The following is a 55,976-nucleotide window of genomic DNA, read 5'->3' as shown; positions in this document are numbered from 1 at the left end:
GGCGCGACCCGGCCACCTGACGTTGGCGGCGTGGCCATGGGGGGAAGTGCCGTCTCACCGGGCGGCGCTGCCGGGCCGTCCCGCCTGGGCGGCGCTGCCGGGCCGTCCCGCCTGGGCGGCGCGGCCGGGGCGGGCGATGCGGCCTGGCCACCATGCTCGGGCGGTGTGGCCGGGCCCCCCGGGCTGGGCGGTGCCGTCTGGGCACCCGGCCGGGATGGCGCGGGTGGCGCGGCCTGCCCGCTGGGCTCTAAGGGCGTGTTCCGCGAGGCGGCGCTGCCCTCTAAGAGCAGGCCCTGCTGCGGCCCTGCCTGAGACGGCAGCCCCTGAAGCGCCAGGCCCCGAGACGACGAGCCCTGAGGCGACGAGCTTTCGAGCGACGCGTCCCGAGAGGACGGGCTCTGGGGCGAGGAGCTCTGAGACAACGAGCCATGAGGCGGCGGGTTCTGGGGCGGTGAGGCTTGCGGGGCGGGCTGGCCCGCGGTCTGGGGCGGCAGGGGGTGCCGTGGCGCGGCAGGGACGTGGCCGAGCAGGCGCATGAGGGCCTCGTCGGCCGCCGGTCTGCTGTCCGGGTCCTTGGCCAGGCAGTCGGAGACCAGCGCGCGCAGGGCGGGGTCGCCGATGCAGGAGACGTCGGCCTCGGCGTGCAGGATGCGGTTCACCACGGCGGCCACGCTGTCCTGCCCGAACGGCGGCCGTCCCGACGCGGCGAAGACCATCGTGCCCGCCCAGGCGAACATGTCCGACTTCGGCCCAGGACCCTCGTCGCCGAGTTGCTCGGGCGCCATGTACGACGGCGTGCCGACCACGGCGCTGGTGAGCGTCGATGCCAGGTCGAGCGCCTTGGCGATGCCGAAGTCGATGACGCGCGGCCCGTCGGAGGCCAGCACCACGTTCGACGGTTTGAAGTCCCGGTGCACGATGCCGGCCTGGTGGATGGCGACCAGCGCGGTGACCGTGCCGATGGCCAGCCGGTGCAGGGCGGTGCCGGTGCGCGGGCCCTGCTCGCGTACGACGTCGGTCAGGGTGCGGCCGTCGATGTACTCGCTCACGATGTACGGCCGCCCGTCGCTCAGCCCGGTCTCGATGACCTGGGCGGTGCAGAAGGGCGCCACCCGCCTGGCCATCGCCACCTCGCGGACGAACCGCTCCGACGCCTGGGCGTCGCCCACCAGGTCGGCGCGCAGCAGCTTGACCGCGACACGCGTCCCGTCGGCGCCCGTGGCGAGGTACACGATGCCCTGCCCGCCCTCGCCGAGCCGCCCGGTCAGGCGATAGCCGCCCACCGCCGCGGGGTCGCCAGGACGCAGGGGCGCGTGGTCCGGCATTGGCACATCCCCCACGAAATGGCGACTTTACCGCCATTCTGGCGGTTCGCCGGGCTTCCCGTCACGTGATCACCGGACCGCCCGTCACAGGTTCACCGGGCCGCACATGGCGCGTACGCCGGGCCGCACATCACGTCCTCATCCGGCCGCACGTCACGCCCTCATCCGGCCGCACGTCACGCGATCACCACCCGCACGTCACGCCCTCATCCGGCCGCACGTCACGGGATCGCCGGAACGGGCTGCACGCCTTGATCCGGCCGTGCGCCGGGCGTTGCCCGGGGCACACGTCAGGCATCCACGTGCCCGGCCGTCACGGCGCCGGCGATGGCCTGCGGGGCGCGGAGCGGGATGCGGCGGCCGATCCCCGGCAGCCGTACATGCCTCCCGCCGAGCGTGGCGGCGAGCCGGGCCTGGCACTCGTCGGCGTCCTCACCACTGATCACGGTGACCGGGACGGCGGGGAAGGGCTTGTCGGCGCGCAGCAGGAGCAGATCGGCGGCCATGTCACCCCGGGCGAGCCACTCCCCCACGACGGCGGCGGGCACCTTGCCCAGGACGTACACGCCGGACGGGTCGGGCAGGCCGGTGAGCAGCCGGTGCGCGACGGGACCCGTCATGCGGGCCAGCACGGCCGCGCCCCACGTGCCGCCGAGCGCGGGCAGCCACCGCCCTGCGTTCCTGGCGGCGGCGTACGGGCGGCGTCCGGCCACGCAGGCCGGGTCCACCAGGACGAGCCCGGCCAGACACAGCGGGTGCAGCCGGGCGAACGCCTCCGCATGCCAGCAGGCGACACCGTGCGCGACGAGCGTCACCTGCTCAGGGTGGGCGGGTGCGAGCGCGGCCAGGCGGGCGACCTCGGCGTACAGGGTCGGCGGGGTCACGGGACGCGGGCTGCGTCCGAGCCCCGGGCGATCGAAGCGGATGACACGGCGGCTCCCCGCCAACAGCTCGGCCACGGCGTCCCAATGGAACCAGGCGCCGCCGGGACCTGCGGTGATGAGCACGGCGGGCCCCTCACCCTGCTCGACGACATGCGGCCCGGCGCCCTGCGACGCGCCTGCGGGCGGCGGAGGCAGGACGCAACCGCCGGCGGGGGGCGGAGGCACTACGCGGCTACCTCCCGCACGGGGTGGAGGCGGTACGCGGCTGTCAGCGGGCGGCGGAGGCGCCATACCGCCCTCAGCGGGCGGTGGAAACGCCACACGGCCCTCAGCGGGCGGTGGTGGCAGGACGCGGGCGCCGCCCACGCCGCCCATGCGGCCGGGCGCGACCCGCAGGCAGCCCTCGCCGTACGGGTCATCGGTGGCGGCCCCGGGACCGTCCGCACGGCCGGCGACGCCGTCAGCAGGCGGGTCCGCGGCCGCGTCACCGGCCATCCGGCCCTCGGCGGCATCGCCGTCAACGCGCTCCGGAGAGACGTCGTCGGTGACCAAGAGGTGCAGTGCCACGTACACGAGCCAGAACGCGATCACCGTGAGCTGGGCGCGGTGCGCGAGGCCGGCGCCGTGCCCCGCCAGCAGCGCTATCACCAGGAGCAGCGTGGTGACCAGGCTGAGCCAGGTCAGCAGCCACGCCACCCACGACCGCCAGCACGCGGCGAGGAACGCCATGGCGGCCAGGACGGCGAGCGTGGCGAGCGTGCCGGCCGTCTCGTGCAGCCGGTGGGCGAGCGAGACGCCGGCGGCGCCGCAGGAGGGGTCGCTGAGCGCGGCGCAGTCGAGCGGGAACAGCCCGCCGGCGAAGGTGAGCAGCCCGAACGCGGCCAGCGCCAGCCAGCCCGGCCATTCGCGGGCCACCCGGGGCACCAGCAGCACGCCGAGCACGCACGCGAGCCCCGCCAGCCCGTCGCTGACCCGGAACAGCCGGGTCCACGGCTGGTCGCGGGCGGCCAGTTCGCTGACGAAGCCGTGCGTCCTGTCGACCGCGGGCGTGGTGAACTGGCCGGTGATCCAGGCGCTGCCCAGCACCGCCGCCACGATGAACGCGCACGCGGCGAACACGTACAACCTTCGCTCCACGTGACAATTAGATCACTCGGTGCGATAGTCGCAGATGAGCGCCCCTGCGGATAAGCCTCCCCCGAGGCGCCGGCGTCTCGAAGCGCCCCGAAGCCTCAGAGTCCGGGAGCGCCCCACACCGGGAACCAGCGGCCGAGATCCTTCTCCAGCGGCAGCTCGCCCTCCAGCGCACCCCTGGCCTGCAGTTCGAGCGCGTTGTCGCGCTTCTCCCCCGGCAGCGGCGCGAACGGGTAGAAGGTGCCGCGCTTGTACAGGTAGACGACGGCGAGCCGGCCGCCGTCCCGCCGGGCGAACGACACCAGCGAGCACAGCAGCGACGGGCCGAACCCGGCGCCCTCCAGCGAGGAATTGACCGCGTGCAGCTCGGTGACCAGGTCGCTGAGCGCCTCCGGCGGGCGGCGTACGAGCAGCCAGGTGTAGCCGTAGCCGTCGGATGACTTCTCGACGCGATCGCCCAGCAGCGCCTGGACGTCGCGTTCGAGACTGGCGAAGGCGCCGCCCTCGGCGGCGCGGAAGGCGACGGAGCCCAGCCCGGTGGGCGTGAGACCGGTCGCCGCCTGCAGCGTCACCGCCGCGGACGGCAGCGCGAACAGCGCGTCGAGATTCGGCTTGACCGGCTTCGACCGGCCGAGCAGCACGTCGAGCCAGCCCATGGCCTCAGCCCCTTCCGAGCTGGCGGGAGATGCCGGCCAGCTGCTCCAGGCGGCGCTCCAGCGGCGGATGCGTCGAGAACAGCGCGGCCAGCGTCGCCCCCTTGGCCAGCGCGGGCGCGAAGTAGAAGGCGTTGAACGGCTCCGCCTCCCGCAGGTCGCGCGTCGGGATTCTGGCCATGTCGCCGGACACCTTGGTCAGTGCGCTGGCCAGCGCGGACGGGCGCTGCGTGAGCAGGGCACCGGCCCGGTCGGCGGCCAGCTCGCGATAGCGCGACAGGGCGCGGGTGAGCAGGAAGCTGACGGCGTACACGACGACGGACACCAGCAGGATGATGACGCCGATGGGCAGCCCGCCCTGGCCGCCGTTGCGGCGGCCGCCGAGCCCCGTGTAGAGCGCGAACCTGGTCATCAGCCCCGCCACGATGCCGAGGAACGAGGCGATGGTCATGACCGCCACGTCGCGGTGTGCGACGTGGGACAGCTCATGAGCGATCACGCCCTCCAGCTCCTGCGGCTCAAGGCGGCGCAGGATGCCGGTGGTCACGCAGACGACGGCGTGCTTCTGGTCACGCCCGGTGGCGAACGCGTTGGGGACGTCGGACTGCGCGATCGCCACCCGCGGCTTGGGCATGTCGGCCAGCGCGCAGAGCCGGTCGATCATGCCGTGCAGCTCGGGCGCCTCCTGCGGCGAGACCTCCCGCCCGTGCATCGCGAACAGTGCGATGCGGTCGGACAGGAAGTACTGCACCAGCAGGAAGGCGCCCGCCAGCACCAGCACGGTCAGCGCCTGAGCGCCGAGGGCGATCAGTACGCCGACGAACACGACATAGAGCAACCCGAGCAGGAACAGCGTCACGACCATCCGGCGGCTGAGGCCGGGGTCGGACGCGAACCGCGTGCTCACGGGGTCAGCCCGGGATGAGGCCCTGGTCGCCCAGCATCTCCCGGACCTCCTCGATCGAGGCGTCCGCGGGGGAAGGATCAGCTCTGACGGCTCAAGGCTGTCGTCGGGTAGCGCCTTGCCCACCTGGCGCACCTTGTCGAGCAGCGCGTGCAGCTTGACGCGGAAGGCCTTCTCGTCGCCCGCGTCGATGGCCGCTTCCAGCTCGGAGTCGAGCTCGTTGAGTACGGCGATGTCGTCGGCGGAGATGTCCACCTGACCCTCGCCCATGATTCTGACGATCATGCGCCCTCCCCAGGCTGGCGGTACTGCTGGGTGGGACCGGCCTGCTGCTGCGGCTGGGCCTGCTGCTGCGGCTGAGGCTGCGCCTGCTGCTGCGGCTGGCCCTGCTCGATGGCCTGCTGCGGCGCCGGGCCCTGGCCGAGCTCGGCCTTCATCCTGGCCAGCTCCAGCTCGACGTCCATGCCGCCGCCCATGCGGTCGAGCTCGGCCTGGATGTCGTCGCCGCGGGTGCCGCTGAAGTCGTCGAGCGCGCCGCTGGCGAGCAGCTCGTCGATGGCGCCGGCGCGGGCCTGCATCTGCGCCGTCTTGTCCTCGGCGCGCTGGATCGCCAGGCCGACGTCGCCCATCTCCTCGGAGATGCCGGAGAACGCCTCGTTGATGCGCGTCTGCGCCTCGGCGGCGGTGTAGGTGGCCTTGATGGTCTCCTTCTTCGTACGGAAGGAGTCGACCTTGGCCTGCAGCCGCTGCGAGGCCGTCGTCAGCTTCTCCTCCTCGGCCTGGAGGTTGTCGTGCTGAACCTTCAGATCGGCGATCTGGGCCTGCAGGTTGGAGCGCCGCTGCAGCGCCTCACGGGCCAGGTCCTCGCGGCCGACGGACAGCGCCTTGCGACCCTGCTCCTCCAGCTTCCTCGCCTGGTTCTCCAAGCCGGTTATCTGCAGCTCCACCCTCTTGCGCGAGGTGGCGACGTCGGCCACCCCCCTGCGCACCTTCTGCAGCAGCTCGAGCTGCCGCTGGTAGGAGTAGTCAAGGGTCTCGCGCGGATCCTCCATCTTGTCCAAGGCCTTGTTGGCCTTGGACTTGAAGATCATCGAAAGTCTCTTCATCACGCTCATGCGCGTCGGCCGTCCCCTTCTAGGTCGTGCTGGTGTACATCCCGATGCAGCGCAGCCGCCTTGGGATTACCCTACGCATAACGCACGAGGGCGTCACTGAAGTTGCACTCCAGGTAGGGTTGACGTCGTGTTGCGACGCCGTTCCCAAACCTCTGTGGACGACACCCCCGTCCCCGTTGACGATCCTAAGCCCCAGGGTAAAGGTCGTCCCACACCCAAGCGCCGGGATGCCGAAGGCAGGCGGCGCCAGTACGTTTCCGCGCCGAAAGACCGCAAAGAGGCGTACCGGCAGATGCGTGCCAAGCAGGCGGCCGAGCGGGAAAAGGTCCGTCAGGGCATACTCGCCGGTGACGAGCGATATCTGCCTGCCCGCGACAAGGGCCCCGCGCGTAAATTCGCGCGCGACTGGGTCGACTCCCGGCGGCTGCCGAGTCAGTATTTCCTGCCGTTCTCGCTAGTGATCCTGCTGGCCACCTGGATTCCGTGGCCGATGTCGATCCGCGCCCAGGTGCTGGGCTACGTCGTGACGATCGGCTGGCCGATCATGATGCTCGGCGTGCTGTTCACCTCGGTCTACGTGGCCTTCAAGGTGAAGAAGCTGGTGGCCGAGAAGATGCCGAACGAGAGCGTCAAGGGCGTGGGCTTCTACGCGGCCATGCGGGCGCTGCAGATCCGCAAGCTGCGGTTCCCGCCGCCGAGGGTGCAGGTCGGCGAGGAGCCGGTGCCGACCAAGAAGTGACGGCACGGGTCGCCTAGTCCGCGTACTCCCAGCGCAGCACGCCTCGCTCCACCGCGGGCCGCCGGCCGTCGAACTCCGTCCCGTTCTCCAGGGCGTCGGCGACGGCCCGCATGAGCGCGTAGTACGACGGCAGCCGCCGCCCCATGCCGGCGCTCCCGTCGTCCCAGCCGACCGTGCCGTCGGCGGAGTCGATCAAGGCGTACGTCGCGGAGCCGTCCGCCCTGCCGGTGAAGGCGAGGAACGGGATCATCCTGCCGCTCCACAGCTCCCTCCAGGGGTCGTCACCGCTGTCGGTGGGGTCGTGCCCGCACTCCCGGCGCCAGGTGTCCCTGATCTCGCGGATGGGCAGGTTCGACACTCCATCGGGGTCCGCGCCGAATCCGAAGCCCGCGGCGCCGTTGTGGCGCAGCAGCGAGGCGCGCAGGTCGTCGGGGAAGCGCACGCCCATCTGCGCCTCGGCGATCGCGATCGTGCGCGCCCTGCCGGGTCTGCCGAGTTCGCGGTACGTACGCGGCGCGTTCGCCTTCAGCCACCGCTCGATGCGCCGCCACTGACGGTTCACCGCCCGCCTGACCTCGGGGTCGATCGGGCGGATCGTCACCGCACGGCCGCTCGTCGTGCGGCCGGTCTCCGGGCGGGCCGTCCCCGTGCTCAGCGCGGGCGCGCAGTACGGGTCGGGCGTCGGGACCGGCTCCGGGGTGGACGGTGTCATGGGCTCGGCAGTGCGCTCGGCCGCCGCGATCAGCGCGCTCTGGCGTTCCCGCCGGGCCCGCTCGTGCGCGCCGGAGGCGTCGTACGGGGGCATCAGCGCGACCGCGAGCACCACGGCCGCGATCGCCGCGACCGCCGCCCAGACCGGCCACACCCTCGTGCGGCGCGCCGAGCCGCCCGGCCAGGGCACTGTGGCGGTCCGTCCTGCGTCCGGCCTGGCGGGCATGCGGGCGCGACGGCGCAGCCGGACCACGATGGCGGTGAGGATCGCGGCGGTGAGCGCCAGCCGTACGAGCTTCAGCACGTCGCGCACCCTATCCCGAATCAGATCATCCGATGTATGGCCATTAGAGTCGGATGCATGGAATTCCGACACCTTGGCCGCAGCGGTCTCATGGTCAGCGAGATCAGCTACGGCAACTGGCTCACCCACGGCTCTCAGGTCGAGGAGGACGCCGCCAAGCAGTGCGTCCAGGCGGCCCTCGACGAGGGCATCACCACGTTCGACACCGCCGACGTCTACGCGGGGACGAAGGCCGAGGAGGTGCTGGGGCGGGCCCTCAAGGGTGTGCGCAGGGAGTCGCTGGAGATCTTCACCAAGGTCTACTGGCCGACCGGCCCCGGTAAGAACGACCGCGGCCTGTCTCGCAAGCACATCTTCGAGTCGATCCACGGCTCGCTCCGCCGCCTGCAGACCGACTACGTCGACCTCTACCAGGCGCACCGCTTCGACTACGAGACCCCGCTCGAGGAGACGCTCAAGGCGTTCGACGACCTCGTACGCCAGGGCAAGGTCCTCTACGTCGGTGTCAGCGAGTGGACCGCCGACCAGATCGCCCGCGCTCTGAAGATCGCCGATGAGATGGGCTTCGACCGGATCGTGTCCAACCAGCCGCAGTACTCCATGCTGTGGCGGGTCATCGAGTCCGAGGTCGTGCCGCTGAGTGAGAAGGAGGGCGTCGGCCAGATCGTCTGGTCGCCGATCGCTCAGGGCGTGCTGACCGGCAAGTACCTGCCCGGCCAGCAGCCGCCGGAGGGCTCCCGGGCCACCGACAAGAGCGGCTCCGCCATGATCGCCCGCTTCATGCGGGACGACGTGCTGACCCGCGTGCAGGAGCTCAAGCCCATCGCCGCCGACCTGGGCCTGTCCATGGCTCAGCTGGCGGTCGCCTGGGTGCTGCAGAACCCGAACGTCTCCAGCGCCATCGTCGGTGCCACCCGCCCCGAGCAGGTGCGCGACAACGTCAAGGCGGCGGGCGTCAAGCTCGACGCCGACGTACTGAAGAAGATCGACGACGTGCTCGGCGACGTGGTCGAGCGCGACCCGTCCAAGACGGTGAGCCCGGCCACCCGGCCGTAGCCCCCGTACGACGAAACCCCTTGAGCCGTACTCCGCTCAAGGGGTTCTTCGTTTCCTCCGGCTCTTTCTGCCTTACTCCTGGCGCAACGACAATCCCGTGTACTCCACGCGGTCCTCCTCAAGCAACGCGACCTGCTCGACACCCGCCTCGAGCAGCTCACGCCAGTTCTCGCCGAGCCAGGACTCGGCGTCGGCCTGGCTCGGGAAGACCTCTCGCGGCAAAGGGCGATCCGCCACCTCTGCGCCACGCGCGTTCTCATAACGCCATCGCCATGTCATGCCACACGCTCCTTATCCGCCGGCGCACCCTTCGCAGGCACTGCGAACCCTACCGTCGAGCCTTCCCCGCCGGCCTGTCCCGCGCGCCTTTCGCGGAGCGAGTGTGACGGCTTCGCCGGCGCACCCTCCGCCCCTGGCCTCCGACCTTCCCGCCGGCCTGCCCCGCGCGCCTTCCTCTGTCTCCCCCGGTTCCGCGTCCCCCTCACTCCTGTCTGACGCGCGGGACCCGGCGGGGGCGCGCGGCCGTTCCCTTTGTACGCTCGGCGCGGTGAAGGTCCTTCTCACCGGTACGGCCGGGGGCGCGGGCTGGCCGGAGCCCGGCTGCCTGTGCGCCTCGTGCGCCGCGCTGCCCGCCGGTCATCGCCGCCCGTTCGGGCTCGTGGTCGACGGCCGCGTCACGTACCCCTTCCGCGACCTGCCCGCCGGCTACCGCACGTCCGCAGGCGGCCTCGGGCTGGTCTGCCCCGACGGCGCCCGGCTGCTGCACCTCCCCCGGGGCGTCCCCGTGCCCGCGCCGGAGCCCGCCCCGTACGACGTCGTGCTCATCGACCTCCTCGGCCGTCCGGAACGTCTCGGAGAGCTGCGCAGGGCCGGGCTGGCGGGCGCGGCGACCACGGTGGTGGCCGTCGGGCTCGACCACCGGATCCGTTCGGAGGATGAGCTGGCCCGGCGGCTGCGGCTGTGGGGCGCGATCGCCGTATCCGACGGCACGGAGGTGACGCCGGGACAGGGCGTGCGGGCGCGGATGCCACGGCGGGCGCTGCTGCTCGGCGGATCCAGGTCGGGCAAGTCGGCGGAGGCGGAGGCCAGGCTGGCGGCGGAGCCGCACGTCACGTACGTGGCCACGGGTCCTTCCTGCGCGGGCGACGGCGAGTGGGCGGCGCGCGTACGGGCGCACCGGGAGCGCAGGCCCGCGCACTGGGACACCCTGGAGACCACCGATCTCGCGACGGCGATCCGCTCCGCCACCACGCCGCTGCTGATCGACGGCCTGGGCACGTGGCTGGCGGCGGTCTTCGACGAGCACGGGGCCTGGGAGGGCGACCGGGCTCCGGTGTCCGCCCGCTGCGACGAGCTGGTGGCCGCCTGGCGGCAGGCGCCGCAGCCGCTGGTGGCCGTCTCGGACGAGGTCGGCATGGGCGTGGTGCCCGCGACGGCCAGCGGACGCGCGTTCAGAGACGCCCTGGGACGCCTCAACGAGCGCCTGGCCGCCGAATCGGAGTACGTGGCCCTGGTGGTCGCGGGCCGCGTACTCGAACTGTGAGCGAAGCCGTCAGCCCCGCACCCGGCCCGGCGGTGGTCAGGAGCGGGCGGCGCGGGCGTACCAGCGGCCGTCGATCCTGTCCACCTGGAGCGGCCGCCCGAAGCACTCGCTGAGCAGCTCGGAGGTGAGCACGTCCTCGGCCGGGCCCGCGGCGAGCACCCTGGCCTCGCGCATGAGCATGGCGTGCGTGGTCGTGGCGGGCACCTCCTCCAGGTGGTGGGTGACGGTCACGGTGGTGAGCACGGGACGGACGGCGGCGAGGTGCTCGACGGCGCTGACGAGGTCTTCGCGGGCGGGCAGATCGAGGCCCGCGAACGGCTCGTCGAGCAGCAGCACCGCGGGCTCCGACATGAGGGCCCTGGCCACCCGTACGCGGGCCCGCTCGCCCTGGGAGCACACGCGGAACGGCCGCTCGGCGAGTTCCTTGCAGCCGAGGTCGGCGAGGAGCCGGTGCGCGCGGTCGTGCTCGGCGTCGCCGTACCGGTCCCACAGCGGAACGCTCGTGCTGGTGTGCCCGGTGAGCACCACCGTGTGGGCGGTCGCCCCTTCCTCCTCCATCAGCTCCTCGTCGACGAGCCGCTGGCTGGAGGCGACGAGCCCGATGTGGCGGCGCAGTTCGCGCACGTCGACGCGGGCGAGCCGGTGCCCGAGCACCTTGACCGTGCCCTCGCTGGGGTGGCGCACCGCCGCCGCGAGCGACATCAGCGTCGTCTTCCCCGCGCCGTTGGGCCCCAGGACGGCCCAGTGATCGCCGTAGTCCACCTGCCAGTCGACGCCGTGGAGCAGCGTCTTGCCTGCGACCCTGACGCCGACGCCTTGCAGTTCGAGCACGTGCATCCCGCCACCCTAGTGGGCCCTAGGATCGCCCGTTATGCGATCGATGGACGGGCTGCGGTTCGCCGTGGGCACGCTGAGCGTCTTTCCCGTACGCGTGGAGCGGGTGGATCGGCGCGTGGCGGGGCAGGCGATGGCGCTCGCCCCGGCCGTCGGTCTCGCGTTGGGGCTGGTCGCGGGGCTGCCGCCGGCGCTGCTCGGCGGCCGGCCGCTGCTCGGGGCGGCGCTGGCGATCGCGCTGCTGGCGCTGTTCACCCGGGCGCTGCATCTGGACGGGCTCGCCGATCTCGCGGACGGGCTGGGCAGCGCGAAACCGGCCGCCCAGGCGCTCGACATCATGAAAAAGTCGGACATCGGGCCGTTCGGCGTGGTGACGCTGGTGCTCACGCTGCTCGTCCAGGTCGCGGCCCTCGCCTCCATCGGCGGCGGCCATCTCGTACGCCATGCCGCCCTGGTGACCGCCTGCCTGGCCGGGCGGCTGGCGTTGACGTGGGCCTGCCGGGAGGGCGTGCCGGCCGCCCGCCCCGAGGGGCTGGGCGCGATGGTCGCGGGCACCGTACGCCGCCCCGCCGCCGTGCTCGTCACCGTGGCCGCGCTTGTCGTCGCCGCCGTGATCGGCCTGGTCGCGGCGGGCGGGCTCGAAGAGCTCCCGCCCGCCGGAGCGCTCGCGGCGCCGGCCGCGCTGCTCGCGGGGCTCGCCGCCGCCCTGCTGCTGCTCAGGCGCGCCAGGCGGCGGCTCGGCGGCATCACAGGGGACGTGCTCGGCGCGCTCGTGGAGACGGCCACGACGGCGGCGCTGGTGGCGTACGCGCTGCTCGCCTGACGCGGCCGGACAGCAGCACGCCGGCGGGTCGCATGCGAGGAACCTCAGCCCGCGTCACAAGACCGCGTGGCACGAGCCTCAGTCCGCGTCGGCGGGACGGGTGGATCCCGACCCGGCCGATTCGGGCTCCGGCTCGTCGGAGTCGGCGGCACCGGCATCAGGCCCGTCCTCATCGGACTGCCCCGCCGCCTCGGGTGCGGCGGGGCGCGGGACGCCCACCGGGAGGAAGCGGAGCAGGGCCGCGCCCACCAGGGCGAGCAGCACCCACCCGACCACGCCGGTGATGCCGGCCAGGATCTCGTTCGGCGGTTCTGCGGTGTCGCCGAGCAGCAGGACGGGCCCGGCGACGGCGTTCAGTGACGCGTGCGCCACCACCGCGGGCCACACGCTGCCCGACCGCAGCCGCAGCCACCCGATGGCCACGCCGGCCACCGCGCAGAAGCCGATGAACGCCAGCGCCGCCCAGGAGCCGAGCCGCGGGTAGTTGTAGCCGAGCAGGGTGAGCGGGGCGTGCCACAGTCCCCAGATGAGCCCGGAGTAGATGAGGCCCGCGACGACGCCGTTGGCGGCGATGAGGCGGGGCAGCAGCCAGCCGCGCCAGCCCCACTCCTCGCCCAGCGCCGGGATCAGGATCTGCACGGGCACCAGCAGCGACGCCAGCACGAGCTGGGTGACGGCCACCGCGGTCATGTCGGCGGGCGGCTCGGCGCCGCGGGCCCGCAGCACCTCCGCGAGGAGGCTGAACGTGTCGAGGTCGAGCGAGACCAGGCCGACGGCGGCGCTGATCCCCATGGCGAGCAGCGTCAGCAGCGGCACGCCGAACCAGGCGGCGAGCACGAGGCGGCCGGTGCGGCCCTTGCGCTCGCCGAGGGTGAGCCCGGTCTCCCTGGCCCACTGGCGGAACGGAAGGCGCGTGGTGGCCCACACGCCGAGCACGCCGATGGTGGGGGTGAACATCATCAGCGCGCCCAGCGCCTGCACCTTGAGCGGCGTGCCGAGCCCGTCGCCGAACCACAGCGGCAGCGTCGCGGCCCAGGAAAGCCCGAATGCGAGGACGATGTAGACGAGCAGCGGTCTTCTCATGTCTGTGCACGCTCCGCGATGAGGGCGTTGATGAGGGCGGCGCCGCGTTCCGCGTCGTCGATGCTGATCGCGAGCTGCCCACCGGAACGGTAGCGGAGCACGAGGCACTCGCCGCCGCGCAACATGATGGTGGCCGCTCCCGGCAGCCCGCGAAAGCCCCAGCCGCCGGTCTCTGCGGGCGAGCGCTCCTCGGCCCAGGCCGACTCGACGGCCGACAGCTTGATGTGCCGGGCGGGCCAGCCGAACGGGCCGAACCCGATCCTGATCACGCCGTCGCCGACGCGTACGGACACGGCCATGGTGGCGAGCCCGACCAGCAGGAGGATGATCGCGCCCGGGAGGATGGCGCTCACCAGGGACTGTCCCTGCCCGCGCAGGCCGGACACGGCCATCAGCACGGTGACGGCGAAGGCCGCGACGACGGCCCAGGTGATCTTGCGGTTGACCACTCGGCCGACCCAGACCGCGCGCTGGCCGGAGCGGAGCTTGAGCACGGGCGGCTCCAGGTTTCCCGGGGACGGCTCGTCGGGCTCTCCCTTGGCGAGCACGGCGGCCAGCCCCATGACGGCGAGCATGCCCGCGAGCACGGCGGGGATGTGCCAGCCCGGCAGCGTGGCGGCCGTCCACTCGGGGACGTCGAGGTTGGCGGCCAGCGTCGAGACCTGGGCGCCGATCAGCAGCGTGCCCATCCCGAACAGCATCGACCACCACGTCATCCGGGGCACGCGGCGGGCCTGCGCCCGCGCGGCCGACGCGACCAGGCCCACGCCGAGCACCGCCCAGATGGCCGTGCTGGTGATGAGGTGTCCCGTGAGCGAGTTCGAGCCGTCGGGCAGGGACCCCGACCAGTGGGTGGCCATGGGATCGGGAAGCCGGTCGCGCACGGCGAAGGTCGACAGGACCAGCACGGTGGTCACGGCCAGCCACCAAACGGCGGCGACGGCTCGGGGAATCACGTCAATCCCTCCAGGATGGTGATGAGGTCGTCACGGCTGTAGCCGTATCTCTTGCCCTCCTCCAGCAGCTCGCGGGCCCGCTGGACGAGCAGCGCGCGCCCGTCGGCGCGCCCTGCGACGCTGACGCCGCGGCCCCTCCTGAACTCCAGCAGCCCCTCGTCGCGCAGCTCGCGCAGGGCGCGCAGCACGGTGTTGGAGTTGATGCCCAGGGCGCCGGCCAGGTCGCGGGCCGGCGGCAGGCGGTCGCCCGGCCGGTAGGAGCCCTCGCCTATGGCACGGCGGATCGCGCCGGCCACCTGCTCGTGGAGCGGCCGGGCGTCGTTGAGATCGAGCGTCAGCAACATGGTGCCAATGACACTAGCACGATTATTCGATCACCGCGCGGCCGTGATTCGTGGGATGAACCCCTGTTTGTGAGTACGCAGAAACCGTGGATAGCATCGGTTTACGTGACCACAGTGCGGCTGAACTCAGCAGATCCCGTCTCCATCGACACCGACGCCCTGATCGTCGGCTTCCGGTCCGGCCAGGACGGCCCCGTCCCCGCGGTGGGCGCCGAGGCCCTGGATTCCGCGTTCGGCGGCAAGCTGGCCGCGTCGCTCGACGCCGTCGGCTTCACCGGCAAGGCGGGTGAGCTGGCGAAGCTGCCCACGTTCGGTTCGGTCACCGCTCCCCTCCTCGTCGCCGTCGGCCTGGGCGACTCCCCCGACCTCGAGGCGCTGCGCCGCGCCGCCGGTGCCGCCGTGCGCTCCGTCGCCGGCCAGTCCAGGGCCGCGCTCGCGCTGCCCGCCGGCACCGCGGAAGAGGCCGAGGCCGTCGCGCTCGGCGGCCTGCTCGGCGCGTACGCGTTCTCCCGCTACCGCACCGGCGGCGACCAGCAGGCTCCCGTCGCCGAGCTGACCGTGCTGTCCGGCCAGGGCGACGGCGTGGCCGAGCGCGCGAGCGTGCTCGCCGAGTCCGTCACACTGGTCCGCGACCTGGTCAACACCCCGCCGTCCGACCTGTGGCCGGCCAGGTTCGCCGAGCTCGCCGAGCAGGCGGGCGGCAAGGCCGGCCTGACCGTCGAGGTGCTCGACGAGCGGCAGCTCAAGGAGGGCGGCTACGGCGGCCTCATCGGCGTCGGCCAGGGTTCGTCCAACCCGCCGCGCCTGGTCCGCCTCTCCTACAGCCACCCCGAGGCGAGCAAGACGCTCGCGTTCGTGGGCAAGGGCATCACGTTCGACTCCGGCGGCCTGTCGCTCAAGCCGTCGGCCTCCATGGACTGGATGAAGTCCGACATGGGCGGCGCGGGCGCCGTGCTCGGCGCGCTCATCGGCATCGCCAGGCTCGGCCTGCCGGTCAACGCCATCGGCTACCTCTGCCTGGCGGAAAACCTTCCGAGCGGCACCGCCCAGCGCCCCTCCGACGTCATCCACAGCTACAGCGGCAAGACCGTCGAGGTGCTCGACACCGACGCCGAGGGCCGCCTGGTGCTCATGGACGGCATTGCCCGCGCCGCCGAGGACCGGCCCGACCTGATCGTCGACGTCGCCACGCTCACCGGCGCCCAGATCGTCTCGCTCGGCTGGCGCACCGCCGGCGTCATGGCCAACGACGACGCCGTCAGGGAGCTGGTGGTCGAGGCCGCCGGCGCCGCCGGCGAGGGCGCGTGGGGCATGCCGCTGCCCGAGGAGCTGCGCAAGGGCCTCGACTCGGCCGTCGCCGACATCGCCAACCTCCAGCCCGAGCGCTGGGGCAGCATGCTGGCGGCCGGGATCTTCCTGAAGGAGTTCGTGCCCGACGGCGTGCGCTGGGCCCACATCGACATGGCCGGTCCCGCGTACAACAAGGGCGAGCCGTACGGCTACATCCCCAAGGGCGGCACGGGCGCCTTCACCCGCACCCTGATCGGAGTCGCGGAGCGGCACGCGAGCATCTGAAACAAATGAAAAGATGACGGCATCACGAACACCCCGACAAGGAGCCTTCCTGTGGCCTATGACATCGTCGTCCTAGGAGGCGGCAGCGGCGGTTACGCCTGTGCCCTGCGGGCGGCTGAGCTGGGCAAGTCGGTCGCCCTGATCGAAAAGGACAAGATCGGCGGCACCTGCCTCCACAGGGGATGCATCCCCACGAAGGCCCTGCTGCACTCCGCCGAGATCGCCGACGAGACCCGTGAGAGCGAGTCCTACGGCGTCAAGGCGAGCTTCGAGGGCATCGACGTCCAGGGCGTCCACGCCTTCAAGGACAAGATCGTCAATCGGGCCTGGAAGGGCGTGCAGGGCCTGCTGAAGGCCGCGGGCGTGACGATCGTCGAAGGCGAGGGCCGCCTCGTCGGCCCCAACCGGATCCAGGTGGGCTCCGACGTCTACGAGGGCCGCAACATCGTCCTGGCCACCGGTTCCGCGCCCAAGACGCTGCCCGGCCTCGAGATCGACGGCGAGCGCGTCATCACCAGCGAGCACACGCTCAAGATGGAGCGCGTCCCCGCCTCCGTGGTCGTGCTCGGCGGCGGCGTGATCGGCGTCGAGCTGGCCAGCGTCTACCGCTCCTTCGGGGCGGAGGTCACGATCGTCGAGGCGCTGCCCCACCTGCTGCCCACCGAGGAGGAGTCCAGCTCCAAGCTGCTCGAGCGGGCCTTCCGCCGCCGCGGCATCAAGTACGAGCTCGGCGTCTTCTTCGACAGCGCCAAGACCACCGAGTCCGGCGTCATCGTCACCCTCGCGGGCGGCAAGACGCTCGAGGCCGAGGTGCTGCTCGTCGCCGTCGGCCGCGGCGCGGTCTCCTCCGGCATGGGCTTCGAGGAGCAGGGCATCGCCATCGAGCGCGGCACCGTCGTGGTGGACGAGTACTGCCGCACCTCCGTGCCCGGCGTCTACGCCATCGGCGACCTCATCCCGACCCTGCAGCTCGCGCACGCGGGGTTCGCGGAGGGCATCCTGGTCGCCGAGCACATCGCCGGGCTCAACCCGCCGCCCATCGACTACGCGGGCGTGCCGCGCATCACCTACTCCGACCCCGAGGTGGCCTCGGTCGGCCTCACCTCGAAGCAGGCGGCAGAGCGCGGCATCGAGATCGTCGAGCAGGTCTACGACCTCGCGGGCAACCCCAAGAGCCAGATCCTCGGCACGTCGGGCGCCGTGAAGGTCATCGCGCAGAAGGACGGGCCCGTCGTCGGCGTCCACATGGTGGGCCGGCGCATCGGCGAGCTCGTCACCGAAGGCCAGCTCATCTACAACTGGGAGGCCCTGCCCGCAGAGGTCGCCCAGCTCATTCACGCACACCCGACCCAGTCCGAGGCCATGGGTGAGGCGATGCTGGCTCTCGCCGGCAAGCCGCTGCACGTACACAACTAGTCCAGCCCTCGAGATCCAGAACGCGAGAGAAGATAACGATGCCGGTCTCCGTACAGATGCCCCAGCTCGGCGAGAGCGTGACCGAGGGCACGGTAACCCGTTGGCTGAAGAAGGAGGGCGAGCGCGTCGAGGCCGACGAGCCGCTCCTCGAGGTCTCGACCGACAAGGTCGACACCGAGATCCCGTCGCCGTCCGCGGGTGTCCTGACCAAGATCGTCGTGGCTGAGGACGAGACGGTCGAGGTCGGGGCCGAGCTCGCCATCATCGACGAGAACGGCCAGCCGGGCGCCGCAGCCCCCGCTCCCGAGGCCGCCGCTCCGCCGGCGCCGCAGCCCGAGCCGGAGCCCGAGCCCGCCCCGGCGCAGCCGGCCTCCTCGATCCCGCAGCCCGCCCCGGCGCAGCCCGCCCCGGCCCCCGCGCCGGCTCCGGCTCCCGCGCCGCAGGCGGCTCCCCAGCCTGCTCCGCAGGCCGCGCCGGCGCCCACGCCCGCTCCCGCGGTGCCGTCGGGTGAGAGCCCCTACGTGACGCCGCTGGTGCGCAAGCTCGCCGCCGAGCACGGAGTCGACCTCGACTCCATCACCGGCACCGGCGTGGGCGGCCGCATCCGCAAGCAGGACGTGCTCGAGGCCGCCAGGGCGCAGCGCGAGAAGGCCCAGGCTCAGGCCGCCTCGCAGGCCGCTCCGGCCCAGGCTCCCGCTCAGGCCGCGCCGGCCGCCCAGGCCCCGGTCGCCGCCGGGCCCGAGCCGGTCGAGGTCGACACCACGCTGCGCGGCCGCACCGAGAAGATGTCGCGCCTGCGCCAGACGATGTCCAAGCGCCTGGTCGAGTCGCTGCACACCGCCGCCCAGCTCACCACCGTGGTCGAGGTCGACGTCACCAAGATCGCCCGGCTGCGCGAGCGGGCCAAGGAGGACTTCCTGCGGCGCGAGGGCGTCAAGCTGACGTTCATGCCGTTCTTCGAGCTGGCCGCCATCGAGGCGCTCAAGCAGCACCCGAAGCTCAACGCGACGATCAACAACGAGACCATGGAGGTCACGTACTTCGACGTCGAGCACCTGGGCATCGCGGTCGACACCGAGCGCGGCCTCATCGCGGCGGTCATCAAGAACGCCGGTGACCTCAACCTCGCCGGCCTGGCCCGCAAGACGGCCGACCTCGCCGAGCGCACCCGCGCCAACAAGGTGACGCCCGACGAGATCACCGGCGGCACGTTCACGCTGACCAACACCGGCAGCCGTGGCGCGCTGTTCGACACGCCGATCCTCAACCAGCCGCAGGTCGGCATGCTCGGCACCGGTGCCGTCGTCAAGCGGCCCGTGGTGATCGACTCGCCCGAGGGCGAGGTCATCGCGGTGCGCTCGATGGTCTACCTGGCGCTGACCTACGACCACCGGCTCGTCGACGGCGCCGACGCCGCCCGCTTCCTCACGACGATCAAGCGTCGTCTGGAGGAGGGCCGCTTCGAGGCGCAGCTCGGCCTCGCGTAGTCACGCGGCGCTCGCCCGCTGACCGGCCGGGCGGCCCCGTCGAGGGGCCGCCCGGCCGTCGCGTTTCCACGGCGTCCCGCTGCCCGGGTCTTCGCGGGATGCCCGGCCCGCCCCTGCACATCGGCAGCGCACAGGGGTGGCGCGCCTCTGCGGCGGGGCAGTGCGCGGGGGCGCACAGGAGCAGCGCACGCCGTCCGGCGCGCGCGGCCGCCGGCCCGCCCTCGGCGCGTCATCAGCACAAAGGCCGCGCGCAGACCCACCCGCCACGGCAGAGCGCCCAGGTGCGCGCGAACCCGCCACCCCACCGCTCGGCACCCGTCCGCGTGTGCGGAGGCCGGCCAGGGCCGGATGCGCAGGGGCGCGAAGCCGCACCGCGACGCGTGACAGCACCTCGCCGCCGCCGGTCTGCCCGGCGCGCGCCGCCATGGGGTTGCCGTCATGTGCGCCTCCCCGACCGCCGCCTGTGCGGTGGGGCGCGTTGAGCGGGCGGTTTCGCGGGGGTGGGACGTAAGGTGCGGGTATGGCGATCATCGTGACGGGGGCGTCGGGGTTGCTCGGGTCGGCGCTGGTGAAGGCGTTGGAGGCGCAGGGGCGTACGGTGGTCCGGCTCGTGCGCCTGCCGCCGCGCGGGGCCGGTGAGGCGTTCTGGCAGCCGGCCGAGCAGACAGTGGACCTGGCGCCGCTGGAGGGTGCCGAGGCGGTCGTGCATCTCGCGGGGGCGCCGATCGCCGACCGGCGCTGGACTCCGGCGTACAAGCGGGAGCTGCTCGCCAGCCGGGTGCAGGGTACGCAGGTGCTGGTGGACGCCCTGCGCGGCCTGGACAGGCCGCCTGAGGTGCTGCTGTCGGCCTCGGGCGTCGACTTCTACGGCGACACCGGCGACCGGGTGGTGGACGAGGCGCAGGGCAAGGGCCGCGGCTTCCTGGCCGACCTGTGCGAGCGGTGGGAGGGCGCGGCGGCGTGGGCGGAGGAGGCGGGCATCAGGACCGCGTTCCTGCGTACGGGGCTGGTCCTGAGCGGGCGGGGCGGCGCGCTGGCCCGGATGTTGCCGCTGTTCCGGCTGGGCCTGGGCGCGCCGCTGGGCACGGGCAGGCAGTACTGGTCGTGGATCAGCCTGGACGACTGGGTGGGCGCGGTGCTGCACCTGCTGGCCGAGCGGGAGATCGCCGGGCCGGTCAATCTCGTCTCGCCCTCCCCCGTCACCAACGCGGAGTTCACCCGCGCGCTCGGCAAGGCGATGCGCAAGAGCACGATGCCGATCCCGGTGCCGGCGTTCGCGCTGGCCGCGGGGCTCGGCGAGTTCGCCCGCGAGGGGCTGCTGTCGAGCCACCGCCTCCGGCCGGCCAAGCTGCTCGACGGCGGGTACCGCTTCGCCCATACCAGCATCGACGAGGCGCTGCGCGCCGTACTCTAGTGGCCGTTCATCGTTTTCACAGCGTGGGGGATCCCTGACATGAACCGGTCCGGACAGTCGCACATCCTGGCGATCGGGGGCGGGTCGTTCCGCCCGAGCAAGCGGCACGGCCAGATCGAGGCGAGCGGGCTGCTGCGTTACGGCCTCGACCTCACCGGCCAGGACCGGCCGAAGCTGGGCCTGGTGGCCACCGCGGTGGGCGACTCCGCCGACTGGATCTTGAAGATGTACGGCGCGTTCGCCGGCTGGGACGTCGAGGTGAGCCACCTGACGGTGTTCCCGATGCCGAACGTGGAGGACCCGCGCGCCTGGATGCTCGACCAGGACATGATCTACGTCAGCGGTGGCAGCGTGGCGAACCTGATGGCGCTGTGGCGGCTGCACGGGCTTGACGAGGCGTTCGAAGAGGCGTGGCGGTCCGGCGTGGTGCTGTCGGGGCAGAGCGCGGGCGCGCTGTGCTGGCACGTCGGCGGCAACACCGACTCCTTCGGGCCCGAGCTGCGGGTGTGGGCCGAGGGCATGGGGCTGCTGCCCTACGCGTGCGGGGTCCACTACGACTCCGAGCCGCAGCGGCGGCCGCTGCTGCAGGCGTCGGTGGCCTCGGGCGAGCTGCCGGAGGCGTACGCGGCCGACGAGGGCGTGGCGCTGCACTACGTGGGCACGGAGTTCATCCAGGCGGTGAGCGTGGCGCCGGGCGGATATGCGTACAAGGTGGAGCGTGACGGTACGGATGGGGTAAAGGAGTTGAGGATCGAGCCGCGGTCGCTGACCCCCTGATTACCCTTCAAGGGTGAGGGAACGGCACAATAGGCTCATGCGCCCCATCCCCGGGGACGATCCCCACGCACTCGCCATCGTCCGTCTCGGAGTCGACGTCCCCTACGAGCAGGCCTGGTCGCTGCAGCGCTGGGTGCACGGCAAGCGGGTCGCCGGCGAGCTTCCCGACACCGTTCTGATCCTCGAGCACGCGCCCGTCTACACGGCGGGCAAGCGTACGGCCCCGCATGAGCGGCCCTCCGACGGCACCCCGGTCGTCGACGTCGATCGGGGCGGGCGGCTGACGTGGCACGGCCCCGGGCAGCTCGTCGCGTACCCGATCGTGGCCATCACCGATGTGGTCGACTACGCGTGCCGGCTCGAGGACGCGATGATCCAGGTGTGCGCCGACTTCGGCGTGACCGCCCGGCGGGTGAAGGGGCGCGCGGGCGTGTGGGCGTCCGGCGATCCCGCGCTCGGGCTGCCCGACCGTCAGCTCGGCGCGGTGGGGCTGCGGCTGTCGCGCGGCGTCACCATGCACGGGTTCGCGCTCAACTGCGCCAACGACCCGAGCTGGTTCAACCGCATCACGCCGTGCGGCATCCCCGACGTGGGCGTCTCCTCGCTGTCGGCCGAGACGGGCCGGCGCATCGTGGTCGAGGAGGTCATGCCGATCGCGGAGAAGCGGCTGGCGGAGGCGCTCGGCAAGCAGCCGTTCGATCTCCACGAAGAAGATCTGCTACGGCGGTAGTCCAGGCCGGTAAGCGACCCCGGTGACCGAATCGGCACGAAAAAGCAGCGGAAGGTTCGCGGCGGTTCTGCTTACCATCCGCTTGTGAAGCGCCTCACCGCTCTCGCGCTCGCGCTCGTGGTCCATCTGCTGACGCTGGCGTTCGTCGTGCTGGGCGGCTGGATCATCGTGCGGGACCCAGGGTCGGTCCTGTGGTGGCTCCTGGGGCTGCTCTGCCTGGCCGTCGGGTGGGCGCTGCGTCCCCGGCTGGGCCGGATGCCGACCGGCGCCGAGCCGGTGAGCCGGGCGAGCGCGCCCGAGCTGTACGCGGTCGCCGCCCGGGTGGCCGCCAGGATGGGGGTGCGGCCGCCGCGCGCGATCGCGCTCGTCGACCTCAGCCCGGTGACCTCCTACGACCGGATCGGCGTGGCCCGCACCCCGGTCCTGCTCGTCGGGCTGCCGCTGTGGCTGGCGCTGCCGCCCCGCCAGCGGGTGGCGCTGCTCGCGGCCGCGTACGCGCGGCTGCCGACCGGGGACGAGCGGGTGGTGAGCCAGGCGCTGGCCACGCTGGACGCCTGGCGCGACGCCCTGATGGGTTCCGCGCCGCTGACGGCAAGGGAGGCGGCCGGCGAACGCATCGCGTACGCGCTGGGCGGCACGCAGACCCCCGACACCCCGTACGACGTGGCGAGCTTCCTCGGCCGGGTGCTCGGCCGCGTGCTGGGCGTCCCGGTGCTGCTGCTGTGGTACGCGCTGTCGTGGCTGGCCCGCTCGGGCGAGCCACGGGTCCGGGCCAGGCAGCGGGCGCTGGCCAGGCGGGCGGCGCCCGAGGAGGACCTGGCCGAGCTGGACGAGCAGGCGGCGGGCGGCCGCTATCTCGCGCCGATGCAGGCGGCGGCGCTGCGCGGCGAGAGCGTCGCGGCGATCAGGCGTACGGCGCTGACGAAGTTCCAGCTCACCGATGACGGCGTGCTCCCGGCGCCGCCGCCGTCGGAGCTGCTCGGCGTGGAGGAGTCGGAACGGATCGACGAGGAGCTGACCGGTCACTACGCGCGGGCGGTTCGCGGGTTCGGCCTCATCTCCTGACCCTCGACCCGGGCGTTTTGCCAGGAGACGTAAGCTGAAGAGGTGACCGTTGCTCCTGAAGGCCGAAAGCTCCTCCGCCTGGAGGTGCGTAACGCCGAAACCCCTATCGAGCGCAAGCCCCCGTGGATCAAGACCAAGCTGAAGACGGGCCCCGAATACACCGAGCTGAAATCGCTCGTGCGCCGGGAGGGCCTGCACACGGTCTGTGAAGAGGCGGGCTGTCCCAATATCTACGAGTGCTGGGAAGACCGCGAGGCGACCTTCCTGATCGGCGGCGACCAGTGCACCCGCCGCTGCGACTTCTGCCAGATCGACACGGGCAAGCCCAAGGAGTACGACCGCGACGAGCCGCGCCGCGTGGCCGAGTCGGTCCAGCAGATGGGCCTGAAGTACGCCACCGTGACCGGCGTCGCCCGCGACGACCTGCCCGACGGCGGCGCCTGGCTGTACGCCGAGACCGCCCGGCAGATCCACGCGCTGCTCCCCGACTGCGGCGTCGAGCTGCTGGTGCCCGACTTCAACGGCAAGCGCGAGCAGCTGGAGGAGGTCTTCTCCAGCAAGCCGGAGGTGTTCGCCCACAACATCGAGACCGTGCCGCGCATCTTCAAGCGCATCAGGCCGGCCTTCCGCTACGAGCGCTCGCTCAACGTGCTCACCATGGCCCGCGAGGCCGGGCTGGTGACCAAGTCCAATCTGATCCTGGGCATGGGCGAGACGCGCGAGGAGGTCCTCCAGGCCATGCGCGACCTCCACGAGGCCGGCACCGACCTGCTGACGATCACCCAATACCTGCGGCCGACGCCGCGCCACCACCCGGTGGAGCGGTGGGTCAAGCCGGAGGAGTTCGTGGAGCTGCAGGCCGAGGCCGAGGCGATCGGCTTCGCCGGCGTGATGTCGGGTCCGCTGGTGCGCTCGTCGTACCGCGCGGGCCGGCTCTACAAGCAGGCCATCGAGGCCAGGCAGACCGCCTGACCGAACAGCTGAGGCCCCGGGCGCGTCCCGGGGCCTGATCATGCCCGTGTGCGGGGCAGGTGCGGCGTCGTTACGATGTCGGCGCAGCCGACCGTGTTCGCGAGGGATACCGCATGGCCATGCTGTTCCGTACGAGCGACCTGCCCGCCAAAGAGCGCCACCAGACGTGGCGGAGCATCGTGTGCGACGTGCTCGGACCGCTCGACACCCGCATCGCGCCCGGCGCGCCGCTGCGCGGCGAGATCGAGCTGGGCCGGCTGGGGCCGATGAGCGTGGGCCGGGTGCGCGCCTCCACGCCCCACAGCATGCACCGCACACCCGGGCTGATCCGCCGCGACGACCCCGACCTTTACCGGGTGGTGCTGGTGGTCTCGGGCGGCGTCCGCCTGGAGCAGGACGGCAGGCAGGCGCGGCTCGGCGCGGGCGAGTTCGCGATCTACGACTTCGGGCGGCCGTACGAGCTGGCCTACGACGCCTCGGTGCGGCTCGCCGTGTTCAGTTTCCCGCGGGACCTGCTCGCGCTGCCCGAAGGGCGGGTGGCGCCGTTCACCGCGATGCCCATCGACAGCGGCTCGGGCACGGGGGCGCTGGCCGCGCCGCTGCTGCGCAGGGTGGCCGACGACCACGCGACCTACCGGCCCGACAGCGCCGCCAGGCTGGCCACGGTGGCGATGGACCTCATCGGCACCGCCGTGGCCGAGCGCGCGGGGCGTACGGACGAGCTGCCCGACGACGCGCGGCGGCGGGCGCTGCTGACGCAGGTGCACGCCTTCATCGAGCAGCGGCTCGGCGACCCGGAACTCGACCCGGCCACCATCGCCGCGGCCTGCCACATCTCCGTGCGCTACCTGCACCGGCTGTTCGAGTCCGAGGGCACGACGGTGGCCGCGTGGATCCGGCGGCGGCGGCTCGAACGCTGCCGCGCCGACCTGCTCGCGGGCGGCGCGGAGCCGGTCAGCGCCGTCGGCGCGCGCTGGGGCTTACCCGACTCGGCGCACTTCAGCAGGTTGTTCCGGCGTACGTACGGCGTGCCGCCCGCCGAGTTCCGCCGTGCCAACGCCGTGCGCTGAACGTCAATCTCCTGGCACTCACGTGCAAGACCGCGGGTCCCGCGCCCGGCATGATCGACACAGCTGAGAAGGCGCGATGAGAAGAAGGGACCTCAGCGATGCAGCTTTTCGTGAATCTGCCCGTGAAGGATCTCGCCAAGTCCACGGAGTTCTTCACCAGCCTGGGCTTCGAGTTGTTCGGCATGGCCGAGGGCATGGCGTCGTTGATCATCAGTGAGAAGACGCAGGTCATGCTGCTTGAGGAGCCGGTGTTCTCCCGGTACACCACCAAGGACATCGCCGACGCCGGCACGAGCACCGAGGCGATCCTGGTGCTCGGCATGGAGAACCCGGCGCAGGTGGACGAGCTGGTGGACAAGGCGCTGGCGGCCGGGGCCACCCCGGCGGGCGTGCGGCAGGAAGACGGCGTGCGCTACCAGCGCGGCTTCGCCGACCTCGACGGCCACCACTGGGAGGCGCTGTGCCTGGTTCAGCCCGCGCAGTGAGCACGGTCGTACGCTCGGCCGACGGCACGCCCATCGCCTGCGACCGCCACGGCTCCGGCCCCGCCGTGGTCCTGGTCCAGGGCGCGTTCGCGGACCGGAGCGACCCGACGATGACGGCCATCGCGAACGGGCTGTCCCGCTGGTTCACGGTGTACTCCTACGACCGGCGGGGGCGGGGCGGCAGCGGCGACACCGCGCCGTACGCGGTCGAGCGGGAGATCGAGGACCTGGCCGCGGTGATCGCCGAGGCGGGCGGGACCGCCAGGGTGTTCGGCGGCTCGTCGGGCGCGGCGCTGGCGCTGGAGGCCGCCATGGTGCTCCCCGGCGTCACGCATCTGGCGGTGTGGGAGCCGCCGTACCACGTGGACGACAGCGCTCCCCCGCTGCCCTCCGACTTCGCCGAGCAGCTCGCCGCGCTCGTCGCGGCCGGGCGGCGGGGCGAGGTGGTCGAGCGGTTCATGGTGGAGGCGGCCGAGGTGCCCGAGCCCGTCCTGGCCGGGATGCGGGAGCACCCGTCCTGGGCGGACATGGAGGCGCTTGCGCACACGCTGGTGTACGAGGCGGCGGTGCTGGGTCCTGGCAACGCCTTGCCCGCCGCGCGCCTGGCCGGGCTCACGCAGCCGACGCTCGTGCTCAACGGGGGCGCGAGCCCCGGCTGGATGGTGAACGCGGGCGCGGCGGTGGCGGCCACGGTGCCCGGCGCGGTGCGGCGGGTGCTGCCTGGTCAGGCGCACAACGTCGCGCCCGAGGCGCTGGTGCCCGAGCTGCTGGAGTTCTTCGTGGCGGCGTGACGCCGGACGGGTTTGGCGACGGCGGGACCGGGCCGATCGCGCGACGTGCCGCCGTTGGCGGAACCCGGCGGCCTGGGGCGCCGAGACGGGGGCCGGGGCCGGCGGAAAACAGACTGCGGGCGGGCGGTGCGCGAGGGACACTGGGGTCGTGGACCTCGACGCGCTGCTCGCCCGCCTCGACCTCTCCGCCAAGATCCGCCTGCTGACCGGTGCCGACCTGTGGTCGCTGCCGCCGCTGCCCGAGATCGGGCTCGACGCGATCGTGATGGGCGACGGGCCCATCGGCGTACGCGGCAGGCAGTGGCGCTCGGGCGACCCTTCGATCGCCCTGCCAAGCCCCACCGCGCTGGCCGCCACGTGGGACGTGGACCTGGTCAGGCGGGCGGGCCGGCTGCTCGCTCAGGAGGCGCGCCGCAAGGGCGTGCACGTGCTCCTCGCCCCCGTGCTCAACCTGCACCGCTCACCGCTCGCCGGCCGGCACTTCGAGTACTTCTCCGAGGACCCGTACCTGACCGGTGAGATCGGCGCCGCGCTGGTCGAGGGCGTGCAGGAGGGCGGGGTCGCCGCCGCGGCCAAGCACTTCGTGGCCAACGACTCCGAGACCGACCGCCTCACCCTGGACGTCCGGGTGAGCGAGCGGGCGCTGCGCGAGCTGTACCTGCGGCCGTTCGAGCGCGTGGTGGCGGCGGGCGTGTGGGGGATCATGAGCGCGTACAACTCGGTGAACGGCACCACGATGACCGAGAACGCCGAGCTGGTGCACGGCGTGCTGAAGAGCGAGTGGGGGTTCGACGGGTTCGTGGTGTCGGACTGGACGGCCGTCCGCTCCACCGAGGCCGCCGCGCTGGGCGGCACGGACGTCGCCATGCCGGGCCCGGACAGTCCGTGGGGCTCCCGGCTTGAGCGGGCCGTCCGCGAGGGGCGGGTGCCGGAGTCGGCGATCGACGACCGGGTCCGCCGCATCCTCCGCCTGGCCGCCCGCGTCGGCGCGCTTCGCACGCCTGCGGGCGACCCGGTGCCCCTGAGCACTCAAGCTCCCCCTGGCACTGCCACTCCCCCGGCCGGCGCGGCTTCCGTCCGTATGGATGAGGCGATCGACGGGGCCGCGCTGGCGCGGGAGGCGGCCGTACGCGGGAGCACGCTGCTGGTCAACGACGGCGTGCTGCCGCTGGCGCCGGGCACGACGATCGCGCTCATCGGGGCCGCCGCCCGGCACGCGCGGGCGATGGGCGGCGGCAGCGCCCAGGTCTACCCCGAGCGGGTCGTCTCGCCGCTGGCGGCGCTGTCGGAGCGTACGGAGGTCAGGTACGCGACGGGCACCGACCCCCGCATCCGCCTGGCCCCGCTGCCCGGCCCGCTGACCGCGCAGTTCCTGGACGGGGCGGGTGCGGTGCTGGCCGAGCAGCAGGTGGCCGACGGCGAGTGCCGCTGGCTGGGCGGGCTGCCGCCGGGCGTGGACGCCGACCGGCTGGCCGCGGTGCGGCTGCGGGCGGCGTACCGGGCGGAGACTTCCGGGGCGCACGAGCTGTCGGCGGCGGGCGTGGGCGCGTTCACGCTCACCGTGGACGGCGCGGTGGTCATGGACGAGCGGCTCGAACCGGAGCACGGCGACCCGGCGGGGTTCCTGACGCCGCCGGAGCGCCGGGTGCGGGTGCCGATGGAGGCGGGCAGGACGTACGAGCTGGCGCTGACGCACCCCGCGGGCACGCTCGCGGGCCTGCCGTTCGTGTCGCTCACCCTCGGCCACGCGGACCCCGCGCCGAGCGACGACGAGCTGATGGCCGAGGCGGTCCGGGTGGCCGCGGAGTCGGACGTCGCGGTGGTCGTGGTGGCGACCACGCCGGAGGTGGAGAGCGAGGGGTTCGACCGGCGGGACCTGCGGCTGCCCGGCAGGCAGGACGAGCTGGTCGGCGCGGTGGCGGCGGCGAACCCGCGCACGGTCGTGGTGGTCAACGCGGGAGCGCCGGTCGAGATGCCGTGGCTGGAGGAGGTGGCGGCGGTGCTGCTGACCTGGTTCCCCGGCCAGGAGGCGGGCGCGGCGCTGGCCGAGGTGCTGTTCGGCGACGGCGAGCCGGGCGGCCGGCTGCCGACGACGTGGCCGCGCCGGCTGTCCGACGCGCCGGTGCCGGACGTGAGGCCGGTGGACGGGCGGCTGGTCTACGGGGAGGAGATCGGCTACCGGGCGTGGGAGGGGTCGCCGGCGTTCTGGTTCGGGCACGGGCTCGGCTACACGACCTGGTCGTACGACGCGATCGCGGCCGAGGGCACGAGCGTCACCGTCTCGGTCACCAACACGGGCGACCGCGCGGGCCGGGAGGTCGTGCAGGTGTACGCGCGGGGGCGGCTGGCCGCGTTCGACGTGGTCGAGGCGGAGCCGGGGCAGACGGTCGTGACCACGATGTTCCTGCCCGAGCGGGCCTTTCAGGTGTGGGACGGCGGCTGGCGGACCGTCGAGGGCGAGCACGTCGTACGCGCCGGGCGTAACGCGGCGGACCTCCCCCTGGCGGCAACGGTGAAAATCTAGGTCACAAGGGAAAAACGGCAGGGGCCGCGTTTTCTCTCCTGCACCTGTTGGTTTGTATCCTTCTGAGCATGGCAAAGTCCGAGGACCCAGAGAAGCCGGGGCGCATCAAGCAGCTCCGCATGATCGCGCAGATCATCAAGCAGGCCAACCCCAAGGGGATGCCGATCGTCTTCCTCTCGGCGGTGGGCACGCTGGCGGTGGTCGTCGTGATCGGTCTGGTCACGGACTACTTGTGGTATTCGATCTTCATCGGCCTGCTGGCCGCGTTCACGGTCGGGCTCGTGGTCTTCGGGCAGTTCGCCCAGAAGGCGCAATACTCCCTCCTCGACGGCCAGAAGGGCGCGGCGGCGGCCGTGCTGCAGGGCATGCGCGGAAACTGGCAGGTCACGCCCGCCATCGCGGCCAACCGTGACCAGGACGTCGTGCACCTCGTGGTCGGCTATCCCGGCGTGGTGCTGGTGTCGGAGGGTCCCGGCAACCGGGTGGCGAAGCTGCTCAAGGCCGAGAAGCAGCGCATCTCGCGCGTGGTGCTCGGCGTCGAGATCTACGACGTGCAGTGCGGCGACGGCCCGGGCCAGGTGCCGCTGGCCAAGCTGCAGCGCCACCTGATGAAGCTGCCGCGCAACCTCAAGAAGCCGTCGGTCAACGAGGTGAAGGACCGCCTGCGCTCGCTGCCGCGCAACATGCCGCTGCCGAAGGGCCCGATGCCGAAGGGCGCCCGCATCCCGCGCGGCCCCAAGATGCGCTAGTGCTGTCGCCTTCGTCGCGGGCCAACCGCGGCTGGTGGGACGGCAACGCCGACGACTACCAGGTCGAGCACGGCGACTTCCTGCGCGACACCGGCTTCGTGTGGGGGCCTGAAGGACTCGACGAGGCCGATGCGGGCCTGCTCGGCGACGTACGCGGGCGGCGGGTGCTGGAGATCGGCTGCGGCGCCGCCCAGTGCGCGCGCTGGCTGGTGACGCAGGGTGCGCGGGTGGCGGCGTTCGACATCTCGCACCGCCAGCTCCGCCACTCCCAGCGCATCGACCTCGACACCGGGGTGTCCGTGCCGGTGGTGCAGGCCGACGCCGAGGTGCTGCCGTTCGCCGGCGCGGCGTTCGACGTGGCCTGCTCGGCGTACGGTGCGCTGCCGTTCGTGGCCGACCCGCTGGCGGTCTTCCGCGAGGTGCGCAGGGTGCTGCGGCCCGGCGGCCGGTTCGTGTTCTCGGTGAGCCACCCGATCCGGTGGGCGTTCCCCGACGATCCGGGGCCGCGCGGGCTGACCTCCGACCGCTCCTACTTCGACCGGTCGCCGTACGAGGAGCGCGACGAGCACGGCAGGCTCACCTACGTCGAGCACCACAGGACGATGGCCGACTGGGTCAACCTGCTGGTGGCGTCCGGCCTGACGATCACCGGGCTGATCGAGCCCGAGTGGCCGGAGGGCCATGAGCGGGTGTGGGGCGGCTGGAGCCCGCTGCGCGGCCGCCACATTCCGGGCACGGCCATCTTCAGCTGCGCGAATATCTAGCGGCCATGGCGTGGAAGAGCTCCCTGGGCCGCCAGCGGGTCTCGTCGAGCATGGTGACGACGCCGTAGGAGCCGAGGTCGTCGTCGCCGAAGCGGTTGTAGGCGGCGAAGGTGAACCACAGGGCGGTGTCCACGCCTTCGGCCTCGAAGACGTCCATCAGCTCGGTGAAGTAACGCACCTGCTCGCCCTCGTCGCGCACCGCGCCCTCGGGCACCGCCCAGGCCATGCCGCCCAGCTCGCCCGCTCCCCGGTAGGGGCAGGTGCCGAACTCGGTGACGGCGACCGGCTTGCCGTACTCGAAGCGGGCGCGCAGCTCATCGGTGAAGTCGTGGGCGTTGTAGGAGGCGCGGTAGGCGTCCACGCCCACGATGTCGTACGGCGCCCAGTCCACCAGCTCCCACGGCCCCGCCGCGTACGTCACCCGCCCGCCGAAGCGCTCCCGCACCACCTCGGCCACCCGCGCAAGGTAGGCGTTGAAGCGCGGCATGACCCGCAAGAGCTCCGTCCACCAGGCGACGTCGCCCGCCCCCATCGCCTTGAGACGGTCGCGGTAGGTCTCGCCCTCGATGTAGCCGGGGCCGAAGGCGGTGATTTCGCAGCCGGTGACGAACACGACCTCGGCGCCGTCGCGGCGCAGCGACTCGGCCTGCCCGGCCGCCTCGGCGAACAGGTCGATCATCTCGTCCGCGGTGAGGTCGACGGGGAACGGCGCATACCAGACCTCGAGGCCGGCCTGCGCGGCCCGCTCGGCGGCGACGGCCAGCCGGTGCGGGTCGCGGCCTGAGACGCGGACGACCTGGCAGTGCAGGTCATCGGCGATGACGCGCATCTCCCGCGCGACGGCGGCGGGGTCGAAGCTCTTGCGCGACAGGTCGTCGCCCGGCAGGAAGCCGGTGTCATAGTTGATGCCCTTCTTCATGAGTCAGTCCCCTCCTGCCAGGAAAGTCCGCGTTCGAGGAGGTCGAAGGCCAGCTCGACCTCGTCCTCCAGCAGCCGCACCGCCTTCTCCAGCGACTCACCCTTGACCAGCCGCTGGAAGAACGTCTCTTGGAGCGTGGTGATGACGGCGGTGATCTGCGCCGCCATGAGCCGGGGCACGACGCCCGCGTCCGGCATGGCGGCTTCGAGCGCGGCGGCCAGCTCTTCGCGCTCGCTCATGTTCGTCTGGGAGACCCCCGACAGCAGGGCGGGGCTGGACGCGATCACCTGGACCCTGGTCAGCAGCGTCTCGACCGGCGCCTCGACGCCGCGCCTGGCGATGCCCCTGAAGTGCTCGCGCAGCGCGCCGAGCGGCGGCATCCCCTCGGGCCGGTTCCGCACGACCGCGGCGTAGTCGTCCTTGATCTGGTCGAGGACCAGGCTCTCCTTGCTGGGGAAGTACGCGAACAGCGTCACCTTGGCGACCCCGGCCGCCTCGGCGATCTCGTTGACGGTCACCGCGTCGTAGCCGTGCTCGGCGAACAACCGCAGCGCGGTCTCCGCGATGCGCTGCCGGGTCTGCTCCTTCTTGCGCTCTCTGAGCCCCGCCATCATCATGCGGACAGCATAAACCCTACCGGGTACAAAACATACCCAGTACGGTTTTTGCGGCTCGGGCGCTACATGCGGACGACGACCGTGTTGGAGACGCGGTCGTGCACGCCGCGGTGGTCGCGGTCCCAGATGACGGCGGGAATGGCCAGGCTGAGCAGCACCGTACGGACGAAGACGGGCAGCCAGCGCGGGTCGCCGCCGTCCATCGCGGCGACCCTGATGCCCATGAGCCGGTGGCCGAACGTCTGCCCCATGAAGCCGACGAGCAGCAGGTATTGCACGGCGAACACGAGCGCCGGCGCCCACGGCGACTCCGCGGGGTTCATCCTGAGCAGCAGCTGCACCACCACCCACGTGCAGATCATCCAGTCGATGACGAGCGCGCCGATCCTGCGCCCCCATCCCGACACCGACCCGCTGCCCTCCTGGGGCAGCCCCAGGCGCTCACCCGGGTAGCCGAGATCGACCCCTGCGGAACGGACGCCGCCCAGCCAGGTCTGCGTCCACCGAGGCTCCTTGCTGCTCATGGACTCCACGGTAGCCGCAGGCAGGGGCGGTCCGAATCGCAGGGCGCGCGCCGCACTCCGGTCCGCCGCGACGGGGACGACTCGCCGCCCGGGGAGACGTGAGCGGCCGCCCGCACGCCCTGTGACCAGGCAGACCGCGCGTAACACGTGCGAAACAAGCGGGACACCATGCGGAAACCGCTACGCCCTAGCTTTCGCATGAGTGGCCAGTCCCCAGGGAGGTTTGAGAGTGTTCAACTCCGCCGACGACGTCCTGAAGTTCATCAGCGACGAAGGGGTGCAGTTCGTCGATGTCAGGTTCACCGACCTGCCGGGGACGACGCACCACTTCACCTTCCCGGTTGAGAACTTCAGCGCGAGCGTCTTCACCGACGGACTCATGTTCGACGGCTCGTCGATCCGCGGCTTCCAGCAGATCCACGAGTCCGACATGCTTCTGCTGCCCGACCCCTCCAGCGCCGTGCTCGACCCGTTCCGTCAGCACAAGACGCTCAACATCAACTTCTTCGTGCACGACCCGCTGACGGGTGAGGCCTACAGCCGCGACCCGCGCAACGTCGCGCGCAAGGCGGAGGAATACCTCAAGGGCACGGGCATCGCCGACACGGTCTACTTCGGCCCCGAGGCCGAGTTCTACATCTTCGACGACGTGCGCTTCGAGACGAAGGCGAACGCCGGCTACTACTACATCGACTCCATCGAAGGCGCCTGGAACACCGGTAAGGCCACCGAGGGCGGCAACCTCGGCTACAAGCCGCGCTACAAGGGCGGCTACTTCCCGGTGCCGCCGATGGACCACTTCACCGACCTGCGCTCGGAGATGGTGCGCAACCTCATCGAGGCCGGCATCGAGGTCGAGATGCAGCACCACGAGGTCGGCACCGCCGGTCAGGCGGAGATCGACTTCAAGTTCGGCACGCTGCTCAAGACCGCCGACAACCTGATGCTCTACAAGTACGTCATCAAGAGCACGGCGCTCGAGTACGGCCACACGGTGACGTTCATGCCGAAGCCGATCTTCGGTGACAACGGCTCCGGCATGCACTGCCACCAGTCGCTGTGGAAGGACGGCCAGCCGCTCTTCTACGACGAGGTCGGCTACGCGGGCCTGTCCGACACCGCCCGCTACTACATCGGCGGCCTGCTCAAGCACGCCCCGTCGCTGCTGGCGTTCACCAACCCGACGGTCAACTCCTACCACCGTCTGGTGCCGGGCTACGAGGCCCCGGTCAACCTGGTCTACTCCCAGCGCAACCGGTCGGCCTGCGTCCGCATCCCGATCACGGGCTCCAACCCAAAGGCCAAGCGCATCGAGTTCCGGGTGCCCGACCCGTCGTGCAACCCGTACTTCGCGTTCTCGGCCATGCTGATGGCCGGCATCGACGGCATCCGCAACAAGATCGAGCCGCCGGAGCCGGTGGACAAGGACCTCTACGAGCTGCCGCCGGAGGAGGCCCGCAACATCCCGCAGGTGCCCGGCTCGCTGCCCGAGGTGCTGGACGCCCTCGAGGCCGACCACGACTACCTGCTCGAGGGCGGCGTCTTCACGCCGGACCTGATCGAGACCTGGCTGTCGTACAAGCGGGAGAACGAGGTCGACCCGATCCGTCTCCGCCCGCACCCGCACGAGTTCGAGCTCTACTACGACGTGTGATCGGCCGCCGCACGCCGGCCCGCTGCGGGCGGCGCGCGGCGTCCGGCCGGTGCCGCCCCGTCCGCGTGGGCGGCGGTCGTCCGCCACAGGTCGTGAACCCCGGAGGCCCGGGGCGAGGAGATGTGCCTCGCCCCGGGCCTCCGGGCGTTCGCCGCGAGGCCTTCTCATGCTCGATTGTCGGTGGGTGGCGTTACCCTCTCGGCGCATGACGGGCTTCGAGGTGATCCGGGAGTTCCCGGCGGCGATGGCCGGCCGGGAGGGGGCGTGGCGGTTCATCCGCGGGTTCGCGGCGGCGTGGGGCTCGCCGCCGGCCGACGGCGACGGCTGGTCCGAGCCCGAGCTCGACGCCACCGAGGCGCGGCTGGGCGTGCGCCTGCCCGTGGCGCTGCGCGAGGCGTACGGGCTCTTCGGCCGCCGCACCGACCTGGTCGGGGTGCAGGACGTTCTCCTCGGCCCCGATGAGCTGCACATCGTCGACAAGGCGCTGGTGTTCCGCGTCGAGAGCCAGGGCGCGGCTCGCTGGGGCATTCCGCTCGCCGAGCTGGAGCGGCCCGATCCCCCGGTGATGATCCGGTTGGACCTCGCCGACAAGGCCTCCGAGAGCTGGGACGGCTGGCTCGACCGCTTCTCGCACGCCTGCGTGGAGATGGTGCTGTCGGAGTCGCTCGTCTCGCCGGAGGAGCTCGCCGACGGCAGGGAGCTGGACGATGACGAGGGCGGCGTACTGGAGGGGCGCTTCACGCGGCTGCCGCTGCCTGACTATCCGACGTCTCAGGCGGCGCCTGGCATCCGCTGGTACGCCGGTCGCGACGTGATCATCCGCGATGACGGCGCCATGATCCAGGTCCGGGCCCGCACCGTGGAGGCCCTCGATCGGGTCCGCGCCGAGCTGCCCGGCGAGTGGACGACGCGCTTCGGCTGAGCCGGGCCGGCCGGGTGACGACCCCGCGTGCGGCGGGCCCGCGCGGCCGTGGGGTGACGGCCCTACGCCGACGCGCCCTGGCGACCGGGCGCGCCCTGTTCCGCACCCGCGCCGTAACGTCCGGACACGCCCCGCCGGCGTGCTCTCGCTCTGGCGACCCGGATACACCCGCCGACGCGACCAAATCTGCCCCCGCGAACGCGACCCGGACACGCCCCCACCCACGCGACTGGACACGCCCCCCACCACGCACGCCGGACACGCCCCCCACCACGCGCGCCGGACACGCCCCCTCCCACGCCCCGTGCCGTGGCGTGCGCCGGGCGGTCGGGGCCGGGCGGTCCCGTGAACCAGCCGGTATCCGGGGTAGAGGATGGCGAAACCCGAGGAGGAGATCATGACATCCCTGATGAACAAGGTTCGCCACTTCCTGAGCAGCCCTGAGGGCCGCAGGCACGTCGACAAGGGCAGGCGCATGACGCGCGACCCCCGTCAGCGGCAGCGGCTGCACGGCCTGCTCGACAAGCTGCGCGGCCGCCACGACCGGTGGTGAGCGCCGGACCGTCACGGACGCCCCGGTGGCGGCCTGCGCGCGCAGGAGCGCTGCGGGTGAGCGTACGGGGGTCAGCCGAAAGGTGTACGGCGATCTCCCTCAGCGGCAGGAGGCCCCGCCGGGGCGCCCCTCACTAGGGTGTGCAGGGTCATCAGCACGCGAATCCCCTTTGTGAGGATTATTCATGGCCTCTGCCAGGAAGACGCTGTTCACCGGTTCGCTCACCTTCGTGGTGGGGCTGGCGCTCTGGTTGTTCGGGCTCGATGAGGAGATCTTCGTCTTCACCCCGTCCAAGATCGGCGTCGTCCTCATGGTGATCGGCGGGGTGGAGGCCCTGTACGGCCTCTACAAGGTCCTGCGCCCCGGCGACGCCCGCGGCTGACCGGCCTAGTCGCCGGCGAAGTCGAAGGCGGGTTCGGCGGCGGTGAGGACGGCCGACTTCGGGGTGACCGGCCAGAGCGCGTTCAGCTCGGTCGTGAGGGTGGCCACCAGGGAGTCCATGTCGGCCGGGGCCGAGGCGTGCAGGGCCTCGGCGACGATCAGCACGTTCGACGTCGAGTCGCGCACGGCCGACAGGCCGCTCTGGCGGTTGGTCCAGCGGCGGGCGTGCGCGCGGCCCTCGGCGTCGGCGAAGATCACCTCGCCGGGGGCGGGGTGCTCGGTCTCGCCGGAGAAGGTCAGGTACGTCTCGTCGCCGGTGGCGTGGCGGACCTCGAGGTAGCGGGCGATCCGCGAGACGTCGAAGACCGCGATCGGCACCGCGTACGCGATGGAGATCGCATTGCACAGGTCCACCAGCAGGTGCAGGGACGGCAGCGCGCCCTCCTTCCTGAAGCGACGCAGCAGCGACTCCGAGGCGCACCGGTACTGCGTGGGCTTCAGGCCCATGCGGGAGAAGGCCCGCCGCCAGGCCTGGATCTCCGGCAGGTCGCTTTCGGAGGCGGTGGCGAGCCTGGCCGCGGCGCGCGCGGCGTACGCGGGCACGCGGTCCGCCACGGACACCTCGGGCGTGATGCCCTCGGCGTAGAGCGCCGCGGGGACCAGTGCGGGGAAGTCGTTCCAGATGGCGGGCGAATGCTGGAAACGCATCGGTCCTCACTCCCCTGTACTGCGCTGTGCAGGCTGCCGGGATCGGGATCTTCTTCCGGCAGCCTATAGCGGGGCGGCCCCGGCGCCCGGTCAACGCGGCCGGGCCACGCCATCAGCGGCCGGTCGCGTCACCAGCGGCCGGGTCGCGTCGCCAGGGGCCGGTCCGGGCCGCCGTTGGCCGGGGTCAGGTCGTCGCGGGGCGGCGCAGGCGGTACAGCACGTGGCGGGAGATCGGGCTGTCCTTCGGGACGAGGGGGTGGTCGAAGTCCTCGGCCGGATCGCGGGTCATGCCCAGGCGCTCCATGACCGACCGCGACCGCCGGTTCTGCACGGCCGTCATCGAGATGAGCCCGTCGAGGCCGGCCTCCTCGAAGGCGTAGCGGGCGGCGCGCCTGGCGGCCTCGATGGCGTAGCCGTGGCCCCACGCGGAGCGGGCCAGCCGCCAGCCGATCTCGACGGCCGGGAGGAACGGTGCGTCGAAGGTCTGGAGCATCAGCCCGGCGAAGCCGATGAACCGCCCGCTGCCGCGCAGTTCGAGCGCCCACAGCGAGTAGCCGTGCTCGTCGAAGTGCCGCTCGATCCGGTCGACGAGGGCGTCGCTCCGCTCGCGGGTGAGCAGGGCCGGGAAGTGCTCCATGACCTCGGGGTCGGCGTTCATGGCGGCGAAGGGCTCGCGGTCCTCTTCGCGCCACCTGCGCATGATCAACCGCTCTGTTTCCAGTCGAGCCGTTTCCATCAGAGCTACAGTACGCGGCTCAGGAACGCTTTGGTCCGCTCGTTGCTCGGATCGTCCAGCACCTTGGCCGGCGGGCCGGACTCGACGACCACTCCCCCGTCCATGAACACCACGCGGTCGGCCACCTCGCGGGCGAACCCGATCTCGTGGGTCACCACGATCATGGTGAGGCCGTCCTCGGCGAGGCTCTTCATGGTGGCCAGTACCTCGCCGACGAGCTCGGGGTCGAGCGCGCTGGTGGGCTCGTCGAACAGCATGAGCTTGGGCCGCATGGCGAGGGCCCTGGCGATCGCGACCCGCTGCTGCCGGCCGCCCGGGAGCCGGCGGGGGTAGCTGTCCGCCTTGTCCTCCAGGCCGACGCGGCGCAGCAGCGCGCGCGGCATCGCCGCCGCACTCACCGACCTCATCAGGGAGGGGACGGTGACGGCGCAGGCGCGCCTGCCCACGGTCCGCGGCCTGGCCAGGGAGCTCGGCGTCAGCTCGGGCACGGTCGCGGAGGCATGGTCGGAGCTGCGCAGGCACGGCATGATCAAGACCGATCGGCGGCGCGGCACGGTGGTGCTCGGGCCGCCCGACGCGCCGCGCCCCATCCGGTATGAGCGGCTCGGCCACTGGGGCGACCGCCTGGCCGTGGACCTGGACATCCTGGAGACGATCGGCGTACAGATCATCCCGGTCGCCTGCGACGAGGAAGGGCCGCTGCCGGACGCGCTGGCCAAGGCGCTGAAGGCGCGGCCGGTGGCGTTCGTCTACCAGCCGCGCGGGCAGTCGCCGTGCGGGCACGCGGTCACGCCGGAGCGCTCGGCGGAGCTGGCCGGCCTGCTGGAGCCGGCCACCACGCTCATCGTGGAGGACGACGGCATCGGCGAGCTGTCGGTCTCGCCGATGGTCAGCATGGGGACGCGCTTTCCCGACCGTACGGTGCTGGTGCGCTCGTACTCGAAGTCGCACGGGCCGGACCTGCGGATCGCGGTGATCGGCGGCGCGGCCGACGCGGTGGAGCGGGTGCGCGTGCTGCGCAGCTTCGGCACCGGCTGGACGAGCAGGATCCTTCAGGACGCGCTCGCCCACCTGCTCGAGGACGCGGGCGCGCAGGCGTGCGTGGCCCGCGCCCGCGAGGTCTACGCGCGGCGGCGGGCGCGGATGGCCGCCGAGCTGGCGGCGCGCGGCGTGCGCACCGGCGGCGGCGACGGGCTGGTGCTCTGGGTCCCCGTACGCGACGAGCTGTCAGCGCCGCGACCTGAGCCCGGCGATGCGGCGCAGCACGTCCCACCAGAACGGCGCGCCGAACAGCAGCGCCACGGAGGTCAGCACGAAGCCGGGCCAGTGGCTCGGCGTGCTGACCCGGTCCCACCACGCGCCCCCGTTCCAGCGCACTTCGGGCTCGCCGTCGGCCGGGAGCGAGACGCTGACCAGCGCCTGGCCCATCAGCTTGACCAGCGCGGGCTCGCTGAGCGTCTCGGTGACGCAGGTGACCGGATCGCCGGCGCCGGTGCAGCGGGCCTTCAGCTCGTCGTACGCGCCCTGCCCCGACCCGGCCACGGCCGTCACCGAGGCGCGGAAGGCGTCGTCGCGCAGCAGCGTCTTGGCGTACTCCAGGCCGTCCATGCTGAACAGCAGCGTCACCGCGACGCCCAGCACGGCGAGCACCCACTTGGCGTAGCGCTTGTAGAGCATCGACAGGCGTTCCATCTCGCCGTCGAACCAGCTCTCGACGCCCTTCCTGAACCGGTCGAGGTCGCCCTGCGCGGACTCCCAGACGCCCTTGAGGTGGCCGTAGAGCGGGCTGCCCATCTGCTTGAGCCTGGCCAGGAGGCCTTCGACGTCGCCGTTCGCGGCGGCCAGCTCCATCACCGCCACCGCGAACCTGGCGGGCGGGATCTCGGCGATGCTCGTCCTGCCCTGCTTGCCGTGGTCGATCTCCCTGACCCGCTCGTACAGCAGGTTGATCATGGAGGCGCCGGTGCCGGTCTCCGGCACCTCGCCGGCGCTGGCGGGCGCGGGCCTGGCCTCGTGGGCGGGCCGCGGGTCGCGGAGGAACGGCATCGTCCTGAACACGTCGACCACCCTCGTGGGCAGCCATGAACCGTGGGGTCCCGCGCCGTCCATGGTGTCCCTGAGATAGGCCCACAGGAACTTGCTGCGGATAGACAGCAGCCGTACGACGGCCTCGTTGATGCCGCTCACCAGCAACGACAGCAGCAGGAACGTCACGACCAGGCCGAGTGCGAGGTCCAGATACACGGATAACACGGCGGCCATGAAACACCCGCGGGGGTGATGGCGCAATGACGCAGCGCATCAGGAACCCCCGGAAATGCGGATCAGTCGCCGTAGAAGACGCGTTCCACCACCTTGCGGGCGCGCCGGGTGACCCGGCGGTAGTCGTCGAGGAAGTCCTCAGAGCCTTCGGGCGGGTAGCCGAGCGTGCGGGCGATCAGCCCGCGCTCGGTGGAGTCCTTCGGGACGCTGTCGCCGGGCCGGCCCTTGACCAGCATGATCGCGTCGCGGACGCGGGAGGCGAAGCGCCACGCCTCGGCCAGCACCGCCTCGTCCTCGGGCGCGAGCAGCTCTTCGGCCACGGCCGCGCGCAGCGCCTCCAGCGTGCGCGTGGTGCGCAACGACGGCCGCGTGCCGGCGTGGCGCAGCTGCAGGAGCTGGGCCACCCACTCGACGTCGGACAGCCCGCCGGGGCCGAGCTTGGTGTGCAGCGCCGGGTCGGCGCCGCGCGGCAGCCGCTCGGCCTCCATGCGGGCCTTGAGCCGCCTGATCTCCCTGACCGCGCCGGCGCTCAGCCCGTCGCGCGGGTAGCGCAGCTCGTCGATCACGGCCGTGAACGCCTCGCCCAGCTCGGGGTCGCCCGCCGAGAACCTGGCCCGCAGCAGCGCCTGCGCCTCCCACGGCGACGACCAGCGCTCGTAGTAGGAGCGGTAGGAGGCCAGCGTGCGCACCAGCGGCCCCTGGCGGCCCTCGGGGCGCAGGCCAGGATCGACGTGCAGGGGCGGGTCGGGCGCGGGCAGCGCCAGCAGCCTGCGCACCTCGTTGGCGACGGCGAAGGCGGCGTCGGTGGCCGCCCGCTCATCCACGCCGGGCAGCGGCGAATGCACGAACATCACGTCGGCGTCGCTGGCGTAGGAGCACTCCATGCCGCCGAGCCTGCCCATCGCGATGATCGCGAACGAGGTCAGCTCGCGCGCCTCGCCGAACGCCGCGTCGAGCGCCGCCTGCAGCGTCACGTCGTTGAGCCGCGACAGCGCCGTGCCGACGGTCTCGATGTCGATGAGGCCGGAGATGTCGGCCACGGCCGTGCGGAACAGCTCCTTGCGCCGCAACGCCCGCACCGCGGTGACGGCGCCCTCGGGGTCGCCCCCGTGCCGGGAGACCGCCGCCGACGCCTCGCCCAGCAGCGACTCGGGCGGGCGCGGGGTCAGCTCGTCGTCGGAGCCCAGCATGGCGACCGCCTCTGGGGCGTGCATGAGCAGGCCGGTGGCGTAGCGGCTGGTGCCGAGCAGCCGCGCCATCCTGGCCGCGACGGCGGTCTCGTCGCGCAGCAGCCGCAGGTACCACGGCGTGCTGCCGAGCTTGTCGCTGACCTGGCGGAACCCGAGCAGCGCGGCGTCGGGGTCGGGCGTGTCGGCGAACCAGCCGAGCATCACCGGCAGCAGCGTGCGCTGGATCGCGGCCCGCCGGGAGACGCCGGTGGACAGCGCGGCGATGTGGCGCAGCGCGCCGGCGGGATCGACGTAGCCGAGAGCCTTCAGCCGGGCCTCGGCGGCCGAGGCGGACAGCCGCGCCTCCGACTCCGGCAGCCGCGCCACGGCCTGCAGCAGCGGCCGGTAGAACAGCTTCTCGTGCAGCCGCCTGGCCTCCATCGCGTGGCGGCGCCACCGGGTGGTGAACTCCCCCACCGGGTCGGCGTACATGCCGAGCGCCCGTCCGAGGCGGCGCAGATCGGCCTCGTCGGTGGGCACGACGTGGGTGCGGCGCATCCGGTGGAGCTGCAGCAGGTGCTCGACCTGGCGCAGGAACGAGTACGCCTCGGCCAGGCTCCGCGAGTCGTCGCGCCCGACGTAGCCGCCCCGGGAGAGCGCGGCCAGCGCGGGCAGCGTGGCCCTGCGGCGCAGCAGCGGGTCGAGCCTGCCGTGCACGAGCTGGAGCAGCTGCACGGCGAACTCGATGTCGCGCAGCCCGCCTGGCCCCAGCTTGAGATGCCGGTCGCCCTGCTCGCGCACGTGGGCCTCGACCCGGCGGCGCATGGCCTGGACGTCCTCGACGAAGTGCTCGCGGGTGGCGGCCGACCAGACCATCTCGTTGACGGCGGCGACGTAGGAGGCGCCGAGGTCGAGGTCGCCCGCCACCGGCCTGGCCTTGAGCAGCGCCTGGAATTCCCACGTCTTGGCCCAGCGGCGGTAGTAGGCGAGGTGGCTCTCCAGCGTGCGGACCAGCGGCCCCGAGCGCCCTTCGGGCCGCAGCCCGGCGTCGACCTCCCACAGCGAGCCCTCGGAGGTGGTGGCCGAGCAGGCCCGCATCATGGCCTGGGCGAGCCGGGTGGCCGTGCGCAGCGCCTTGGTCTCGTCGGCGCCGTCCTTGGGCTCGGCGACGAAGATCACATCGACGTCGCTGATGTAGTTGAGCTCCCTGGCGCCGCACTTGCCCATGCCGATGACCGCCAGGCGCACGTCGGAGGCGTCGATCTCGGCGCGCGCGATGGCGAGCGCGGCCTCCAGCGCGGCGCCCGCGAGCTCGGACAGCTCGGCGGTGACCTCCTGCAGCGTGAGCGTGCCGGTGAGGTCGCGCGCTGCCAGGTGGGCGAGCCTGCCGCGGTAGGCCACGCGCAGGGCCGTGAGCGCGTCGTTGCCGCCGGCCTGCGCGCGCGGCTCGCTTTCGTCCGGCTCCGCGCCGACGGCGCGCAGCAGCTCGGCCCTGGCGTCGCCGAGGCCGTCCTGCGCCAGCAGGGCGATGTGGCCGGGGTGGCGGACGAAGTGGTCGCCGAGCGCCGCGCTCACCCCGAGCACGGCCAGCAGGCGGCTCCTGAGCCGGTCGTCGCCGCGCACCGTGGCGAGGACGGCGGGCTCGCGCTCGATCAGCCGGGTGAGCGAGACCAGCGCCTGATCGGGATCGGCGACGTCGACCAGCGCCTCCAGGATGTCGTCGAGATCGGCCGGTGACTGGCTGACCAGCTGGGCGGCCCTGGCGCCGTCGGCGAAACCGAGTTTGGCGAGCCTGGCCGCGGTGGATTCGATCCTGGGCACCCCTCCATCTTGACAGCTCTTTCCCGTACGGCCGTAGCATGACATCACAACGCAACGTTGCGTTGCAATCGAGGAGGCGTGCTGATGAGCCGGGACGAGGGAGTGGCGGGCCGGGTCCCCGCCGGTGTGGCGTGGGGGCTGCTGGGGGCGTGGGTCGTGCACGACGCCGAGGAGCTGGCCACGATGGCGCGGTGGACGCGGCAGGCGCGGCCCCGGCTGGAGTCCTGCTTCCCCGGGGTGCCGTGGGAGCGGTTTGAGGTGTCGCAGGCGCACGTGAACGCGGCCATCGGGCTCATGGGCGGGGTCGTCGCGGGCGCGGCGGCCTTGGGAGCGCGTACGGGCGGGCGCAGCCCGGTCTTCCAGGCGGCGCTGGCCGGGTTCGGGGTGCACGGGATGCTGCATCTGGCGCAGGCGGCGCTGGTCAGGGGGTACGTGCCCGGCGTGGTGACCGCTCCCCTGGTGGTGCTCCCGTACGCGGTGTGGGCCTGGCGGCGGCTACGGGCCGCCGAGGTGCCGGTGACGTCGCGTACGGGCGGTCTGGCGGCGCTGCCGCTGGTGCTGGCGGGCGTGCACGCGCTCGCCCACGCCCTCACCGGCCGCCGCGGGAACTCGAAGAACGCGCAGACCCTGGCGCGGCGGGCTCAGGAGTTCTTGACCAGGGCCCCGAAAGCCTCGGCCACCGGGCGCCAGGTCGCCACCAGCCGGTCCTCGGCGGCCTTCACCTCGGCGTTCAGCTCCTCGGCTCGGTAGCCCTGGGCGCTCAGGCTGTCACCTTCGGCGGAGTGAGCGGACTGCGCCGTCCAGGCGGCGAAGATCTCGGGCGTGGCCTCCGGATGGAACTGCACCGCCCAGGCCGCCTCGCCCAGGCGGTAGCCCTGGTTGGGGTAGCGGTCTCCGGTGAACAGCGGCACCGCGCCGTCCGGCAGCCGCGTGATCGCGTCCTGGTGGTACTGCACGGCCACCGCCCGCTCGCCGACGCCCGAGAAGAGCCGGTCGGAGGCGGCGGCGGGCAGCGCGATCACCTCGCACGCGCCCACTTCAAGGCCGGCCGGGCCGCGCTCGACCGTGCCGCCGCAGGCCATGGTGAGCAGCTGCGCGCCCAGGCAGATGCCCAGCGTGGGCGTGCCCTCGTCCACGGCGCGCCGCAGCAGGTCGCGGGTGGCGGGCTGCCAGGGGCTGCGCTCGTCCTCCCAGGCCGCCGCCGCGCCGCCGAGCACGATCAGCCCGTCGGCCGCCCGTTCCGGCACCTCCTGCCCCAGGTAGGGCCGCACGACGTCGCAGGGAACGCCGAGCCAGCCGGCGAGGTACCCGAGACCGGCCTCGGCCTCGTGTTCGATGACCGTGATCCGCATATCCACAATTATCCGGCCATTTTGCCAGTGCCGGTCTCTATGCTGCCCCGCATGACTGTTGAATTCGCTGAGGTGGACGGGCAGCGCATCGCCACGTTCGGCAAGGGCCCGCGCAAGATCGTCGCCGCGCACGGCATCTCGGCCTCGCTCATGGCCTGGGCGACGGTGGGCAGGCGGCTGCCGGACGGCTGGTCGCTGGTCGCCATCGACCTGCGCGGACGCGGGCACAGCGACTCGCTGCCCGGCCCGTACGGGCTGGACCGGCACGCCGAGGACGTGCTGCGGATCGCCGAGCGCGTCGGCGCGGGGCCCGGCGCGGTGCTGACCGGGCACTCGATGGGCGCGTACGTGGCCGTGCTGGCCGCCGCGCAGCGGGAGTTCGCCAAGGTCGTGCTGGTGGACGGCGGCATCCCGTTCGCCCCGCTGCCCGAAGGCCAGGATCCGGACACGGCCACCCGGGCCCTGCTGGGCCCGGCGCTGGAACGGCTGCGGCAGACGTACGCCTCGCCCGAGGAGTACGTGGAGTTCTTCAAGGCCCACCCGGCCTTCGCCGGCAAGTGGACCGACGACGTCGAGGCGTACGCGCGCTATGACCTCACCGGGCCCGAGGGCGCGCTGCGGCCGCGGGCGGTCGGCGAGGCGGTGCTGGAGGACGGCCGGTGGCTGCACGCCGAGCGGGACAGGATCGCGGCGGCCCTTGAGCGGATCTCCGCGCCGCTGACGTTGCTGCGGGCCCCGCGCGGCCTGCTCGACCAGCCGGTGGGGATGCTGCCCGACGATCTCGTCAGGCCCTGGATCGAGCGCCTGCCGAAGCTGCGCGACGAGGTGGTGCCCGACTGCAATCACTACACGATCCTGTTCGACGAGCGCTGCGCGGACATCGTCGTGGAGCGGCTCACGTCCTGACCCCGGACATGCGAAGGGGCCTCCGAGACGCGCTCGGAGGCCCCTTGCGCTACGCGGTTCAGCGTGGAGCGATCCAGGTGGCCTTGGCCGCCGCGACCAGCGTGCCGTCCACCTCGTAGATGCCGCTCTGGCCGTAGAGCTTGCGGCCGTCGCGGCCGGTCGGGCGGGCCACCACGGAGTAGCGGCCGCCCGGCAGGATCTCACCGCGGATCTGCAGGGTCAGCCGGCCCAGCAGGGCGCTCTCGCCCGGGCCGAAGTGGGCCCAGCCGGTGATGCAGTCGAGCACCGCGCCGATGATGGAGGCCGGGACGCCGTCCTCGTCGGTCACCGTGAACGGCACCCGCCAGCCGGCCGCCACCAGGTCACTGCCCTCGACCGGGCCGGGGAAGATGCGCAGGCCGTCACCGGGCTCGCGCAGGCCGCAGGCGAAGCACTCGGCGAACGGGTGCTTGCGCAGGCCCGCGAACCCGGCCTCGGCGCGGGCCGCGTCGTTGAATGGCACGAAGCCGGGGCCCTCGAGGTCCTCCGTCACGGGGATGGCCTCGACCAGCAGCTTGTCGCCGTGGAAAAGGGAGGCGGAGTTGGCCATGTGGTCGAGACGCAGCTCGGTCTCCAGCGGAGTCGGAGCGTGCAGGGTGACCTCGACGGCTGATCGGCTACCTGATCGGCCACCGTTCAGCGCCTCCTCCATGGTGCCCGCGATCCAGCCGCCGTTGGCGACGCCCACGGGACCACGGAAGCGCTTGGGAACGGTCAACACGGTCTGCAAGGCAGCCGTCGTCATGCCACACCCTCCTATATCGCCCCAATCGGCGAAAAGTCCGAAAATATCGTAAAGAGCAGGCCGATTTTACTGGACTCCCGCTTTACCAGGGGACGGGGGTCCTGGCGGCCACTCGGTGCTCCTCCATAACGCCTCGAAGGGGCCCGAAACTTCCCTCGCCCAGGGGGTTTCACGACGATAGGCGCCGCGCATCGCGGGGACGTGTCCCGGGCGTGAGAAGGAACGAAAATCGGCCTCACTCCGAACCACTTCAGGAGTGAGGCCGATCAAGGCGTTGGCAGTACCTTAACGGGGTTTCCCGCATGCCGCGAACGATTCCGCCGAATCCGGTGAGGAGCCCGTCAAAGCATGCGCAGGCAGGCCCGATCGCCCCTGGTCAGCACCCGTCCTGACCCCCGTACCGGGCGGCCCGCCGGAGCCGGGAGTGCGCGGATTTCGCCGGTGTCGCAGAGGCTGGAGGTGCGCACGGCCTATCCTGGCGCGGCGTACAAGATCGGAAAAGGCGTGATCGGCGGGGGTGGGGAGCGTGGAGGGGGCGAGGCTGCGGTACCCGCCGGGGTCCCTGGTCATCCTGACGGGGCTGCCGGGCGCGGGCAAGAGCACGCTGCTGCGCCGCCTGTACGGCCTGCACGGCGACGAGAGCGCACCCGTGACGGCCGGCGCGGTCGTGGTGATCGACTCGTCGCAGTCGCGGCGGCGCTGGGACGGCAGGCTCACCTGGGCGCCGTACCCGCTGCGGCGGGCCGTGGTGTTCGTCACCCATGTGAACCGCATCCGGCGGGCGCTCGCTCAGGGTTCGTCGGTGGTGGCGCACAACCGGGGCTGCGCGCCGTACGTGCTGCGCGGCTTCGCCTGGCTGGCCCGCAGGCACGGCGCGGACTTCCACCTGCTGCTGCTGGACGCGCCGCCCGAGGAGGCGCTGGCCGGGCAGCGCGCGCGGGGCCGGGTGGTCTCGCCGCGGACGTTCGCCCGCCACCAGCGCCGGGTGCGGAGCCTGCTGACCCGCGTCAAGGGCGGCGACCCCGCTCCGGCCGCGGGCGCGCACGTCGTGGACCGCGCCCAGGCCGACCTGCTGGAGGCCATCGTCTTCGACACCCCCGCCCACCACATCAGCGGGTGACGCCCACGCGCAGCCGGCGGGGCCGGAGAAACGGCGAGAACCCGCAGGTGGCGAGACTCGCCGGACGGCGGCGGCGCCACAGCACCGCAGGCTCCGCCGGACGGCAGCGGCACCCCAGGACCACGGGCCCCCACCGGGGTAGCGGTCACCCCAGCACCGCAGGCGCCTCCAGACGGCAGCGGCACCCCAGCGCTGCAAGCCCCCGGTCGTGCGGCGCCCCGCCCCGGCCCGCAGCGCGCCTGCGGGCCGGGGGCCGGCTGCGGGCTCGGGTCAGAGGATCGGCAGGTAGCGGCCCAGCTCGAACTCGGTCACGGTGCGGCGGTATTCGCGCCACTCCGTGCGCTTGTTGCGCAGGAAGAAGTCGAAGACGTGCTCGCCCAGCGTCTCGGCCACCAGCTCGCTGCGCTCCATGACCTCGATGGCGTCGTGGAGCGACCCGGGCAGCGGCTGGATGCCCAGGGCGCGGCGCTCGGCGCTGGTGAGGGTCCAGACGTTGTCCTCGGCGGCGGCGGGCAGCTCGTAGCCCTGCTCGATGCCCTTGAGCCCGGCGGCCAGGATGAGCGCGAAGGCGAGGTACGGGTTGCAGGCGGAGTCGAGCGAGCGGAACTCGATGCGGGTCGAGCCGGTCTTGTGCGGCTTGTACATCGGCACCCGGACCAGGGCCGAGCGGTTGTTGTGGCCCCAGCAGATGTAGGAGGGCGCCTCGCCGCCCTGCCCGGCGATGGCCTCCGCGCCGCCCCACAGCCGCTTGTAGGAGTTGACCCACTGGTTGGTGATGGCGGTGATCTCGGCGGCGTGCCTGAGCAGGCCCGCGATGAACGAGCGGCCCACCTTGGACAGCTGGTAGTCGGCGCCGGCCTCGTAGAAGGCGTTTCTGTCGCCCTCGAACAGCGACATGTGGGTGTGCATGCCGGAGCCGGGGTGCTCGGTGAACGGCTTGGGCATGAACGAGGCCCAGATGCCCTGCTCCAGCGCGACCTCCTTCATGACCAGGCGGAAGGTCATGATGTTGTCGGCCGTGGTGAGCGCGTCGGCGTAGCGCAGGTCGATCTCCTGCTGGCCGGGCGCGCCCTCGTGGTGGCTGAACTCGACGGAGATGCCCATCGACTCCAGCATCATGATCGCCTGGCGGCGGAAGTCGTGGCCCGCGCTGTGCGGCGTGTGGTCGAAGTAGCTGCCCGAGTCGATGGGCTCGGGCCGCTCGCCCGGCTCCGGCTTCCTCTTGAGCAGGAAGAACTCGATCTCGGGGTGGGTGTAGAAGGTGAACCCCATGTCGGCGGCCTTGGCGAGCGTGCGCTTGAGCACCCAGCGCGGGTCGGCATGGGACGGCGAGCCGTCGGGCATGAGGATGTCGCAGAAGATGCGGGCCGCGCCGGGCGCCTCGCTGCGCCAGGGCAGGATCTGGAACGTCGCCGGGTCGGGCTTGGCCAGCATGTCGGACTCGTAGACGCGGGCGAAGCCCTCGATCGCCGAGCCGTCGAACCCGATGCCCTCGGCGAAGGCGCCTTCGAGCTCGGCGGGCGCGATCGCCACGGACTTGAGGAAGCCGAGCACGTCAGTGAACCACAGCCGGATGAACCGGATGTCGCGTTCCTCGAGCGTGCGGAGCACGAACTCCTGCTGGCGGTCCACAGCATCCCCTCGATCGACGAAACTACAGGTCACTTACCAGCATGCCGTGTCCGTGTTTCGCACACGTTACGAGGGTCGCCGGTGCGAGCCTCGCTGACAAAGGGCCTCCCCCGACCTACTGTGATCAACGCAGTCAGTCTCGGGGGAGGCATTGGTGGCCATCGACCTGCTCAATCACAAGCTCGATCGGGCGTTCGACCACATCGACGCGAACGGCAACGGCGTCGTCGAGCGTGAGGACCTGCTGGGGCTGGGCGCCCGCATCCTGGTGGGCTTCGGGGAGTCCCCCACCTCGGTCACCGGGGCGCGCCTCGTCGACGGCTTCGACCGCATCTGGTTCACGCTCTCGTACGCGCTCGAACGCGACGGCGACTCCGGCATCGCGCGCCCCGACTTCCTCAAGGGGATGACCGCGGCGTTCGTCACCGGCGAGCACTACGACCCGGTGTTCCGGCCGGCCACGGTGGCGGTGGCCGAGCTGTGCGACGGCGACCGGGACGGCGAGATCGGCATGGGCGAGTTCAGGACGCTGCTGTCGGCGTACGGCGTCGCCTACGACGACGTGGACCAGGCCTTCGACCGGCTCGACAGGTCCGCGAGGGGCGCGCTCACCACGGACGAGCTGGTCGCGGCCTTCGCCGACTACTACCGCAGCGACGACCCCAACGCCGTCGGCAACTGGCTTTTCGGCCCTCTGTAAAGAGCACTGTGAAGAGCGCTGTGAGAAGCACGTAGAGAACACGGTGAAAAGCCCATGAAGAGCACAGTCAACAGTCCTTCGAACAGTGGGGAGCCCGCGCCCGCCGACGCGCCATCGGGCCAAGCCGCAAGCCCGTCCACGTCCGGCACCGTGCTGTCCACGGTGCGCACCGCGCTGCGCTCGGCGCTGTCGTCGCTGCTGCCGCTGCCGCGCAGGGGCCACGCGCCCGCGACGGCGCTGCTGCCGCTGACCGAGCGGGTGCCCGCGATGGCCGCGCCGTGCCGGATGCACCCGGCCGTGTACGCGATCGAGGCGGCCGTCATCGACTGGGCCAGGCGTACGGGCCTGCCCGCCGATCCCGGCGTCGGCTACCACCGGGTGGCGGGCCGGGTGTTCTCCGAGTTCGACGCCGCGGCCGCGGCGCTGTTCGCGCAGTGGCTGACGTGGCTGTTCCACCTGGACGACGAGCTGGACGAGCGGTCGGGCCCGCTGGACGTCTTCCACGGCCTGCTCAAGGGCGCCGCCCGCCATCCGCTCGAAGCGGCCTTCGCCGATCTGTGGCGGGTGACGAGCGCGCGGATGAGCGACAGCTGGCGGGCCAGGTTCGCGGTGGGACTGCAGCGCCAGTACGACGCCTGCCGCACCGAGGCCGACAACCGGGCGGCGGGGCGGATGCCGACGATCGAGGAGTATCCGGCGCTGCGCAGGGGCACCGTGGGCCCGTACCTGTACGACCTGGTCGAGCCGTGCCTGCGGGTCGAGGTGCCGGTCTGGGTGCAGCGGTCGGAGCCGTGGCGGCTGCTGGTGGACGCCTGCAGCGACGTCACGGCGTGGTGCAACGACGTCGCGTCGCGACCCAAGGAGCGCGGCGACGTGCACAACTTCGTGGTGCTCGCGATGCGGCAGCTCGGGCTGGGCGAGCGGGAGGCGACGGCCTGGGTGCTCGACAGGATCGCCAGGCGCTGCGAGGACATGCGCGAGGCCGCGCGGCGGCTGCCGCTCGACGACCTCGCGCCCGCGGTGGCACGGGACGTGAGCAAAGTGGCGTGCGCGTATCTGGCGGCGCCGCGCGCCCACCTCGACTGGTTGCTGGAGTCGAAGCGGTACGCCTGATCACCGGCCCTGATCACCGGCCCTGATCGTCGGCCCTGATCGTCGGGGCGGTCAGCGGGTGCCGGCCAGCATGTCGCCCGCGAGGGTGCGGCGGTAGACGACCTGCTTGCCGATCCGCATCCCCACGGCCAGCCCGCCGCGGCTGAGCACGCTCAGGTGCTGGCTGACCGCGCCGGGCGTGAGGTCCATGCGGGCGGCCAGCGCGGAGGTGGTGGCGGGCTCGGCGAGCGCGAGCAGGATGCGCGCCCGGCTCTTGCCGATCAGCGCGGCGAGCGCGTCGGGCGCGGGCGGCGGGCCCTGCTCCCACAGCGTGCCGACGCCCTCCACGGGGTAGACGAGCATCGACTGGTACGGAGCCGACATCACGGCCACGGCCGGCCAGTGGAAGGCGCTGGGCACGAGCACGAGCCCGTCGCCGTGGAGCCGTTCGATGTCACAGGGGCGGTCGACGATCAGCCGCTCCCCTGTCCACCGCACGGCGGGGGCGAGCCCGGCGAACAGCTCGCGGGCCCCGCCCTGGGCGAGGCGGCGCGAGCGGCGCAGCACGTCGCGTTCGAGCAGGCCGTACACGCGGGGCCAGAACTCGGCGAAGCACCGCTCCCAGTACGCCTCCAGCGTGTCGGCCACCCGCGCGATGCCGGCCTCGGGGTCGGCCATGAACCGGTCGATCACCTCGGGCGCGCCGGCCCGCAGCCGGGCCGCCTCCTCCGTGACCCGTCCGGGGTCGCTGCGCCTGACCCGGCCGAGCTCATCGGCGAAGTCCGGCATCGGCGTGTCGGGCGGCGGGGTGAGGAAGTCGGCGAGGTAGCCGGTCGGCGGCACGAGCGCGAACAGCTCGGTGAGGTCGAGCCCGGCCAGCCGGGGGCGTACGGCCTTGAGCCAGGGCAGGTGGACCGACTGCCTGGCGGGCGCCCGCAGCGTGCGCAGGCTGGCCACCAGCTCCCACATCGGGGAGAACGCGAAGCGGATGCGGGCGACGTCATCCGATGTGAAGCGCCAGGTGATGGGCATGCTTTCAGTCTTGCCTAAAACGTTCGCGCCGCGAATTCCGACATATCACGCTATCGGGCGTGTCGATGCCTACTGTCGAGAATCCCTCCTTCATCAAGGCGCAGATCGGCGGGCTGCCCCGCCCCTTCTGGGCGTTGTGGGGCGGCACGCTGGTGAACCGCCTGGGCACCATGGTCATGCCCTTCACCGGCGTCTTCCTGACCCAGAGCCGCGGCCTTCCGGTCGCCGCCGCGGGCCTGGTGATGGGCCTGTTCGGCGCCGGGTCGCTGCTGTCGCAGTTCCTGGCGGGTGTGCTCACCGACCGCGTCGGGCGCCGGGCCACGCTCGCGGGCGGCATGGTGGCCACGGCCGCGTTCATGCTGGCGCTGGGCTACAGCACCTCGCTGCCCGCGATCCTGGTGTCGATGTTCTTCCTCGGCATGGTCACGGACATCTACCGGCCGGCCTCCAACGCCCTGGTCGCCGACCTGGTCTCGCCCGAGGAGCGGCCGCGGGCGTACGGGCTGCTGTTCTGGGGCATCAACCTCGGCTACTCGGTCGGCGTGACGGCCGGGGGCTGGCTGGCGCAGCTCGGCTTCCTGTGGCTGTTCTGGATCGACGCGGTGTCCTGCCTGGTCTTCGCCGCGCTGGTGTGGCGGGCGGTGCCGGAGACCCGGCCGCAGGGCCGCGAGTCGAGCGGCGGGTTCGGCGTGGTGCTGCGCGACCGGGTCATGGTCGGGTTCACGCTGGTCGCCCTGGGCAATGCGCTGGTCTACTCCCAGACGCTCTCCATGCTGCCGGTGGCGATGACCGAGGTGGTCAAGCTGACGCCCGGCGAGTACGGCCTGGCCATGGCACTGAACGGCGTGCTCATCGTGGTCGTCCAGCCGCTGGTGTCGGGGTGGCTGGGGCGGCACGACCCTGCGCGCACGTTCGCGCTGGGACTGGCGGTGATGGCGGCCGGGTTCGCGATGACCGCGTTCGTCACCACCATGTGGGGGCTGGTGCTGACGATCGCGGTGTGGACGGCGGGCGAGATCATCACCGCCGGCATCCCCGGCTCGATCGTCGCCAGGCTGGCACCGCCAGAGCTGCGCGGGCGCTACTCCGGGCTGTTCGGGTTCTCCTGGTCGCTGGCGGCGGTGCTGGCGCCGACGTTCGGCGGCGTGCTGCTCGAGAGGGGCTCCGCGACGCTGTGGTTCACGATCGGCGGCGTCGGCGCGATCGCGGCGGCCGGCATGCTCCTCCTCGGTCCCGCCATCCGCCGCCGCTGACCCGGCCTCCCCGTCACCGCCGACCCGGCCACCGCCGCCGATCCAGTCTCCCCCTCACCGCTGACCGGGTCCTCCCCCGCCGCCGACCCGATCCCCTGCCGCCGCCGATCCGGTCTTTCAAAAGGAGATAAAGCACACTTTTCGTCTCTTGGACGATAAAAATCGGGGCGTACTAGGCTGGTCGCGTGGCACAACTGCGCATTGCCCTGGCACAGACCAATCCGACCGTGGGCGACCTGAGCGCCAACGCCGACCGGCTCATCTCGTGGACTCGCGAGGCCGCCGGACGCGGGGCCCATCTCGTCGTCTTCACCGAGATGTTCCTCACCGGCTATCCGGTGGAGGACCTGGTGCTGCGCACGTCCTTCGTGGAGGCCAGCATCAGGACGCTTGACGAGGTGGCGCGCAGGCTCGCCGACGAGGGCCTCGGCGAGCTGCCGGTCGTGGTCGGCTACGTCGACCGCGCCAACCTCGCCCCCAGGGTCGGGCAGCCCAAGGGCGCCCCGCTCGACGCCGCCGCGCTGCTGCACAGGGGCGAGGTGGTCACCAGGACCGCCAAGCACCACCTGCCCAACTACGGCGTGTTCGACGAATACCGCTACTTCGTGCGCGGCGACCGGCTGCCCATCTTCCGGCTGCACGGCGTCGACGTGGCCATCGCGGTGTGCGAGGACCTCTGGCAGGAGGGCGGCCCCGTGGCCGTCGTGGGCCAGGCGGGCGCCGGGCTGCTCATCTCGCCGAACGCCTCGCCGTACGAGAAGGAGAAGGACGACGTACGGCTGGAGCTGTGCGCGCGGCGCGCCCGCGAGGCCGGCTGCGCGCTCGTCTACGTCAACCAGGTCGGCGGGCAGGACGAGCTGGTCTTCGACGGCGACTCCATCGTGGTCGACGCCTCCGGCGAGCTGGTGGCGCGGGCCGGGCAGTTCCAGGAGGAGCTGCTGATCGTCGACCTCGACGACCTGCCGGTGTCCGACGCCGAGCCCGGGACGTACCCGTACGACGCGGGCGACGGCTCCACCATCACGGTCGAGCGCCTGGTGCTGTCGGACGAGCCCGTCGCCCCCTACCCGGCGCAGCAGGCCACGATCGCGCCGCGCCTCGACACGCACGCCGAGGTCTACGCGGCGCTGGTGCTCGCGGTCCGCGACTACGTGGCCAAGAACGGCTTCGACTCCGTCATACTCGGCCTGTCCGGCGGCATCGACTCCGCGCTGACCGCCACCATCGCCTCCGACGCCATCGGCCCCTCGCGGGTCCACGTCGTCCTCATGCCCTCCCGCTACTCCTCCGACCACTCGCTGACCGACGCGCAGGAGCTGGTCCGCAGGCAGGGCGTCCACTCCCGGGTGGTGCCGATCGCCGAGATCGTCAACGCGTACGAGAAGGAGATCGAGCTGTCCGGCCTGGCCGCCGAGAACCTTCAGGCGCGGGTGCGGGGCATGCTGCTCATGGGGCTGTCCAACCAGCACGGCCACCTGGTGCTCACCACCGGCAACAAGAGCGAGCTGGCCACCGGCTACTCCACACTCTACGGCGACTCGGCCGGCGGCTTCGCGCCCATCAAGGACGTCCCGAAGACGATGGTGTGGGAGCTGGCCAAGTGGCGCAACGCCAACACGCTCCCCGGCTTCCTGCTCGACGCCGAGCGGCCCATCCCCGAGAACTCCATCACCAAGGAGCCGAGCGCCGAGCTGCGTCCCGACCAGCGCGACACCGACTCGCTGCCGCCGTACGAGGTGCTCGACCGGCTGCTCGACGACTACGTGGAGAAGGACATGGGCTCGCAGGAGCTCATCGCGGCCGGGCACGACCCCGACCTGGTGGCGCGGGTGATCCGGCTGGTGGACCTGGCGGAGTACAAGCGGCGGCAGTACCCGCCCGGCCCCAAGATCACGCCGAAGAACTTCGGGCGCGACCGCCGCCTCCCGATCACCAACCGCTGGCGCGAGACCACCTGACTCCGTTCGCGTGCAAGGCCCCGGCTTTCGTTGAGCCGGGGCTTTTTCGCGTACGGGTCGCTTCACCACGGAATCCGGCGCCCGGCACCCTCACCCGGAACGCGTAGGGGAACCTAGAGCGCGGGAGAGCCGCCTGGGGAACCCAGAGCGTGAGAGAGCCGCCTGGGGAACCCCGAGCGTGAGAGAGCCGCCTGGGGAACCCAGAGCGCGGGAGGACCTCCTAGCGGACCCGGAATGTGGGCCTCCTGAGGGCGGAATTGTCGGTGGCGCCTGGCAGGGTCTTCCCGTGGCTCAACCTCTCAAGGAAATGATCAACCTCGGGTCGGTGTCGGTGCCGGCCGACGGTCTGGCCGCGGCCTGGGCGCCGTTCCCGCGCGACCGGTTCGTCGCGCGGGCGGTCCACGGGCTCGACGGGCTGGAGCTGAAGGCCCGGGTCTCCCACGTCGCCGCCGCGCTCGGCGAGGCGCTGCCGCTCCCCTACCCGCACGCCGCCGAGGTCGTCCGCGAGGCGGCCACGCGGGTGCGGCTCGACATGTGGAGCGGCTGGCCCGTCACCGAGCACACCGCCGTCCACGGCCTCGACCACCTCGGCGACGCGATGCGGACACTGGCCGTGCTCACGCCGTACGCGACGGGCGAGTTCGCCGTACGCCCCCTGCTCGAGCGTCACCGCGAAGACGCCCTCAAGATCATGTACGGGTGGGCGGAGTCACCCGACGAGCACCTGCGCCGCCTGGCCTCCGAGGGCTCGCGTCCCAGGCTGCCGTGGGCGACCCGGGTGTCCTGGCTGATGACGCCAGGCCCCGCTCTGCCCCTGCTCGACCGGCTGCGCGACGACCCGAGCGAATACGTCCGCCGCTCGGTCGCCAACCACGTCAACGACCTGGCCGAAGACCATCCCGAGGTGGCGCTGCGCCTGCTCGGGCGGTGGCGTGCCGACGGCGGCTCCCACGTGGAGCGGGTGCTGCGTCATGCCGTACGCGGCCTGCTGCGCGCCGGCCACCCCGAGGCCCTGGCCCTGGTGGGCGCGACCCCGGGCAGCGGCTCTGTGGAGGACGTGGCGCTGGAGAGCGACACGGTGGCGGTGGGCGGCAAACTGGCCTTCGCGGTCACGGTGACGGCGGGCGCGGCGGGGCCGGTGGTGCTGAAGTACGCGATCAGGCGCACGGGTTCGCGCCGGGTGTTCCACCTCGGACAGCGCGAGGCCGCCGACGCGGGGGCGCGGTTCACCGTACGCAAGAGCCACTCGTTCCGCCCGGTCACCACCCGCGACGAGCCACCGGGAGCCAGGGAGCTCGACGTCATCGTCAATGGCCGCGTAGCCGCCACCGTCCCCTTCACCCTCACCTCGTGACCAGAGGTCCCGCCAAGCTCCCCGCTCCCCGCCTCCCGATGACCGCCATGCTCCCCGCTCCCCCGCCTCCCGATGACCGGCAGGCGAGACGACGGCCCTCAGGAAATAGCCGGACGCGCACCCACCCGGGCAGCACCGGCACGCGCGACGCCGGTCCCGGCGACACCGGCGCAGGCGACAACGGCCCGCGCAGCTCGGGTTCGGACGCAAGCCGCCAGTCGTCACCCAGGCCAATGGGCGCTGCCCGCGCGCGTAAGCGGGCGGGGCGCAGACGCAGGGGTAAGGCTTCGGCTTCAGGCA

Annotated in this window: 52 protein-coding genes and 3 pseudogenes (1 of these 55 running past the window's edge); 31 read left to right on the top strand and 24 right to left on the bottom strand. The window is 72.4% G+C overall.

Going from position 1 to position 55,976, the window contains the following annotated elements; translation table 11 throughout:
- The 6 genes and pseudogenes from ACFMQL_RS27030 to ACFMQL_RS27005 form a co-directional block, all read right to left on the bottom strand.
- Positions 1-1,325 carry the beginning of a protein kinase gene (locus tag ACFMQL_RS27030; RefSeq protein WP_378787640.1) on the bottom strand. It extends 1,375 nt beyond the left edge of the window, so 1,325 of the gene's 2,700 nt are visible here — the first part of the coding sequence; the start codon lies at positions 1,323-1,325; the stop codon falls past the left edge of the window.
- Between the two features lie 290 nt (positions 1,326-1,615).
- A complete protein-coding gene (locus tag ACFMQL_RS27025) occupies positions 1,616-3,346 on the bottom strand; it encodes an alpha/beta fold hydrolase (protein ID WP_364055291.1) in 1,731 nt (576 codons plus the stop codon).
- A gap of 95 nt (positions 3,347-3,441) precedes the next feature.
- Entirely contained in the window at positions 3,442-3,999 is a 558-nt protein-coding gene (locus ACFMQL_RS27020; protein ID WP_364055294.1) for a hypothetical protein, read from the bottom strand.
- Between the two features lie 4 nt (positions 4,000-4,003).
- On the bottom strand, positions 4,004-4,903 hold the full coding sequence (gene htpX, locus ACFMQL_RS27015; RefSeq protein ID WP_364055297.1) for a zinc metalloprotease HtpX: 900 nt from the start codon (positions 4,901-4,903) through the stop codon (positions 4,004-4,006).
- 4 nt (positions 4,904-4,907) lie between these two features.
- Positions 4,908-5,185: pseudogene (locus ACFMQL_RS27010) on the bottom strand (hypothetical protein).
- Positions 5,182-6,015 (bottom strand): PspA/IM30 family protein, encoded by an 834-nt coding sequence (locus tag ACFMQL_RS27005; RefSeq protein ID WP_364055303.1) that lies wholly within the window; start codon positions 6,013-6,015, stop codon positions 5,182-5,184. The pseudogene ACFMQL_RS27010 and the gene ACFMQL_RS27005 overlap by 4 nt, the downstream one beginning before the upstream one ends.
- Before the next feature lie 154 nt (positions 6,016-6,169).
- Here ACFMQL_RS27005 and ACFMQL_RS27000 point away from each other — a divergent pair, with 154 nt between their 5' ends.
- Positions 6,170-6,754 carry a DUF3043 domain-containing protein gene (locus ACFMQL_RS27000; RefSeq protein ID WP_378787635.1) on the top strand — a complete coding sequence of 195 codons (585 nt, stop codon included), beginning with the start codon at positions 6,170-6,172 and terminating at the stop codon, positions 6,752-6,754.
- Between the two features lie 13 nt (positions 6,755-6,767).
- On the opposite strand, the gene ACFMQL_RS26995 is transcribed toward ACFMQL_RS27000, so the two are convergent.
- On the bottom strand, positions 6,768-7,769 hold the full coding sequence (locus ACFMQL_RS26995; protein WP_364055308.1) for an SMI1/KNR4 family protein: 1,002 nt from the start codon (positions 7,767-7,769) through the stop codon (positions 6,768-6,770).
- Between the two features lie 57 nt (positions 7,770-7,826).
- Here ACFMQL_RS26995 and ACFMQL_RS26990 point away from each other — a divergent pair, with 57 nt between their 5' ends.
- Positions 7,827-8,825: an aldo/keto reductase family protein gene (locus tag ACFMQL_RS26990; RefSeq protein ID WP_364055311.1), complete on the top strand. Its 999-nt coding sequence runs from the start codon at positions 7,827-7,829 to the stop codon at positions 8,823-8,825.
- 72 nt (positions 8,826-8,897) lie between these two features.
- Here the strand turns inward: ACFMQL_RS26990 and ACFMQL_RS26985 are convergent, their stop codons facing one another.
- The gene (locus ACFMQL_RS26985) at positions 8,898-9,047 is read right to left on the bottom strand and encodes a hypothetical protein (RefSeq protein WP_378787632.1); all 150 of its coding nucleotides are present in this window, start codon (positions 9,045-9,047) and stop codon (positions 8,898-8,900) included.
- Positions 9,048-9,372: 325 nt separating this feature from the next.
- On the opposite strand from ACFMQL_RS26985, the gene ACFMQL_RS26980 reads away from it, so the two are divergent.
- The gene (locus ACFMQL_RS26980; RefSeq protein WP_364055317.1) at positions 9,373-10,368 is read left to right on the top strand and encodes a bifunctional adenosylcobinamide kinase/adenosylcobinamide-phosphate guanylyltransferase; all 996 of its coding nucleotides are present in this window, start codon (positions 9,373-9,375) and stop codon (positions 10,366-10,368) included.
- Between the two features lie 36 nt (positions 10,369-10,404).
- Here the strand turns inward: ACFMQL_RS26980 and ACFMQL_RS26975 are convergent, their stop codons facing one another.
- Positions 10,405-11,205, bottom strand: coding sequence for an ABC transporter ATP-binding protein (locus ACFMQL_RS26975; RefSeq protein WP_378787629.1), 801 nt, complete (start codon positions 11,203-11,205; stop codon positions 10,405-10,407).
- A gap of 34 nt (positions 11,206-11,239) precedes the next feature.
- Between ACFMQL_RS26975 and ACFMQL_RS26970 the strand changes: the two genes are divergently transcribed.
- Entirely contained in the window at positions 11,240-12,025 is a 786-nt protein-coding gene (locus tag ACFMQL_RS26970) for an adenosylcobinamide-GDP ribazoletransferase (RefSeq protein WP_378787627.1), read from the top strand.
- A 78-nt stretch (positions 12,026-12,103) separates the two neighbouring features.
- On the opposite strand, the gene ACFMQL_RS26965 is transcribed toward ACFMQL_RS26970, so the two are convergent.
- The 3 genes from ACFMQL_RS26965 to ACFMQL_RS26955 are packed head-to-tail and all read right to left on the bottom strand — an operon-like array spanning position 12,104 to position 14,408.
- Positions 12,104-13,108, bottom strand: coding sequence for a CPBP family intramembrane glutamic endopeptidase (locus tag ACFMQL_RS26965; protein WP_378787625.1), 1,005 nt, complete (start codon positions 13,106-13,108; stop codon positions 12,104-12,106).
- A complete protein-coding gene (locus ACFMQL_RS26960) occupies positions 13,105-14,064 on the bottom strand; it encodes a hypothetical protein (RefSeq protein ID WP_364055329.1) in 960 nt (319 codons plus the stop codon). The genes ACFMQL_RS26965 and ACFMQL_RS26960 overlap by 4 nt, the downstream gene beginning before the upstream one ends.
- Complete coding sequence (locus tag ACFMQL_RS26955) at positions 14,061-14,408, bottom strand: GntR family transcriptional regulator (RefSeq protein ID WP_364055332.1); 348 nt, start codon at positions 14,406-14,408, stop codon at positions 14,061-14,063. The genes ACFMQL_RS26960 and ACFMQL_RS26955 overlap by 4 nt, the downstream gene beginning before the upstream one ends.
- Before the next feature lie 105 nt (positions 14,409-14,513).
- Here ACFMQL_RS26955 and ACFMQL_RS26950 point away from each other — a divergent pair, with 105 nt between their 5' ends.
- The 14 genes from ACFMQL_RS26950 to ACFMQL_RS26885 all read left to right on the top strand — a co-directional run bounded on the left by ACFMQL_RS26950 (position 14,514) and on the right by ACFMQL_RS26885 (position 30,227).
- Positions 14,514-15,983 carry a leucyl aminopeptidase gene (locus tag ACFMQL_RS26950; RefSeq protein WP_378787621.1) on the top strand — a complete coding sequence of 490 codons (1,470 nt, stop codon included), beginning with the start codon at positions 14,514-14,516 and terminating at the stop codon, positions 15,981-15,983.
- A gap of 51 nt (positions 15,984-16,034) precedes the next feature.
- Positions 16,035-17,399, top strand: coding sequence for a dihydrolipoyl dehydrogenase (lpdA, locus tag ACFMQL_RS26945; protein WP_378787618.1), 1,365 nt, complete (start codon positions 16,035-16,037; stop codon positions 17,397-17,399).
- Positions 17,400-17,437: 38 nt separating this feature from the next.
- Entirely contained in the window at positions 17,438-18,886 is a 1,449-nt protein-coding gene (gene sucB / locus ACFMQL_RS26940; RefSeq protein ID WP_364055341.1) for a 2-oxoglutarate dehydrogenase, E2 component, dihydrolipoamide succinyltransferase, read from the top strand.
- A 520-nt stretch (positions 18,887-19,406) separates the two neighbouring features.
- Positions 19,407-20,300: a TIGR01777 family oxidoreductase gene (locus tag ACFMQL_RS26935; RefSeq protein ID WP_378787615.1), complete on the top strand. Its 894-nt coding sequence runs from the start codon at positions 19,407-19,409 to the stop codon at positions 20,298-20,300.
- Between the two features lie 39 nt (positions 20,301-20,339).
- Positions 20,340-21,077 carry a peptidase E gene (locus ACFMQL_RS26930; protein ID WP_364055346.1) on the top strand — a complete coding sequence of 246 codons (738 nt, stop codon included), beginning with the start codon at positions 20,340-20,342 and terminating at the stop codon, positions 21,075-21,077.
- Between the two features lie 37 nt (positions 21,078-21,114).
- Entirely contained in the window at positions 21,115-21,807 is a 693-nt protein-coding gene (lipB, locus tag ACFMQL_RS26925; protein ID WP_364055348.1) for a lipoyl(octanoyl) transferase LipB, read from the top strand.
- 84 nt (positions 21,808-21,891) lie between these two features.
- Positions 21,892-22,872 (top strand): hypothetical protein, encoded by a 981-nt coding sequence (locus ACFMQL_RS26920; RefSeq protein WP_378787612.1) that lies wholly within the window; start codon positions 21,892-21,894, stop codon positions 22,870-22,872.
- Positions 22,873-22,914: 42 nt separating this feature from the next.
- Positions 22,915-23,844, top strand: a complete 930-nt coding sequence (lipA, locus tag ACFMQL_RS26915; RefSeq protein ID WP_364055354.1) for a lipoyl synthase — start codon at positions 22,915-22,917, stop codon at positions 23,842-23,844.
- A 113-nt stretch (positions 23,845-23,957) separates the two neighbouring features.
- The gene (locus ACFMQL_RS26910) at positions 23,958-24,914 is read left to right on the top strand and encodes a helix-turn-helix domain-containing protein (protein ID WP_364055357.1); all 957 of its coding nucleotides are present in this window, start codon (positions 23,958-23,960) and stop codon (positions 24,912-24,914) included.
- Positions 24,915-25,024: 110 nt separating this feature from the next.
- Positions 25,025-25,399 carry a VOC family protein gene (locus tag ACFMQL_RS26905; RefSeq protein ID WP_378787609.1) on the top strand — a complete coding sequence of 125 codons (375 nt, stop codon included), beginning with the start codon at positions 25,025-25,027 and terminating at the stop codon, positions 25,397-25,399.
- The gene (locus ACFMQL_RS26900) at positions 25,396-26,190 is read left to right on the top strand and encodes an alpha/beta fold hydrolase (RefSeq protein WP_364055363.1); all 795 of its coding nucleotides are present in this window, start codon (positions 25,396-25,398) and stop codon (positions 26,188-26,190) included. Before ACFMQL_RS26905 ends, ACFMQL_RS26900 begins: the two co-directional genes overlap by 4 nt.
- A gap of 148 nt (positions 26,191-26,338) precedes the next feature.
- Positions 26,339-28,714 carry a beta-glucosidase gene (locus ACFMQL_RS26895; RefSeq protein ID WP_378787606.1) on the top strand — a complete coding sequence of 792 codons (2,376 nt, stop codon included), beginning with the start codon at positions 26,339-26,341 and terminating at the stop codon, positions 28,712-28,714.
- Between the two features lie 68 nt (positions 28,715-28,782).
- Positions 28,783-29,463, top strand: coding sequence for a DUF4191 domain-containing protein (locus tag ACFMQL_RS26890; protein ID WP_364055369.1), 681 nt, complete (start codon positions 28,783-28,785; stop codon positions 29,461-29,463).
- Complete coding sequence (locus ACFMQL_RS26885; protein ID WP_364055372.1) at positions 29,463-30,227, top strand: methyltransferase domain-containing protein; 765 nt, start codon at positions 29,463-29,465, stop codon at positions 30,225-30,227. The genes ACFMQL_RS26890 and ACFMQL_RS26885 overlap by 1 nt, the downstream gene beginning before the upstream one ends.
- Here the strand turns inward: ACFMQL_RS26885 and ACFMQL_RS26880 are convergent.
- From ACFMQL_RS26880 to ACFMQL_RS26870, 3 genes are all read right to left on the bottom strand, one after another.
- On the bottom strand, positions 30,208-31,146 hold the full coding sequence (locus tag ACFMQL_RS26880) for a hypothetical protein (protein ID WP_364055375.1): 939 nt from the start codon (positions 31,144-31,146) through the stop codon (positions 30,208-30,210). The two genes, ACFMQL_RS26885 and ACFMQL_RS26880, sit on opposite strands and share 20 nt — an antisense overlap.
- Complete coding sequence (locus tag ACFMQL_RS26875) at positions 31,143-31,763, bottom strand: helix-turn-helix domain-containing protein (protein ID WP_364055378.1); 621 nt, start codon at positions 31,761-31,763, stop codon at positions 31,143-31,145. The genes ACFMQL_RS26880 and ACFMQL_RS26875 overlap by 4 nt, the downstream gene beginning before the upstream one ends.
- A gap of 62 nt (positions 31,764-31,825) precedes the next feature.
- Positions 31,826-32,287, bottom strand: a complete 462-nt coding sequence (locus tag ACFMQL_RS26870) for an RDD family protein (protein ID WP_364055381.1) — start codon at positions 32,285-32,287, stop codon at positions 31,826-31,828.
- Positions 32,288-32,516: 229 nt separating this feature from the next.
- Between ACFMQL_RS26870 and glnA the strand changes: the two genes are divergently transcribed.
- The 4 genes from glnA (at position 32,517) to ACFMQL_RS26850 (ending at position 35,798) form a co-directional block, all read left to right on the top strand.
- Positions 32,517-33,941 carry a type I glutamate--ammonia ligase gene (gene glnA, locus ACFMQL_RS26865; protein ID WP_364057524.1) on the top strand — a complete coding sequence of 475 codons (1,425 nt, stop codon included), beginning with the start codon at positions 32,517-32,519 and terminating at the stop codon, positions 33,939-33,941.
- Between the two features lie 205 nt (positions 33,942-34,146).
- Positions 34,147-34,863, top strand: coding sequence for a hypothetical protein (locus ACFMQL_RS26860; RefSeq protein WP_364055384.1), 717 nt, complete (start codon positions 34,147-34,149; stop codon positions 34,861-34,863).
- 397 nt (positions 34,864-35,260) lie between these two features.
- A complete protein-coding gene (locus tag ACFMQL_RS26855; RefSeq protein WP_364055387.1) occupies positions 35,261-35,416 on the top strand; it encodes a hypothetical protein in 156 nt (51 codons plus the stop codon).
- A 184-nt stretch (positions 35,417-35,600) separates the two neighbouring features.
- Complete coding sequence (locus ACFMQL_RS26850; RefSeq protein ID WP_364055390.1) at positions 35,601-35,798, top strand: DUF5708 family protein; 198 nt, start codon at positions 35,601-35,603, stop codon at positions 35,796-35,798.
- 5 nt (positions 35,799-35,803) lie between these two features.
- On the opposite strand, the gene ACFMQL_RS26845 is transcribed toward ACFMQL_RS26850, so the two are convergent.
- The 3 genes and pseudogenes from ACFMQL_RS26845 to ACFMQL_RS26835 form a co-directional block, all read right to left on the bottom strand.
- Positions 35,804-36,505 (bottom strand): phenylalanine--tRNA ligase beta subunit-related protein, encoded by a 702-nt coding sequence (locus tag ACFMQL_RS26845; protein ID WP_364055393.1) that lies wholly within the window; start codon positions 36,503-36,505, stop codon positions 35,804-35,806.
- Between the two features lie 184 nt (positions 36,506-36,689).
- Entirely contained in the window at positions 36,690-37,241 is a 552-nt protein-coding gene (locus tag ACFMQL_RS26840; RefSeq protein WP_378787601.1) for a GNAT family N-acetyltransferase, read from the bottom strand.
- Between the two features lie 5 nt (positions 37,242-37,246).
- A pseudogene (locus ACFMQL_RS26835) lies at positions 37,247-37,612 on the bottom strand (amino acid ABC transporter ATP-binding protein); the annotation flags it as partial.
- A 49-nt stretch (positions 37,613-37,661) separates the two neighbouring features.
- Between ACFMQL_RS26835 and ACFMQL_RS26830 the strand changes: the two are divergent.
- Positions 37,662-38,405, top strand: a pseudogene (locus tag ACFMQL_RS26830) (aminotransferase class I/II-fold pyridoxal phosphate-dependent enzyme); the annotation flags it as partial.
- Positions 38,406-38,468: 63 nt separating this feature from the next.
- Here the strand turns inward: ACFMQL_RS26830 and ACFMQL_RS26825 are convergent.
- Positions 38,469-39,503 carry a hypothetical protein gene (locus tag ACFMQL_RS26825; RefSeq protein WP_378787600.1) on the bottom strand — a complete coding sequence of 345 codons (1,035 nt, stop codon included), beginning with the start codon at positions 39,501-39,503 and terminating at the stop codon, positions 38,469-38,471.
- 62 nt (positions 39,504-39,565) lie between these two features.
- Positions 39,566-42,538: a bifunctional [glutamine synthetase] adenylyltransferase/[glutamine synthetase]-adenylyl-L-tyrosine phosphorylase gene (locus tag ACFMQL_RS26820; RefSeq protein ID WP_378790213.1), complete on the bottom strand. Its 2,973-nt coding sequence runs from the start codon at positions 42,536-42,538 to the stop codon at positions 39,566-39,568.
- A gap of 39 nt (positions 42,539-42,577) precedes the next feature.
- Here ACFMQL_RS26820 and ACFMQL_RS26815 point away from each other — a divergent pair, with 39 nt between their 5' ends.
- A complete protein-coding gene (locus tag ACFMQL_RS26815; RefSeq protein ID WP_378787598.1) occupies positions 42,578-43,243 on the top strand; it encodes an HXXEE domain-containing protein in 666 nt (221 codons plus the stop codon).
- Here the strand turns inward: ACFMQL_RS26815 and ACFMQL_RS26810 are convergent.
- Positions 43,135-43,845, bottom strand: a complete 711-nt coding sequence (locus ACFMQL_RS26810; RefSeq protein ID WP_364055422.1) for a type 1 glutamine amidotransferase — start codon at positions 43,843-43,845, stop codon at positions 43,135-43,137. The genes ACFMQL_RS26815 and ACFMQL_RS26810 overlap by 109 nt on opposite strands.
- A gap of 51 nt (positions 43,846-43,896) precedes the next feature.
- Here ACFMQL_RS26810 and ACFMQL_RS26805 point away from each other — a divergent pair, with 51 nt between their 5' ends.
- Positions 43,897-44,751 (top strand): alpha/beta hydrolase, encoded by an 855-nt coding sequence (locus tag ACFMQL_RS26805; RefSeq protein WP_364055425.1) that lies wholly within the window; start codon positions 43,897-43,899, stop codon positions 44,749-44,751.
- 58 nt (positions 44,752-44,809) lie between these two features.
- On the opposite strand, the gene ACFMQL_RS26800 is transcribed toward ACFMQL_RS26805, so the two are convergent.
- Complete coding sequence (locus tag ACFMQL_RS26800; protein ID WP_364055428.1) at positions 44,810-45,535, bottom strand: hotdog fold domain-containing protein; 726 nt, start codon at positions 45,533-45,535, stop codon at positions 44,810-44,812.
- 526 nt (positions 45,536-46,061) lie between these two features.
- On the opposite strand from ACFMQL_RS26800, the gene ACFMQL_RS26795 reads away from it, so the two are divergent.
- Positions 46,062-46,655, top strand: a complete 594-nt coding sequence (locus tag ACFMQL_RS26795) for an AAA family ATPase (protein WP_378787594.1) — start codon at positions 46,062-46,064, stop codon at positions 46,653-46,655.
- A gap of 270 nt (positions 46,656-46,925) precedes the next feature.
- Here the strand turns inward: ACFMQL_RS26795 and ACFMQL_RS26790 are convergent, their stop codons facing one another.
- Positions 46,926-48,287, bottom strand: a complete 1,362-nt coding sequence (locus ACFMQL_RS26790) for a glutamine synthetase family protein (RefSeq protein ID WP_364055440.1) — start codon at positions 48,285-48,287, stop codon at positions 46,926-46,928.
- A 154-nt stretch (positions 48,288-48,441) separates the two neighbouring features.
- Between ACFMQL_RS26790 and ACFMQL_RS26785 the strand changes: the two genes are divergently transcribed.
- Positions 48,442-48,987 (top strand): hypothetical protein, encoded by a 546-nt coding sequence (locus tag ACFMQL_RS26785; protein ID WP_364055443.1) that lies wholly within the window; start codon positions 48,442-48,444, stop codon positions 48,985-48,987.
- 54 nt (positions 48,988-49,041) lie between these two features.
- A complete protein-coding gene (locus ACFMQL_RS26780) occupies positions 49,042-50,100 on the top strand; it encodes a terpene synthase family protein (RefSeq protein WP_378787592.1) in 1,059 nt (352 codons plus the stop codon).
- A gap of 51 nt (positions 50,101-50,151) precedes the next feature.
- On the opposite strand, the gene ACFMQL_RS26775 is transcribed toward ACFMQL_RS26780, so the two are convergent.
- A complete protein-coding gene (locus ACFMQL_RS26775) occupies positions 50,152-51,111 on the bottom strand; it encodes a DUF5937 family protein (RefSeq protein ID WP_364055449.1) in 960 nt (319 codons plus the stop codon).
- 65 nt (positions 51,112-51,176) lie between these two features.
- Between ACFMQL_RS26775 and ACFMQL_RS26770 the strand changes: the two genes are divergently transcribed.
- From ACFMQL_RS26770 to ACFMQL_RS26760, 3 genes are all read left to right on the top strand, one after another.
- Positions 51,177-52,364, top strand: coding sequence for an MDR family MFS transporter (locus ACFMQL_RS26770; protein WP_378790212.1), 1,188 nt, complete (start codon positions 51,177-51,179; stop codon positions 52,362-52,364).
- 185 nt (positions 52,365-52,549) lie between these two features.
- Positions 52,550-54,322, top strand: a complete 1,773-nt coding sequence (locus tag ACFMQL_RS26765) for an NAD+ synthase (RefSeq protein ID WP_364055455.1) — start codon at positions 52,550-52,552, stop codon at positions 54,320-54,322.
- A 286-nt stretch (positions 54,323-54,608) separates the two neighbouring features.
- Complete coding sequence (locus tag ACFMQL_RS26760) at positions 54,609-55,676, top strand: DNA alkylation repair protein (RefSeq protein ID WP_364055458.1); 1,068 nt, start codon at positions 54,609-54,611, stop codon at positions 55,674-55,676.
- The last annotated feature ends 300 nt before the right edge of the window (positions 55,677-55,976 follow it).

It is taken from the genome of Nonomuraea fastidiosa, assembly GCF_042751225.1.
Taxonomy (GTDB): Bacteria; Actinomycetota; Actinomycetes; order Streptosporangiales; family Streptosporangiaceae; genus Nonomuraea; species Nonomuraea fastidiosa.
Note: the sequence above shows the minus strand (reverse complement) of the source record. Positions and strands in the feature narration are given on the sequence as shown.

Excerpts from the sequence above, each read along its gene's own strand:
- ACFMQL_RS26870 (WP_364055381.1), bottom strand. The coding sequence starts at position 32,287 with ATGAGCAGCAAGGAGCCTCGGTGGACGCAGACCTGGCTGGGCGGCGTC.
- ACFMQL_RS26850 (WP_364055390.1), top strand. The coding sequence starts at position 35,601 with ATGGCCTCTGCCAGGAAGACGCTGTTCACCGGTTCGCTCACCTTCGTG.
- ACFMQL_RS27020 (WP_364055294.1), bottom strand. The coding sequence starts at position 3,999 with ATGGGCTGGCTCGACGTGCTGCTCGGCCGGTCGAAGCCGGTCAAGCCG.
- ACFMQL_RS26935 (WP_378787615.1), top strand. The coding sequence starts at position 19,407 with ATGGCGATCATCGTGACGGGGGCGTCGGGGTTGCTCGGGTCGGCGCTG.
- ACFMQL_RS26990 (WP_364055311.1), top strand. The coding sequence starts at position 7,827 with ATGGAATTCCGACACCTTGGCCGCAGCGGTCTCATGGTCAGCGAGATC.
- ACFMQL_RS26825 (WP_378787600.1), bottom strand. The coding sequence starts at position 39,503 with ATGGCCGCCGTGTTATCCGTGTATCTGGACCTCGCACTCGGCCTGGTC.
- ACFMQL_RS26890 (WP_364055369.1), top strand. The coding sequence starts at position 28,783 with ATGGCAAAGTCCGAGGACCCAGAGAAGCCGGGGCGCATCAAGCAGCTC.
- ACFMQL_RS26845 (WP_364055393.1), bottom strand. The coding sequence starts at position 36,505 with ATGCGTTTCCAGCATTCGCCCGCCATCTGGAACGACTTCCCCGCACTG.
- ACFMQL_RS26820 (WP_378790213.1), bottom strand. The coding sequence starts at position 42,538 with ATGTCATGCTACGGCCGTACGGGAAAGAGCTGTCAAGATGGAGGGGTG.
- ACFMQL_RS26910 (WP_364055357.1), top strand. The coding sequence starts at position 23,958 with ATGGCCATGCTGTTCCGTACGAGCGACCTGCCCGCCAAAGAGCGCCAC.
- ACFMQL_RS26780 (WP_378787592.1), top strand. The coding sequence starts at position 49,042 with ATGAAGAGCACAGTCAACAGTCCTTCGAACAGTGGGGAGCCCGCGCCC.
- ACFMQL_RS26810 (WP_364055422.1), bottom strand. The coding sequence starts at position 43,845 with ATGCGGATCACGGTCATCGAACACGAGGCCGAGGCCGGTCTCGGGTAC.
- ACFMQL_RS27005 (WP_364055303.1), bottom strand. The coding sequence starts at position 6,015 with ATGAGCGTGATGAAGAGACTTTCGATGATCTTCAAGTCCAAGGCCAAC.
- ACFMQL_RS26855 (WP_364055387.1), top strand. The coding sequence starts at position 35,261 with ATGACATCCCTGATGAACAAGGTTCGCCACTTCCTGAGCAGCCCTGAG.
- ACFMQL_RS26775 (WP_364055449.1), bottom strand. The coding sequence starts at position 51,111 with ATGCCCATCACCTGGCGCTTCACATCGGATGACGTCGCCCGCATCCGC.
- sucB (WP_364055341.1), top strand. The coding sequence starts at position 17,438 with ATGCCGGTCTCCGTACAGATGCCCCAGCTCGGCGAGAGCGTGACCGAG.
- ACFMQL_RS26955 (WP_364055332.1), bottom strand. The coding sequence starts at position 14,408 with ATGTTGCTGACGCTCGATCTCAACGACGCCCGGCCGCTCCACGAGCAG.
- ACFMQL_RS26875 (WP_364055378.1), bottom strand. The coding sequence starts at position 31,763 with ATGATGATGGCGGGGCTCAGAGAGCGCAAGAAGGAGCAGACCCGGCAG.
- ACFMQL_RS26815 (WP_378787598.1), top strand. The coding sequence starts at position 42,578 with ATGAGCCGGGACGAGGGAGTGGCGGGCCGGGTCCCCGCCGGTGTGGCG.
- ACFMQL_RS26965 (WP_378787625.1), bottom strand. The coding sequence starts at position 13,108 with ATGAGAAGACCGCTGCTCGTCTACATCGTCCTCGCATTCGGGCTTTCC.
- ACFMQL_RS26860 (WP_364055384.1), top strand. The coding sequence starts at position 34,147 with ATGACGGGCTTCGAGGTGATCCGGGAGTTCCCGGCGGCGATGGCCGGC.
- ACFMQL_RS26975 (WP_378787629.1), bottom strand. The coding sequence starts at position 11,205 with ATGCACGTGCTCGAACTGCAAGGCGTCGGCGTCAGGGTCGCAGGCAAG.
- ACFMQL_RS26880 (WP_364055375.1), bottom strand. The coding sequence starts at position 31,146 with ATGAAGAAGGGCATCAACTATGACACCGGCTTCCTGCCGGGCGACGAC.
- ACFMQL_RS26800 (WP_364055428.1), bottom strand. The coding sequence starts at position 45,535 with ATGACGACGGCTGCCTTGCAGACCGTGTTGACCGTTCCCAAGCGCTTC.
- lipB (WP_364055348.1), top strand. The coding sequence starts at position 21,115 with ATGCGCCCCATCCCCGGGGACGATCCCCACGCACTCGCCATCGTCCGT.
- ACFMQL_RS26840 (WP_378787601.1), bottom strand. The coding sequence starts at position 37,241 with ATGGAAACGGCTCGACTGGAAACAGAGCGGTTGATCATGCGCAGGTGG.
- ACFMQL_RS26930 (WP_364055346.1), top strand. The coding sequence starts at position 20,340 with ATGAACCGGTCCGGACAGTCGCACATCCTGGCGATCGGGGGCGGGTCG.
- ACFMQL_RS26805 (WP_364055425.1), top strand. The coding sequence starts at position 43,897 with ATGACTGTTGAATTCGCTGAGGTGGACGGGCAGCGCATCGCCACGTTC.
- ACFMQL_RS26970 (WP_378787627.1), top strand. The coding sequence starts at position 11,240 with ATGCGATCGATGGACGGGCTGCGGTTCGCCGTGGGCACGCTGAGCGTC.
- ACFMQL_RS26770 (WP_378790212.1), top strand. The coding sequence starts at position 51,177 with ATGCCTACTGTCGAGAATCCCTCCTTCATCAAGGCGCAGATCGGCGGG.